At 42.8% G+C, this 57,671-nt stretch carries 41 protein-coding genes and 2 riboswitches (2 of these 43 running past the window's edge); of the genes, 13 read left to right on the plus strand and 28 right to left on the minus strand.

Annotated elements, in window-relative coordinates; translation table 11 throughout:
* The 5 genes from J9317_RS18260 to degS form a co-directional block, all read right to left on the minus strand.
* Nucleotides 1-1,804: the 5' portion of an Hsp70 family protein gene (locus tag J9317_RS18260; protein WP_211561270.1), read on the minus strand. Its footprint begins 275 nt before the window's first position; 1,804 of the gene's 2,079 nt are visible here — the first part of the coding sequence; its start codon is at nt 1,802-1,804; its stop codon lies beyond the left edge, outside the window.
* 12 nt (nt 1,805-1,816) lie between these two features.
* On the minus strand, nt 1,817-3,505 hold the full coding sequence (locus J9317_RS18265; RefSeq protein WP_211561272.1) for an Hsp70 family protein: 1,689 nt from the start codon (nt 3,503-3,505) through the stop codon (nt 1,817-1,819).
* 32 nt (nt 3,506-3,537) lie between these two features.
* Nucleotides 3,538-4,440 (minus strand): nucleotide exchange factor GrpE, encoded by a 903-nt coding sequence (gene grpE / locus J9317_RS18270; protein WP_211561274.1) that lies wholly within the window; start codon nt 4,438-4,440, stop codon nt 3,538-3,540.
* Nucleotides 4,441-4,807: 367 nt separating this feature from the next.
* On the minus strand, nt 4,808-5,491 hold the full coding sequence (gene degU, locus J9317_RS18275; protein WP_211562504.1) for a two-component system response regulator DegU: 684 nt from the start codon (nt 5,489-5,491) through the stop codon (nt 4,808-4,810).
* 191 nt (nt 5,492-5,682) lie between these two features.
* Nucleotides 5,683-6,840 (minus strand): two-component sensor histidine kinase DegS, encoded by a 1,158-nt coding sequence (gene degS, locus J9317_RS18280; RefSeq protein WP_211561276.1) that lies wholly within the window; start codon nt 6,838-6,840, stop codon nt 5,683-5,685.
* Nucleotides 6,841-7,020: 180 nt separating this feature from the next.
* On the opposite strand from degS, the gene J9317_RS18285 reads away from it, so the two are divergent.
* The 5 genes from J9317_RS18285 (at nt 7,021) to J9317_RS18305 (ending at nt 13,579) form a co-directional block, all read left to right on the plus strand.
* Nucleotides 7,021-7,656, plus strand: coding sequence for a YigZ family protein (locus tag J9317_RS18285; protein ID WP_211561278.1), 636 nt, complete (start codon nt 7,021-7,023; stop codon nt 7,654-7,656).
* An 11-nt stretch (nt 7,657-7,667) separates the two neighbouring features.
* Nucleotides 7,668-8,702, plus strand: coding sequence for an LCP family protein (locus J9317_RS18290; protein ID WP_211561280.1), 1,035 nt, complete (start codon nt 7,668-7,670; stop codon nt 8,700-8,702).
* Nucleotides 8,703-8,971: 269 nt separating this feature from the next.
* Nucleotides 8,972-11,410, plus strand: a complete 2,439-nt coding sequence (locus J9317_RS18295; RefSeq protein ID WP_211561282.1) for an N-acetylmuramoyl-L-alanine amidase — start codon at nt 8,972-8,974, stop codon at nt 11,408-11,410.
* A 2-nt stretch (nt 11,411-11,412) separates the two neighbouring features.
* The gene (locus J9317_RS18300; protein WP_211561284.1) at nt 11,413-12,048 is read left to right on the plus strand and encodes an SH3 domain-containing protein; all 636 of its coding nucleotides are present in this window, start codon (nt 11,413-11,415) and stop codon (nt 12,046-12,048) included.
* A 4-nt stretch (nt 12,049-12,052) separates the two neighbouring features.
* On the plus strand, nt 12,053-13,579 hold the full coding sequence (locus tag J9317_RS18305; protein ID WP_211561286.1) for a SpoIID/LytB domain-containing protein: 1,527 nt from the start codon (nt 12,053-12,055) through the stop codon (nt 13,577-13,579).
* Between the two features lie 579 nt (nt 13,580-14,158).
* Here J9317_RS18305 and J9317_RS18310 read toward each other — a convergent pair.
* From J9317_RS18310 to J9317_RS18350, 9 genes are all read right to left on the minus strand, one after another.
* Nucleotides 14,159-14,620 (minus strand): hypothetical protein, encoded by a 462-nt coding sequence (locus J9317_RS18310; RefSeq protein ID WP_211561288.1) that lies wholly within the window; start codon nt 14,618-14,620, stop codon nt 14,159-14,161.
* Nucleotides 14,621-14,738: 118 nt separating this feature from the next.
* Complete coding sequence (locus tag J9317_RS18315; RefSeq protein ID WP_211561290.1) at nt 14,739-16,112, minus strand: oligosaccharide repeat unit polymerase; 1,374 nt, start codon at nt 16,110-16,112, stop codon at nt 14,739-14,741.
* A 60-nt stretch (nt 16,113-16,172) separates the two neighbouring features.
* Nucleotides 16,173-17,225, minus strand: coding sequence for a non-hydrolyzing UDP-N-acetylglucosamine 2-epimerase (gene wecB, locus J9317_RS18320; protein WP_211561297.1), 1,053 nt, complete (start codon nt 17,223-17,225; stop codon nt 16,173-16,175).
* Nucleotides 17,222-18,655: an oligosaccharide flippase family protein gene (locus tag J9317_RS18325; protein ID WP_211561304.1), complete on the minus strand. Its 1,434-nt coding sequence runs from the start codon at nt 18,653-18,655 to the stop codon at nt 17,222-17,224. The genes wecB and J9317_RS18325 overlap by 4 nt, the downstream gene beginning before the upstream one ends.
* Before the next feature lies 1 nt (nt 18,656).
* Nucleotides 18,657-19,388 carry an acyltransferase gene (locus J9317_RS18330; protein ID WP_211561306.1) on the minus strand — a complete coding sequence of 244 codons (732 nt, stop codon included), beginning with the start codon at nt 19,386-19,388 and terminating at the stop codon, nt 18,657-18,659.
* Nucleotides 19,389-19,404: 16 nt separating this feature from the next.
* On the minus strand, nt 19,405-20,724 hold the full coding sequence (locus J9317_RS18335; protein WP_211561308.1) for a nucleotide sugar dehydrogenase: 1,320 nt from the start codon (nt 20,722-20,724) through the stop codon (nt 19,405-19,407).
* A 30-nt stretch (nt 20,725-20,754) separates the two neighbouring features.
* Nucleotides 20,755-21,786: a Gfo/Idh/MocA family protein gene (locus J9317_RS18340; protein ID WP_211561310.1), complete on the minus strand. Its 1,032-nt coding sequence runs from the start codon at nt 21,784-21,786 to the stop codon at nt 20,755-20,757.
* Nucleotides 21,779-22,516, minus strand: coding sequence for a GumC domain-containing protein (locus J9317_RS18345; RefSeq protein WP_211561312.1), 738 nt, complete (start codon nt 22,514-22,516; stop codon nt 21,779-21,781). The genes J9317_RS18340 and J9317_RS18345 overlap by 8 nt, the downstream gene beginning before the upstream one ends.
* 100 nt (nt 22,517-22,616) lie before the next feature.
* Nucleotides 22,617-23,726 carry a DegT/DnrJ/EryC1/StrS family aminotransferase gene (locus J9317_RS18350; RefSeq protein ID WP_035404833.1) on the minus strand — a complete coding sequence of 370 codons (1,110 nt, stop codon included), beginning with the start codon at nt 23,724-23,726 and terminating at the stop codon, nt 22,617-22,619.
* Nucleotides 23,727-24,218: 492 nt separating this feature from the next.
* Here J9317_RS18350 and secA2 point away from each other — a divergent pair, with 492 nt between their 5' ends.
* On the plus strand, nt 24,219-26,588 hold the full coding sequence (secA2, locus tag J9317_RS18355; protein WP_211561314.1) for an accessory Sec system translocase SecA2: 2,370 nt from the start codon (nt 24,219-24,221) through the stop codon (nt 26,586-26,588).
* Nucleotides 26,585-27,388: an accessory Sec system S-layer assembly protein gene (locus J9317_RS18360; protein WP_211561316.1), complete on the plus strand. Its 804-nt coding sequence runs from the start codon at nt 26,585-26,587 to the stop codon at nt 27,386-27,388. The genes secA2 and J9317_RS18360 overlap by 4 nt, the downstream gene beginning before the upstream one ends.
* Before the next feature lie 454 nt (nt 27,389-27,842).
* On the opposite strand, the gene pstA is transcribed toward J9317_RS18360, so the two are convergent.
* The 5 genes from pstA to J9317_RS18385 all read right to left on the minus strand — a co-directional run bounded on the left by pstA (nt 27,843) and on the right by J9317_RS18385 (nt 33,688).
* Complete coding sequence (gene pstA, locus J9317_RS18365) at nt 27,843-28,739, minus strand: phosphate ABC transporter permease PstA (RefSeq protein WP_211562506.1); 897 nt, start codon at nt 28,737-28,739, stop codon at nt 27,843-27,845.
* A 5-nt stretch (nt 28,740-28,744) separates the two neighbouring features.
* The gene (gene pstC / locus J9317_RS18370; RefSeq protein WP_211561318.1) at nt 28,745-29,671 is read right to left on the minus strand and encodes a phosphate ABC transporter permease subunit PstC; all 927 of its coding nucleotides are present in this window, start codon (nt 29,669-29,671) and stop codon (nt 28,745-28,747) included.
* A gap of 188 nt (nt 29,672-29,859) precedes the next feature.
* Complete coding sequence (locus J9317_RS18375) at nt 29,860-30,711, minus strand: phosphate ABC transporter substrate-binding protein (RefSeq protein WP_211561324.1); 852 nt, start codon at nt 30,709-30,711, stop codon at nt 29,860-29,862.
* Between the two features lie 20 nt (nt 30,712-30,731).
* Nucleotides 30,732-32,501, minus strand: coding sequence for a stalk domain-containing protein (locus J9317_RS18380; RefSeq protein ID WP_211561325.1), 1,770 nt, complete (start codon nt 32,499-32,501; stop codon nt 30,732-30,734).
* A gap of 275 nt (nt 32,502-32,776) precedes the next feature.
* Nucleotides 32,777-33,688 carry a CAP domain-containing protein gene (locus J9317_RS18385; protein WP_249292234.1) on the minus strand — a complete coding sequence of 304 codons (912 nt, stop codon included), beginning with the start codon at nt 33,686-33,688 and terminating at the stop codon, nt 32,777-32,779.
* A 149-nt stretch (nt 33,689-33,837) separates the two neighbouring features.
* Here J9317_RS18385 and J9317_RS18390 point away from each other — a divergent pair, with 149 nt between their 5' ends.
* Nucleotides 33,838-34,881, plus strand: coding sequence for an acyltransferase (locus J9317_RS18390; protein WP_211561326.1), 1,044 nt, complete (start codon nt 33,838-33,840; stop codon nt 34,879-34,881).
* A gap of 41 nt (nt 34,882-34,922) precedes the next feature.
* On the opposite strand, the gene J9317_RS18395 is transcribed toward J9317_RS18390, so the two are convergent.
* The 6 genes from J9317_RS18395 to J9317_RS18420 all read right to left on the minus strand — a co-directional run bounded on the left by J9317_RS18395 (nt 34,923) and on the right by J9317_RS18420 (nt 45,753).
* Entirely contained in the window at nt 34,923-36,311 is a 1,389-nt protein-coding gene (locus J9317_RS18395; protein WP_211561327.1) for a transglycosylase SLT domain-containing protein, read from the minus strand.
* Between the two features lie 106 nt (nt 36,312-36,417).
* The gene (locus J9317_RS18400) at nt 36,418-37,536 is read right to left on the minus strand and encodes an NlpC/P60 family protein (protein WP_211561329.1); all 1,119 of its coding nucleotides are present in this window, start codon (nt 37,534-37,536) and stop codon (nt 36,418-36,420) included.
* 240 nt (nt 37,537-37,776) lie between these two features.
* Nucleotides 37,777-39,501 carry a M14 family zinc carboxypeptidase gene (locus tag J9317_RS18405; protein WP_211561332.1) on the minus strand — a complete coding sequence of 575 codons (1,725 nt, stop codon included), beginning with the start codon at nt 39,499-39,501 and terminating at the stop codon, nt 37,777-37,779.
* Between the two features lie 139 nt (nt 39,502-39,640).
* Entirely contained in the window at nt 39,641-42,208 is a 2,568-nt protein-coding gene (locus J9317_RS18410) for a ligand-binding sensor domain-containing protein (RefSeq protein ID WP_211561334.1), read from the minus strand.
* A gap of 448 nt (nt 42,209-42,656) precedes the next feature.
* Nucleotides 42,657-43,085, minus strand: coding sequence for a swarming motility protein SwrAA (locus tag J9317_RS18415; protein ID WP_211561335.1), 429 nt, complete (start codon nt 43,083-43,085; stop codon nt 42,657-42,659).
* A gap of 84 nt (nt 43,086-43,169) precedes the next feature.
* Nucleotides 43,170-43,256, minus strand: a riboswitch (cyclic di-GMP riboswitch).
* A 139-nt stretch (nt 43,257-43,395) separates the two neighbouring features.
* Complete coding sequence (locus tag J9317_RS18420; protein WP_211561336.1) at nt 43,396-45,753, minus strand: 5'-nucleotidase C-terminal domain-containing protein; 2,358 nt, start codon at nt 45,751-45,753, stop codon at nt 43,396-43,398.
* A 283-nt stretch (nt 45,754-46,036) separates the two neighbouring features.
* Here J9317_RS18420 and J9317_RS18425 point away from each other — a divergent pair, with 283 nt between their 5' ends.
* Nucleotides 46,037-47,017, plus strand: a complete 981-nt coding sequence (locus J9317_RS18425; protein ID WP_211561337.1) for a D-glucuronyl C5-epimerase family protein — start codon at nt 46,037-46,039, stop codon at nt 47,015-47,017.
* 200 nt (nt 47,018-47,217) lie between these two features.
* On the opposite strand, the gene J9317_RS18430 is transcribed toward J9317_RS18425, so the two are convergent.
* The 3 genes from J9317_RS18430 to J9317_RS18440 all read right to left on the minus strand — a co-directional run bounded on the left by J9317_RS18430 (nt 47,218) and on the right by J9317_RS18440 (nt 52,526).
* Nucleotides 47,218-49,356 carry a S8 family peptidase gene (locus tag J9317_RS18430; protein WP_211561339.1) on the minus strand — a complete coding sequence of 713 codons (2,139 nt, stop codon included), beginning with the start codon at nt 49,354-49,356 and terminating at the stop codon, nt 47,218-47,220.
* Between the two features lie 579 nt (nt 49,357-49,935).
* Entirely contained in the window at nt 49,936-51,243 is a 1,308-nt protein-coding gene (locus J9317_RS18435; protein WP_249292235.1) for a glycoside hydrolase family 3 protein, read from the minus strand.
* Nucleotides 51,243-52,526 (minus strand): TcaA 3rd/4th domain-containing protein, encoded by a 1,284-nt coding sequence (locus J9317_RS18440; protein ID WP_211561342.1) that lies wholly within the window; start codon nt 52,524-52,526, stop codon nt 51,243-51,245. Before J9317_RS18440 ends, J9317_RS18435 begins: the two co-directional genes overlap by 1 nt.
* Before the next feature lie 173 nt (nt 52,527-52,699).
* On the opposite strand from J9317_RS18440, the gene J9317_RS18445 reads away from it, so the two are divergent.
* From J9317_RS18445 to J9317_RS18460, 4 genes are all read left to right on the plus strand, one after another.
* Nucleotides 52,700-53,191, plus strand: a complete 492-nt coding sequence (locus J9317_RS18445; RefSeq protein WP_211561343.1) for a zinc ribbon domain-containing protein — start codon at nt 52,700-52,702, stop codon at nt 53,189-53,191.
* 14 nt (nt 53,192-53,205) lie between these two features.
* Entirely contained in the window at nt 53,206-54,822 is a 1,617-nt protein-coding gene (locus tag J9317_RS18450; protein WP_211561344.1) for a zinc ribbon domain-containing protein, read from the plus strand.
* Between the two features lie 12 nt (nt 54,823-54,834).
* Nucleotides 54,835-56,250: a zinc ribbon domain-containing protein gene (locus J9317_RS18455; RefSeq protein ID WP_211561345.1), complete on the plus strand. Its 1,416-nt coding sequence runs from the start codon at nt 54,835-54,837 to the stop codon at nt 56,248-56,250.
* A gap of 185 nt (nt 56,251-56,435) precedes the next feature.
* A riboswitch (cyclic di-GMP riboswitch) is annotated at nt 56,436-56,522 on the plus strand.
* A gap of 93 nt (nt 56,523-56,615) precedes the next feature.
* Nucleotides 56,616-57,671, plus strand: the 5' portion of a protein-coding gene (locus J9317_RS18460; protein WP_211561346.1) for a hypothetical protein. The gene runs 441 nt beyond the window's last position; the window shows 1,056 of its 1,497 coding nt (coding positions 1-1,056); it begins with the start codon at nt 56,616-56,618; its stop codon lies off the right edge, out of view.

Here is a 57,671-nt window from a genome sequence, read left to right on the forward strand (position 1 = left end):
CCTCATGCTCAAGAGTATATAATGCCTCAGTAAAAGGCTCTGCGGAATTTCCATAGCCAATTTTGCCCTCGTGATACAAATCCGATAACCTATCTATCCCCCATAGTAAGTCCGTTTCATTTCCACAAAGCGGCAGTAAAGTCTTCGTCTTGTTGGCGAAGCCCATAATACTGACTCGGGATCTTGATAAGTCAAGCTGTTTTACAAATGTTTTGGCTGCTTCTTTTGCCTGCAGCAAAGGATTTCCATTCATACTCCCAGAAAGATCTACCGCAATCACTACAGACATTGGAACCATCTTTTCCTCTTCTTTTACAGGCGCTTCATTCAGCCATGATAAATCGGATGGCACTTCTGTTTTCACAACTTCAAGCAGGGTTCCAAAGCGGTCTGAAGCGGTAACCTGGACAACTCCATTTCCATCGTAAGCGTAATTGACATGAACATCGGCCAGCCCATTTGAGGACGGAATTCCGTCCACAGTATACTTGCCGATTACCGTGGATTCTGAAGGGATTTCACTCTCTCCCTGTGTCACATAAATCTCAAGCTGTCCATCTTCCCCGCTGGCTGTCTGCAGCTGGTAAGGCCTCGTTACAGATGCTGGAATCGGCTTGTTTTTTTCAATTATCCGGCTGTTGAAATAAGCAGAATAATCGTCGCGAATGGCTACCATTCCTAAGCTATGACTCATTACATCTGTTACCTTTTTCGCACTTCCAAGCTTTAGAAGAGGCTTCTGCGCAGCTTTTTCCTGATCCATAGCAGCTTTAATTGCTGCTCCATACGCGACTACTTCGTCTACATTAAGGCCTTTTAATGGCTTCTTGCCATACTGCTTTTCTATAAAACTTGAAATCATCGGCATTTTAGAAGAACCGCCGGCTAGAATGACATCGTCAATCTGATCCCAGGAAAGCTTTGCTTCCCGGATTGCAATATCAGATAAATTCCATGTCCGATACAGCAAGTCATCCGTCATTTCTTCAAACTGGCCCCTCGTGAGTTCAAAACTGCTCCTTTTGCCTGAGTGAACAGCTTGAATCACCGTTTTCTGGAGGTCTGTTAAAGCGCGCTTAGCATGCTCGCAGTGAACTAAAATTTCATTTAAAAACTCCACATCTTCAAGAGGATCAATACCGTGCTCGGATAAAAATTTCTCGCTTACACGCATGACAAGGCGGTCGTCCCAATCCTTTCCCCCTAGTAAATGATCGCCGTTAGTTGATAGGACTTCTACTGAGTAATCTGTGACCTTGGCAACAGTTACATCAAAGGTTCCTCCGCCTAAATCATAAATAAGCAGGTTCTTTCTTCCCGTTCCTTCTTTGAATCCGTAAGCTATTGCAGCAGCTGTTGGCTCATTGATAATACTGGTTACAGTAAGCCCTGCCAGTTTCCCTGCTTTAATTGTATCTTCACGCTGGGCATTATCAAAATAGGCAGGAACGGTTATGACAGCGTGCGAAACAGGCAAACCAAGTTCTGCCTCTGCATCCTTTTTCAGTTTTTTCAGCACAAGGGCCGAAAGCTGAACAGGGGAGTAATACGTTCCATTCCATTCGAATCCGAAATGCTGGTCACCCATTGAACGCTTGAAGAAAGCGGCTACTTCTGCCGAGCCGAATGCCTGTTGCTCCTTAGCCTCCTCGCCAACAATGGGCTCTCCTCCGCCAAAATAGATGACGGAAGGAGTTGTGGTTTTCCCCTCTGCGTTCTTTATAATAAATGGAACTCCTTCTCCATCAACTGCAGACATGACCGAATATGTCGTACCGAGGTCGATTCCAATGGTGTTTGTCATATTTACCGCAACCTACAAAACTACGAGCGACTTGGATTTTTCTTTTGCTTCAGCCATCTGCTCGGTGCTGATTACGGAGGTGGTTTCAATGGACACCTCTATGACACGGTTATCGGTCAATTCCACTGCTTTTACATCAAGTCTTCCATTGTCTCCAAGAACAAAAGTAATCTCCAGTGGAGAATTTGCCGGAAGTCCTGGCGGAATTGTCAATTCTGCTTCGCCTATTGCAGTAGCATCAATGACTTCAAGATGATCATCATTAAATTCATTTTCCATGATTTCAATGAAAACAGAATCCTGATGATCTTCGAGCGTTCCAAATTGCTGTGTATTTACGATGGGCAATGATTCATTCTTCTTTATTAAATTCGTTACTTTTTGAACTCTTTCACCATTCTCTATTTCCGTTGTAACAACCCCAAAGCTTTTACTAGTCACGTTAATAATCTTAGTTTCCGTAATTACGTCAATGGCTTTTCCGCCAATTTTGAATGTCTGGCTCGCCTGGCGCTTCACTTCTTCCTGAATCTCTTCTTGTTTTTCTAGAGAAAGCTCTTGCTCCCCGCCTGCGCCTGTTTGAGAAATCATTTCTTCTTTTTTAGCCTGAACCCATTCGCGGATTGATTTTTCCATGCCATAAATCGCTGCGCCTTTGGCTACTGCTTCATCTGGATCAAATTTGACCGGCTGTACGTTGAATTCCTGAATAATTCTCGTTTCTACCTGAGGCATGCGGGTAGATCCGCCGACAAGGATGATTTCATCAAACTGATCTTTTCCTTCTCCTTTAAGCTTTGCTTCCTCAAGCATTAGCTTCGTTAGCTCAATGGTACGGTTTAAAAGCGTATCTGTCAGTTCTTCAAATTTTTCACGTGTTAGTTCCACTCGGATCTTATCAGAACCATGAATATAGCTGATCGGAGCCTTTTTGCGGTCACTAAGCGTCTTTTTGGCACTCTCTGCTCCTACTTCAAGTTCTTTAGCTGTCTCGGCATCTTCCAGAACATCGTCCGTGTTACCAGTCTGCTCCTCATATTGTTCAACTAGATAGTTGATGATGGCGTCATCCCAGTTTTTTCCCCCGAGATTATGATCGCCGCCAGTAACGATCACTTCAATGGCACTCGGTGAGATGTCGATAAGAGTTACGTCAAACGTACCTCCTCCAAGGTCATACACAAGTACACGCTTGGATGTTTCGCGTGAAATTCCATAGGCAATAGCCGCGGCTGTAGGCTCATTAATAATGTCCACTACGTTCAAATCAGCTAGCTCGCCAGCTCTCTTTGTTGCTTCACGCTCATTAATGCCGAAATAAGCGGGCACTGTGATCACTACATCTTTAACCGGCTCCCCTGTTTTTCCTTCAGCATCCTTCGCAAGCTTTTTCAAAATAAGCGCCGAAATTTCTTCAGCTCGGTATTGCTGGTCCTTATTCCAAAATTCATAGTCCGTTCCCATTTGTCTTTTAATAAAAGAAACTACATCATTTGGGTAAAGCTTTCCGCTCTCTTTTGCCGCCTCACCTACAACAATATTTGTCGTTTCTCCTTCATCTTCAAAAAAGACAACAGATGGAGTCGTTTTAATTCCATTGCTGTTTGTAATAATGTCCGCTTTACTATGCTCGTCCATATGCGCAATGCAAGAATAGGTGGTTCCAAGGTCAATTCCGTATACTTTGTTGATTTTAGACATGCAGTTTTCTCCCTTAATATTATTCTTATGTACTATTCTTTGTCTGAAAATACGTAAACGGCTACGGGTTCTTTCCGGATGATTTTTCCATCCCACTCGTAACCCTTGCCAAGTCTTTCAGCAAGCTTTTTATCCAGTTCTTTATCGGCTGTATTAACCGTTTTGATCACCTTTTGTTTCATAGAATCAAAGTTGCTGTCTTCCGTTTCATAGGATTCAATTCCTTGCTTATAGAGAATATCTTCAAAGTCCAAAGCGGAATCTTTAATAATCTTGATCAGTTTCTCTGTTGTAATCTCTGAATCTTTTTCTATGCTTTTGGAGATTTTAATGGTACGGTCAATCGTTTGGATTAGATCCATCATAGCTGGAAGGATCTGCTTTTTCACGCTTTCTTCTTTGTAACTTTGCAGCTCGCTATGGAGATTATTGATGATTTGATCTTTATGCAGATCGTATTTTATCTTGTCTTCAAAATCCTCAGAAAGGCGGGCCATCTGCTTTTCTAAGGAATCAAAGCGCTGATTCATGCCTTCAAGGGAAACGGATTCCGGAGCAGGAGTTTCAGCGGCTGCAGCTGATTCGTTTCGGATCGCTATTGACTCCATATTTTTTTCCGCTGACTGGACGGGTAATTCTTCATCCGCAATTTCTGCTTCAGAACATTCAAAGCCTTTTTGGGGTAGTTCAGAGTGAGGGGGATGGATTGGCTCATCAGGAAATTCTACAGTCACAGAAGATTCATTGTTCAAGTCTTCAGGCGCCCAATGCTTAAAGCTCGGGATGTTGCTTGCTTCCTGATCGAAAATCGGTTTTTTATCAAACTCCGGCTCTTGTTCCTGTAACGGGGTATTTATTTCAGCAGACTCTGGATTCTCTTTCTCGGAATCCAATTGTTTATTATTCTTTTTAGATGTTGGATTAAAAATACCCAAGTTCATCCCTCCGGCTATGGATTATTATTCTTATAAATCAATTAATCTAATACTTTCTCACCAGTAAAATCATACCATATTAGTTTTTTTTAGAAAAGATGGTTTATAAACCGCAAATATGTATTTTATGTAAATATAAAAGGTGATTTTAAAGATTATTGGGAGGATGTTCACTAAGGGTTATTGAATGTGCGGGTTTTCCGGATCAGCATCCTTGTGGCGCTCAACACCCTACATCCAATTACACCCTCACTCCCCGGCATAAACCGCAACCACCCCGCAAAAAACACAAAAAAAAGCTGAACCCCGCAAGGACCCTCGTCCATCAGGTTTCAGCTTTACAGTATAAATCTTATAATAGCTTAGCTTAGCGTACTTCCACCCAGCCGTTTTTGATCGCAACGACTACCGCTTGGGTACGGTCGTTTACGTTCATTTTCTGAAGGATATTGGATACGTGGTTCTTAACAGTTTTTTCACTGATGAATAGAGCTTCACCGATTCCGCGGTTGCTTTTTCCGTCAGCAAGCATTTGAAGAACCTCGCACTCGCGGCGAGTCAGGATATGCAGCGGTCTGCGGATTTCCGGCTGAAGCTGCTGTCCGCCGCCGCCTGCACCTGTTGTAGCCAGTCTGCGGAATTCGTTTACAAGATTGTGTGTTACTTTCGGATGCAGGTAAGATCCGCCGTCTGCAACGACTTTGACCGCTTCGATCAGCGTGTCTGCATCCATTTCCTTTAGAAGGTAGCCGCGGGCACCTGTTTTAAGGGCACGGGTTACGTAGTTTTCATCATCATGGATGGACAGAATGATAACCTTCGTTTCCTGGTTGGCTTCAACGAGCTGCTTAGTCGCTTCCACTCCGTTTACGTTCGGCATATTTATATCCATAATGACAACGTCCGGCTTATGCTCGTCTACGATACGCATTGCCTCATCGCCGTCGTCACCCTCTGATACAACTTCAAAGCTTGGTTCAAAATCAAGAATACGTTTTACGCCTTCTCTGAATAACTGATGATCATCAATAATTACAATTCTAGTTTTCATGGTCACTAATACGCCTCCCCACTCACTTCATTCTAGTCCAATCCTCATACCTACCGTCAATGAGCCTTTTGTCGCTAGTTTTCCGCTTTGCCGCAGCGAAGGAATCCCGCAAGGTCATGACTTTTTACTTAACGTTTTTCTAATTTCTTTCCTAATTCAATGGTAGAGCAGGAAGCTGTTAATTGAAACATCTAAAATATGGAAGGAACTTTTATCATGATGGCCGTTCCTCTGCCAATTTTCGAATCAATCTCCATCGTGCCGTCGAGCAGTTCGACCCGTTCCTTCATCCCGACCAGCCCGAATGATTTGTTCTTTTTCTCCTTCAGCTCACTAAAGTCAAAACCGCTTCCATCATCCTTGATCAGGAGGTTGACGTATTCCTTTGTAACCTCGACTTTAACCGAGATTTCTTTCGCTTGTGCATGCTTTAGAGCATTGGTGACGGCTTCCTGCGCCAGCCGGAAAAGCGCCACTTCAAATCGGGGAGGAAGCCTTCTTTCCTCGGCTTCGCCGAAGCTTTGAAAAAGCATTTTTGTCTTTCCGTTGTATTCTTCAATCGTATGTAAGTATTTTCTTAAAGTTGGGATTAACCCAAGATCATCCAAAGCCATGGGCCTTAGGTCGTAAATAATTCTTCTTACCTCATATAAAGCATTGCGGACATTTTGACGAAGATTGCGGATTTCCTTGAATCCTTCTTCGGTACCCCGATCACGGAAAATGCGTTCCAGCAATTCAGAGCGCATCATGACGTTTGCGAGCATTTGCGCAGGCCCGTCATGTATTTCACGCGACACCCGCTTGCGTTCTTCCTCTTGGGCTTCGATGATCCGCAGACCGAAATCCTGTTTCGCCTGGGCGTCCTCAAGCAGCATCCCAACCTGGCGCAGGTCCTGGCTTAAGTAATTTAAGACGACCCCGATTTGAGTGACAAGCGCTTCAGACCGTTCGATGATTTCCTGAAGCCCGAGCAGCCTTCTCTCCAGCTCGTCCCGCCGGTCGCGAAGCTGTTTTTCACGGTGCTGCATTGTCGTTAGTTCAACCTGCAGGGCATGAGCCCTTTCATACGCTTCCCGAATTTCATTTTCTGTAAACAGGTTGAAATTTTTGCTTACCTCTGACAGCCTTTTTCTAGCGTGTCTTGCCTGGATCTCAAGCTTGTCCCCCGCATCAATCACATCATTTACCTGTGTTTTAATGAGGGTCAGCTCTTCAACAAGCGACTCATATTGAGTACGTGACTGCTCGCCGATTGCAAAGATTTCCCCTTTGCTTCCGTCCACTGTGGAGATCATTTTATTCAGGATTTCATCCAGCACCACGCTGTCCAGCTTTTTGGTATTCACCAGAAATTACCTCCGTTGCTGTAAATGTCATGATTATGTTATGAGATTGTGATTGAAGTCAAATATGTGCCGCTATATAATGGAATAATGCAAGCGTAGAAAAACGCTCGCAATTGGCAGAAAAATCTGATGAAACAAGCATACCGGTTTTTCCCCGTGTAAGCCAGGAGGTGTACAAACATGCTTTCTACTTATTATACAGCAAAAGGCAGCGGAGAGCATGAGATAATCATCCAGAAGTCGCGATTTATCTGCCATATAAAGCGTGTTGAGACAGAAGAAGAAGCACAGGCGTTTATTCAGGAAATCAAGAAAAAACATCATAATGCAACCCACAATTGTTCCGCCTATTTAATAGGAGAAAGAGATGAAATCCAAAAGGCGAACGATGACGGGGAGCCAAGCGGAACAGCTGGAGTTCCAATGCTTGAAGTACTGAAGAAACGCGGGCTTAAAGATACTGCTGCCGTTGTGACCAGGTATTTCGGCGGCATCAAGCTCGGTGCAGGCGGCTTGATCCGCGCATATGGCCAGGCTGTTTCAGAAGGATTAAACCATACAGGTATAGTAAAGCGTAAATTAATGAAAATTATGCATACTAAAATTGACTATACATGGCTTGGGAAGCTTGAAAATGAGCTTCGGTCCTCAGAATACCTCATTAAAGAAATACATTATTTGAACGATGTAGAGATAGAGACTTTTGTTGCTTCAGATCAAACGGATACCTTCACCAAGTGGATGACAGAATTGACAAACGGCCAAAGCGAAATAACGCAAGGAGATGTCACGTATTTGGAAGAAGAGGTTAGTTAGGAGAAGATTGTATGGCTGAATATAGACGCGTAGTCAGAAAGAAGAAAAAGAAGAAATCGGTTTTTAAGCGAATCATGTTTTTTTTACTGCTCCTGCTGTTAATCGCAGGCGGGTATTTCGCCTTCATGTTCGTATCAGCATGGCAGGCAGCGGACCGGTCTTACGAAAGCCTTGAACGGGGAGATAAATCCGCATTAAGGGAATCAGCGGTTGAACTTGCTAAAGATCCGGTTTCCATTCTCATTATGGGTGTTGAAGATTACTCAACCGGCGGTGAAGGCGGACGAAGCGATACACTGATCGTCATGACGCTGAATCCGAAGGAAAAATCGATGAAAATGCTGAGTATTCCCCGTGATACACTCGTAGATGTAGAAGGTCACGGCGAAACGAAGATCACCCATTCTTATTCATATGGAGGAAAAGAGCTGACGGTCCAAACGGTCGAAGATTTCCTCGATATTCCGATCGATTATTATGCAACGGTAAACTTTAAAGCCTTCAAAAAGGTCATTGACGAGCTTGGCGGGGTTGAAGTGAACGTTCCATTCGATTTTTACGAAAAAAGTGATGTAACCAACAAACGCATCTACTTTAAAGAGGGTAAGCAGACTCTTGATGGAGAAGAAGCCCTTGCCTATGCAAGGATGAGAAAACGCGATCCGCGCGGAGACTTCGGACGGAATGACAGACAAAAGGAAATCATTACCGCCATCATCAAAAAAGCAACCACCCCTCAAAATATTTTGAAGGTGGATGACATCGCCAATCAAATTTCAGAAAATGTGGAAACCAATCTTCGCATTTCAGAAGCAATGGGCTTCCAGCAATCCTACAGCGGATTTTCAACTGAAAAGATTGATCAGCTGAAAATTGAAGGCGAGGATTTAAACCTGAACAGCGGCTATTACTATAAGCCAATCGAAGAAAAACTGGATCTCGTTAAAGAAGAGCTTCAGGCACATCTGGAACACAAAAAGGTAAGCATCCGTGAGGAACAGAACGAAAATCCTCTTGCAGAAGAAGATTTGGATAGCGAAAACTAATTTTCCAAGGCCTCCATTTTTAGGAGGCCTTTTCTATTTCAATATAGTAGTTATTTAGACCTAACCAAATAAAGATTCTTTTATCATAATTTTTTTCCTTATTATTCTATAAAAAATAAAACAATAAATTATAAGGTAAATTTCTTAACAAATAAAGACAAAAACTTTAACAATTTGTAAAAATGTGCGAAATTATACAGACACATTGTGACCTTTTTGTTAAAATAAAGACAAAAATAGCCTCTGATACCAATTCAGAGGTTATTTTTTTGGGAAAATACTCACGGGAGGGAATACCAATCAAACGAAATAAATTGGTTAGTTCGTTCGTCTGTCTTAGCGTTTTGGCAACATTGCCTATTCAGCCAGGTACTGCATCTGCAGCTGAATATCCTTATACAGGAGTAACGGTTTCTGGAAGCACGGCTATGCACTGGGGTGCAGAAAAGGATTACAAAATTACCAAGACCATCTCTTCAGCTGAATCTGTAGCTGTTTTAAATGAATTCACAAATGCAGCAAATGAAACTTGGCTTCGAATCAATCATGAAGGAACAACCGGATGGGTAATGGAATCCCAGGTAAAAGAACTGGACAAGCCTGTACCTTACGGATTCATCGCAAGTGATGATGCCGCGGTTCATCGCAGTGCAGAAAGCTCATCAACTGTGTCTGCAGAACCGGGAAAAAATACGATGGTTGAAATCTCAAGCAGTTTTGTAAATAAGGAGCAGGAAATTTGGTATCAAGTTAAATCCTCTGACTGGTCAGGATGGATTCATTCCGATCAAATCATGTTTAAACCACAACCCTTTTCCGCCTACAATACAAGCAGTACCCAGGAAATTCGAAGCGGTGCAGCTTCAAATTACAGACTGCTGTACACCTTAAAGCAAAATGAATCCATAAAAATTACGGATTTCTATATTAACTCAGCCTCCGAGCCTTATTACGGAGTTGAGCTTTCAAACGGAACAAAAGGCTGGACGAAAGCAGAAACACTGACTTACTCTTACCAGGCTAAACCTTCTGCCATTCAAAAAACGGTTTATGCAAAGTTAAATCCAACGAGCATTCACCGTTCAGCGGATTCTGCTGAACGCAAGGTTTACGAGGCTCCTATGAATGAAGAATTAGAGATTAAGAGTGAATTTACAAACAAAGCAAATGAAAAATGGTACCAGGTTGAATATCAGACCGGAAAATATGGCTGGGTGAACAGCGCCCATACCTCCACATCTCAGACCATTAACGGCACTTTCTATGTACAGGTATCTGAAGCCAATGTCCGCTCTGGTGCGTCAACCGATTATCGAAAACTCAGTACTTTAACAAAAGGAACCGCAATAAAAGTGGTGGATCAATTCACCAATAGCAACGGTGAAAAATGGTACAGAGTCCAGCTCGGCAGCAGCAGCTTCGGATGGGTTTCCGCCTCCCTTTTAACCGAGAAAGCCGTATATCTTAATACAAGCATGTACATCGGTACATACAAAGCAGAATTAAGAAGAGGCGCAGAATTCAGGTACACTGTGACTGAAAAGCCTTCGTATGGATCTAAAGTTACCCTTCTATCGCAAATTATAAACGCCAACGGGGAAACATGGCTGAACATTCAAACATCCAGCGGAAGAAAAGGCTGGATACCGCAATGGGAAGTCTATAAATCTCTCACCGACCGGAACTTTGTTTATGCGAAGGCTTCCGACAGCGTACGGTGGTCAGCATCTTCCTCCCAAAAAGCTGTAGCTTCCGTTCAATCAGGTGACTCGCTTGTTCTGCTTCGGGAGCTGAAGGGCTGGTACAACGTTGAAACATCTAAAGGTGTGCGCGGCTGGATTCCGGCAGCAAGCACTGCAGCAACACCTCCAGCAAATATCTTGATTCCACGGGTAACACCTATAGGAACAAGCACAGAGTTGTCCTGGTTAAAATCTGAATCGGTCAAAGTTAATTTTGACTTCCTTTCCGACCGTACAGCTTACATCAGCACAAAAGGCCTTGCACTAAGGATTCCCGATGCAAATGTAGAAGGAGTAACCATCACCCAAATCGATGGGGCAATAAAAGTAACACCAAAAGCTGGCTATTCCATTACCATTCATGATAAAAAAGACCGTTTTCAGCTTCTGATCCATGAAGTAGGGGTTGCCGGAAAAACCATAGTCCTGGATGCAGGTCATGGAGGAAGCGATTCTGGTGCAGTAGGTCCAACCCGACTGTATGAAAAGGATGTGACGCTTGCTGTCACCAGATACCTAGGGGACATTCTGAAAGCAAATGGAGCGAATGTCATTTACACAAGAACAACAGACGTTTATCCTTCCCTTGATGACCGATCTGAACTTTCCAATAACTCAAGTTCAGATATTTTTCTAAGTATTCATGCCAATTCAAACGTAAACCGCAGTGCCAAAGGTACAGAAACCTATTTTAACGTTGCCACCAACCCTAATGGACAAAAGAGCAAAACGCTCTCTACGAATATTCAAAGAGAGCTGGTTAATCAACTCAATACAACAAACCGGGGAGTGAAAGAAGCCGGCTTTGCGGTTATTAGAGAAAATGAAATTCCCAGTGCTTTAGTGGAGCTGGCTTTTATCTCTAATCCTACAGAAGAAACGATGCTGCGTTCTGATGCCGTAAGAAGAAAAGCAGCACAAGGCATCTACAATGGTATAGAAGACTACTTTAATGGGGGCAACTAATCATGATGAAAAAAATGAAAATTGCCTTGGTTTTTGGCACTGGAATTATTGCAGGAAGTATTCTTACTCCCCTTGCCACCTCACAAGCAAGCAGCAATCTTGTACTGGCAAGCGTAGAATGGGTTACATCCCAGCTGACACCGATTAACAGCCGGGTAGCTAATCTTGAGAGAGAAATACAAACTCTGAAGCAAATGAATACCAATCCTGCACTGCCTTCAAAAGTTTATGTTAAATCTGTGATCGCTGACGTCCACTCCGGTGCGATGGAGCATTACAGAGTACTTGCCAGTGTTCCTGTTTCACAGATACTGAACGTGTCTCAAGAAATAACTTCTGAGGACGGAAAGTATTACAAAGTCGAATACAGTACTGGCAAAACCGGATGGATTCCTGCAACAGAAGTAAGCGCCGATCCTGTCGCCAAACCAGCATCCTTTATTGTCAAAACTCCTGGAGCTGTATACAGCGGAGCATCTGTTACCGGCTATAAAAAAGTAGGTTCTGTCTCTCAGGGACAAACTCTTAAGTACGTGAATGCCTATAAAAACCGCTCCACAAATGAAATTTGGATCAACGTTCAGCTTTCAAACGGTATTAAAGGATGGGTCAAGCAGCAATCCGGCGAGGTGAAATAACGCCATGAATAAAAAGAAACTAATTGGAGGGGCGCTGCTGACGGCAGCCCTCCTCTTCGGATTTAATCCATCCGGACAAGCCTACGAAAAACAAACCTATGCAACCGAAACAAAAGTACAGCTGAAAAAAGCATCATCTCTTCAAGTTCAGCTCAACGGACTTTTTGAAATGGAAAACCTGACCTCCAGGGAAAAAACGCTATTAGTGCCCTCCGTGGCCGTAACTCTATCAGCGAATAATGGTACGGCTAAGCTAACGGCTGGATCAGACTCTTATTCAGCAGGTGCAGGCTTCAAAGTTTCAGAGATTGCGAGTCCTCCTGGAAAAATTGTAAGATTCACAAGCCCTACAGAAGTCAGAAAGAGCGCAGTGGACACTTCAGAATCGATACGGACGATGAAGAAAATTGAAGCGGCAGAATACATTTCTGAAATCACCAGCTCTGGAGCAATTTGGTTCAATGTCCAGCTTTCCAACGGAACTAGAGGCTGGGTATCTTCTAAATCGTCCATTGCAGAGTCCGCACCAGCAGGATTGTCCTTATTCAAATACGGCACCCTGCAATACCGGGGGAGCTTCGAAGCAAAAGCGGACGGCAATTTATCAGCACTATACAATCTATTAAGCCTTGAAGACTACCTGAAAGGCGTTGTTCCGAATGAAATGCCGGCAAGCTGGCATCCTGAAGCCCTTAAAGCACAGGCAATCGTAGCACGGAGCTATGCCGTAAACAGCATGGGCCTCTCCAATACGGCGAAAAGCCAAGTCTATAATGGCTACACAAAAGAGGATCCACGCTCAAACGCAGCTGTCACCGCAACAGCCGGTGTCATGGCGAAGCATAACGGCAAGCCCGTTCAAACGTTCTTCTATTCGACGAGCGGCGGACAAACGGCCAATGCATGGGATGTCTGGGGATCCAGCCAAACAACCTTCCCTTATCTTAAAAGCGTAACGGATCCTTACGAATCATCCATCCACAGCAATTGGACGGACACCTTCCGCTCCTCAACGATTTTGGGGAAATTCGGATTCAATCCAGAGACAACCGTTCTTTATGATATTAAAGCCATACCAACTGGTCAAAATGGAGAGATTGGCCAAGTAACGATAACGACCTCTGCCGGCAGTAAAACAATCAGCGGAAAAGAAGGCGAGATTCGTTCGCTTTTCCCAGTCGCCAAATATTACAACCAGCTGCGCTCCAACTGGTTCACGATGAATCCAGTCAAGTCTTTTACGGTTAAAGGCACCGGCTCCGCCGTTCAGCAGCAATTTTCCGTAACAGGCAGCACTGTAATGGCAGCTGATGGGACAACATCCACAGTCCAGGGAGCACAGGTGAGCATTCAAACTGCTTCCGGTGAAGTCACGCAAGAATCCGATCCTGCCACCATCGCCATCAACGGCAAAGGCTGGGGACACCGCATCGGCATGAGCCAATACGGCGCCAACGGCTTCGCCCAAAAAGGCTTCAAAGCAGAAGCAATCGTCCAGCATTACTTCCCTGGTACCGTTGTGGGGAAATAATAGGTGGGAGAGAACAGTCCTGGTAATTTGGGGCTGTTTTTTTATTTGGGTTGGTGGTGGTGGCGGTGTGTTTGCACTGACCCCCGTTTCGCTAAAGCACTAAACCTCCGTCCCCGCTCCTCACCAGGCCTTGCCCCCCAGCACTTGTGGCGATTCTTCCTCTTTCCCCCGCTGCGTTACTGTGGTGGGGGTCAGTGCAATGCTACCCTGCCCTTTTAAAACAAAAAACCAGCGCACCGGCGATGGCGGCGCCTGACCCGCACTCTATTAGCGAACTAAAGCTCTGGCACCTTCTTCCCAAACCCTTGGTACATAAGGCGCTATAGTTCCATGCCTCTGTCCCCAGTTACGGTGAAGCATCGCGGGACTGGCACCGTGCCTGACCCGCTGCTCTCTACCAGACTAAAGCTCCGGCACCCTTATCCACAAACCCTTGCAGCACAAGGGCTCAGAGATCTCACTCTCCTTCCCCACTTGCTTTAAAGCACAGCGGGACTGGCACCAAAAACTGCTTACACCGCTCTCTCCGCCATTTACAAAACAAAAAACCCCCGCACACCGGCAGGGATTCTCACTTCACTATTTCAAAATATCCTCTTTCGGAGACTCGTCTCCGTTGATCACATAGTACCGGTCTCCATCCTTCTGAAGAATCCAAAAGTAGGTTCCGCCTATTTTTGATTCTTCAAGCACGACGGTCCAGTCCTCTTTGTATTCTTCTTTCAGCATATTGGCTGCTTTTTCCTTCAGCTTACTTTTTTCAATCGGAGTAAAGGTGAATTTTTCAATCCCTCCGACTTGGGTCACTTTATCGGAAAACATTATTTTGCTGATTTCCATGTCATCCTTACTGATTCCTGATTTGCTGAAATGCTCGTAAAACTTGTTCATATCGTCTTTTTGAGCATCCATATATACTTTTTTAACTGTCTCCGCTGCGGCTGCCATTTCTTCCTTTGCATTGGCTTCGGGGTCTTGGCATGCTGCCATGAGAACGATGGATAGGATTATCCATACGCTTAGGATCCATTGCTTTTTCATCTGATTCCGTCCTTTTAACATATGATATCTCTATTATAGAGCGGACGGTACAAAAGAACTAGGTCAACTATTGTTAAAATTATGTAAAGGGACCTCCCAATGGAAGGTCCCTTTACAATCAGGAAGGCTGCTCGTCCAGCCTGTTTTTACGGTGTTTCGAAATCATCCGGAATAGTAAAAGCAGCACATATGGGGTCAGCAGAATGATTAGTACGGATACCCATAATGTGTTCAAAAGGAAATCAGCAAATCCGCCAATGACGACCCGCGGAATGTTGACCGTAAAGAAAACGAACAAAGCTAGAAACAGCGGGTTTTTTGGAAGACGGATAAAGATCATATAGACAAGCTGAATGACAAATCCAACGTAAATCGTTCCAATGATGACCCCAGCATAGCCAAAGTTTGCATAAGCTTCTGCTGCGAACAGTGTATTCAAAACCCCTGCCGTTCCTTCTTCTACCCGCTGCGGATAGAAGACTTCCATTGCTAATCTTGCTGAGCGGATTTGTTCCATATCATAAAGCCCAATCAATGATGAAGGAAGGCTTCGTCCATTTAATAGATCTAGTCGGTCAGTAAACAAATCAAGGTGCAAGTAAAACGGTGCAACCTGGGACAGCAATATCCGGCCGATTGGTCCCCTGTTATACGATAGGAAGCTCGACGGATCCGTTACCCCCTGGATAAATACATACATGACAACTAGGAGAACGGCTCCAAGCCCGGCGAGTACCGCTAAACGGAACCACGTCAATTTGATGATTTTCAGATAAATCAATAGGAGGAGCACCATGATCATGTAGAAGAAAATCGGTGCTTTGGATAAATCGTAAACCGACAGGAACAGTGCTCCACCGGTTGTTAAAGCAAATAAGACAAACCACCGATACTGTTTCCGCTGAATAAAATAAATGAATGTGATCATCGACAGGATCGGTGCCAGCGCAACGCCAAAAATGTTGCGGATAACCGTGCTGCCCCCGAACCCGTGGGAAGCTGAAATTCGTAGCTGGTCAAGATTATCAGAACCCTTTAATAGCTCCAGCAAAGGAATCGTGTCAATTTTCAGGATCGTATACCCAATGGCTCCCATAGAAAGCATCGTGAAAAACGCATACAGGTAAAACATTTGGCTGCCATTTTCCTCGCGGTACACCGGGGCCTCCATATAGCTCCTGAACTCTTTTTGCCCATCAAAGGATGCAAGCTTGCTCACCAAGAACATCGTGAGCGGCATGGCAACCATAATGAAGCAGATGAAGAAAAATCCCTGATAGCGGAAATAATCATCGGATAGCAGCTCAATCATATAATGCTCATCAATATTGAGCACAATCAGCAAAGAGCCTATAAAGGTGGAGGCGAGCAGCGAATAATAAAAGGTAATGGATATTAAGTTTGGGGTTAAGAGGGACATGGAGCCTGATACTTTTCTAAACAGTATAAACGATAGAACCAGTACCGCAGCCCAAATCAAGAAATAAACCATAATACGACCGTAACTCCTTTGTTTAAAAGATAAGCGGGCACCACGATGCCCGCTCTAAATTTACTTCTTGAGGTGGTCGACCAAATGCTTTGCACTGTCTCCGTCGCCAAAAGCAGGCTCATAAGCTGATGTGTACACGCTGTTGACTGCTTCCAAAATCTTCTCCGTATCAGAACCTACTAGGATATTTCCTTTGTTCTGAACCGTTTCAATCCACTCTGTTTCTTCTCGCAGTGTCACACAAGGGATTTGCAGGAAGTATGCTTCCTTCTGCACTCCACCTGAGTCTGTAAGAATTTTCTCTGCTTCACTTTCTAGACGAAGCATATCAAGGTACCCAACCGGCTCAATCACTTTAAGGTTCGGTACTTCTTCAAGATTAATGCCGTAGCCCTCAAGCTTATGCTTTGTACGAGGGTGGATTGGCCAGACAAGCGTCTTGTCAATTTGTTTGAACGCTTCCAGAATGTTTTGCATTTTCTCCGGGAAGTCTGTATTCTCTGCACGGTGCAGAGTAACAAGATGATAGCCTTTGCTCTCTAAGCTGTGCTGTTCAAGGATCTTGGAATCCGCTGCAAGCTTTTGATTGTACATAACGGCGTCATACATCACATCACCAACGTTGAATACGTTATGTGTAACATTCTCGTTTTTCAGGTTCTGAATTGCTGTATCTGTCGGGCAGAACAGGTACTCAGACACATGATCGGTCATGATGCGGTTTACTTCCTCCGGCATCTTTTTATTGAAAGAGCGAAGACCCGCTTCAATATGGATAACCGGAATATGCATTTTGGATGCAGCAAGTGCACCAGCTAACGTTGAATTCGTATCACCGTAAACAAGAACGTAAGCAGGTTCTTCCTTTACTAATACCTCTTCAATTTTCGCTAGCATTTCACCTGTTTGTTTTCCGTGAGAGCTCGAACCTACGTTCAGATGATAATCCGGCTTCGGAATATTCAGCTCATCGAAAAAGATGTCTGACATGTTTTTATCATAATGCTGTCCCGTATGGACAATAATTTCGTCAAAGGATTTGCGAAGCTCTCTGGATACAGGAGCTGCTTTAATAAATTGAGGTCTCGCCCCGATAATTGTTACAACCTTCAAGCTGCTTCCTCCGTTCTTCCCTTTTTACGCAGAGTCAGTAAAACTCCGCCGTTTGTAAGCAAGAAAAATGCCCAAGGCACAAGTACAAGCCAAACACTTAAGTCTGAGAAATCCAATATGTATTGGACCGCTGCAATGGAAAGGATGCTTGTGATGAACATGAAAATCAGTTTGCCTACCGGTGTTGGGACATGATATGTCTTTTGGCTTCTAATAAAAATGGCAGCACATGCGTAGCCGTACGATAAAGTGATGGCAAGTGCTGCACCCCATAATCCCATAGCCGGGATTAACACTACGTTTAGTATTAAGCTAATAATGGCTGCTATACCAAATTGAATTGAAATTGGTTTCGTTTCTTTTTTTATGAAAAGGCCTACAGAGATAATCAGGTAATAAAAGTTAAGGAATGTTCCCAAGCTTAAAAGTGGGACATAAACACTTGCCGGATGGAATACTTTATTTTGCACCATCAATTTAAAGATAGCAGGAATAAAGGTAGCGATTCCCATAAGCCCAAACATTCCAATTGCAAAAATCAATACATACACACTGCCAAACAATTTCTTTGCATCCGGTTTATCCTTAATTGACATTGAGTATGGCCTCCAAGCCATTTGAACTCCTGATGTCAATAGCGTTATAACGGTTGCAAACTTTACTGCGGCTCCAAAAAGTCCAGCAGCTCCAGGGCCGTCAAATGCTGTCAGAATAAGGCGGTTGGCTGAAGCAATAAGCCAAAAGGATAAAGAAGCCGGTACTAAAGGAGCTGCATAAATTAAGATTTCCTTCATTAACTTCTTATCAAATTTAAATGTGATAAGATTTTTAAAATGCGGGAGCAGAAATACAATAATGATGCTTGCAGCTGCTATTCTCCCAAACATAATCATATCTACTTCCTGTTCCCAATATTTAAGAAACAGATAGGAGAAGAGCGCGACCATTCCCAAACGGGCTACAGTTGCAATGACAACCCGCCATGTCAAAAACTCAAATCTAAAGTAGGTCAATACCAAGGTAATCAGCGCTTCCAGTAAAAGAACAATGAAAGCGAGCTGGACTGTTTTTTCATAGCCCGGTGCTTGTGCGACAAGCATCGATACCTGAGAACCTAAAACAACAGATAGCAAATATAAAATAAAAGCAACCGCAAAACGGAATAAGAGAACATTTCTTACGTAATCCATTTTTCTGCCAGCATGCTTCTTTTCAAAAAAATAAAAAGCAAGAGCAGAATCCGTACCGAATATAACCAAAAACGTCATTAAATTGGTTATAGAATCGATATTTTCAAAAACTCCATATTCGGTGTCTCCGAGAAAAGATGTATAAATGGGAAGCATTAAAAAGGCAATCAGCTTCGTTCCAACATTCATTAAAGCATAAAGGAGGGAATCCCCTCCAAAACGCTTGAGTTGCTTTAGCAAGTTACAGCAGCTCCCTCTTATCTACCGGTCTGAGGAATTTTGCAGGGATTCCTTTGACGACGGTTTCGGCTTCTGTGTCTTTTGTGACAAGAGCGCCGGCCGCGACGAAGGTTTCTTCTGCGACTGTGATGCCTGGCAGGATGATGGAGGCACCGCCTACGCGGGCTCCTTTTTTAACGGTTGCGCCTTTGATTTTGTCAAAGCGCTCTTCTGTGCGTCCCATGAAGTTGTCGTTCGTTGTGGTGACACATGGTGCGATGAAGACAAAGTCTTCTAGCTCTGTATAAGCTGTGATGTATGAGTTCGATTGAATTTTCACACGGCGGCCGATTTTGACGTGGTTCTCAACGGTTACGCCGCGGCCGACGATGCATTCATCTCCGATTTCTACATTTTCACGAACACTTGCCAGGTCCGCAACCAGCGTGGAATGGCCGATTTTCGCACCCGCGTAAAGAACTGCATTGCTTCCAATCGTGACATTGTCGCCTAGTTCAAGCGGTGCCATGGCGCTAGTTAGTTTGACTGTGCTTGTTTTCCCCGGAGTCGGCTGCTTGCCGATCACTGCCCCATCAGCAATGCGTACGCCGTCTCCAACAACCGTTCCTGCGTAAATGGTCACGTGGTTTCCAATGGAAACATTTTTCCCAATCAGAACGCCTTCCTCAATCACATTAAAGTGGCCAAGTACAACGGAATCATCCAATTTCACCGAGTTGTTGATTACATTCATCGAACAACGCTCCCTCTTACAGTTTTGTATAGTTAGCAGGCTTGTTCTCTACATGTTTCATCGCATTACGCGTGTCAAATAGGGAACGGCTGTGTTTTCCGATCATTTCATAATCAAACGTGCTGTGATCGGTAGTCAGAAGAACCAGATCAGACTCTTCAAGCAATCCTTCCGTCATTGGAACCGTTTCTACTACTCCTCCGCGAAGCTTGAAAGAAGTAACGAATGGATCCACGACTCTTACATCAGCACCCTCTTCAAATAAAGAGTTTAGGATGTGAAGAACTGGAGATTCACGAACATCGTCGATATCTTTTTTGTATGCTACACCAAGAACGGTTATTTTTGCACCGCGCATTGCTTTTCCGTCTCTGTTCAAGAGGCGCATGCTGCGCTCTACTACGTGCTCAGGCATTGCGTTGTTGATCTCGCCAGCAAGCTCGATTAGACGAGTGTGGTAGTTGTATTCACGTGCTTTCCAAGTCAGGTAGAATGGATCGATTGGAATACAGTGTCCGCCAAGACCCGGTCCTGGATAGAATGCCATAAATCCGTAAGGCTTCGTTTTTGCTGCATCAATCACTTCCCATACATCAATGCCCATACGCTCGCAAAGGATCGCCATTTCATTCGCAAGAGCGATATTGATGTGGCGGAACGTGTTTTCAAAGATTTTCTCCATTTCGGCAACAGCCGGACTGGAAACTTCGAATACTTCCCCTTCAAGAACGTGACGGTAAAGAGAAGAAGCCACTTTCGTACAGTTCGCTGTAATTCCGCCAACTACTTTAGGTGTATTTTTCGTTTTAAATTCTTTGTTACCCGGATCCACACGCTCTGGAGAGTAAGCTACGAAAATATCTTCTCCAATTACATAGCCTTTGTTTTCAAAAGCAGGGACAACGATTTCTTCTGTTGTTCCAGGGTAGGTTGTTGATTCAAGAACAACAAGCATTCCTTTGTGTGCAAAATTTGCAATTGCGTTAGAAGAGCTTTCTACATAAGAAGTATCCGGCTGCTGATGGTGGTCAAGCGGTGTTGGAACACAGATTGCCACTGCATCTACATCCTGAATTCTTGAGTAGTCTGTTGTCGCTTCAAGAAGGCCGTTTGCAATGATTTCCTTAAGGTCTTCGTTTACAACGTCACCGATGTAGTTGTTACCGTCGTTAACCATGTCAACGCGGGATTGCTGTACATCAAAGCCGATCACTTTATAGCCGGCTTTCGCTTTTTCAACCGCAAGCGGAAGTCCTACATAACCTAATCCAACGACACCAATCGTTGCATTTTTTGATTCTATTTTCGAAAGCAACTCATCAATATGAGCTCCCATAGTCGTTCATCTCCTTAAAATATCTCACTCTTATTTCGTTACTGCTGGTTTTGAAAGAAACACTTTTTTGCCAGTTTCGGCAGACTCTAAAATCGCATTGATCAGCTGAATCGGTGCATGTCCGTCAAGGCCAGTGACGATTGGGTCACGGTCTTCCTTAACCGCTGCCGCCATATCCTCAATGATCCACTGATGTCCCGGCTTGCCAAACGGATCCGCTTCAATTTCCTTCATAGCGGATTCACGGTCTTCATCCGTTTCCCCTTCAAAATCCCACGTCTCAATAAAGTTCGCATTGCGCCCGCTGATTTTGGCGCTGCCTGTCTCTCCAAATATCGCCAATGATTCTTCAAGGTTCTTCGGGTAAATCGTTGTAGCTGCTTCAATGACTCCAAGAGCTCCAGATTCAAACTCTACCACACTGACAGCCAAGTCTTCTGTTTCAATTTTGCGGAAACGTGTAGTAGCCATAGCCTGTACACTTTTCACAGGTCCCATGAACCATAGAAGCAAATCAAGATTATGAATCGCCTGGTTCATCAGAACGCCGCCGTCAAATTTCTTTGTTCCGCGCCATGGAGCCTGATCATAATACTCCTGACCGCGGTTCCATCTTACTGTTGCGTTAGCATGGCTGAATTTACCGAACTTGCCTGCATCCATTTGCTCGCGCAGCTTGCGGATTGCCGGACGGAAACGGTTAGGATGGACAACGGAAAGCTTCACACCGTTTTTCGCTGCTGCTTCCATGATTTTCTCGCTGTCATCATCCTTTAGAGCCATTGGCTTTTCAACGACAATATGCTTTCTGTAAGCAGCCACAAGTGACGCAAGCGGCTCATGCAGTCCGGATGGAGTACAAATGTTTACGACATCCAAGCCGTCCTGCTCCTTCAGCATTTGCTCAAGATCGGTATACGTGTTTACTTTGCCTTCGTATTCAGCAAGGCGATCCGGATTTGTATCACAAACCGCAATCAGGTTCGCTCCGGCTGCATCCTCAATCGCCTGGATATGTTTTTTCGCAATAAAACCCATTCCTACTACTGCAAAATTAACCATGAATCTCCGCTCTCCTTGCATCACCTATATATTTCGACAGCATCAGGCCTAGTAATGTTAAAAACAAGCCTAAAATAAAACCGACGATTGCGTTAGCTTTTGCATTGTTGTCTTGTTTTGCTACTTCTTTGCTTTGCATTAAAGGTTTCTCAAATTGCAGGATATCGGTTTTCATACCCTGTATTGAATCATCGTAGTCAGAGATCAGCTTTTCTTCTTTAGCAATGGCATCAGAAAGGGTAGTCAGCTCTTCGCTATTCAAATTTTCAAAGTCCGTTTGCAGCTTGTCGGACATTACCCCGTATGACTTCTCAACGGATTTAAGGCGGTCCTCATAGGCTGCTAATTTGTTCTCAGTCAAATCTAAACGCGAGTTATATTCATTCTTTAATTCTCCAATATACTCTGCAGATGCTTTGTTCAACAGGTTTTCCACTGAAGCTTTATCCTTGCCCTTTACGGAAAATTCCACTTTGGATTGTCCCAAAACTTCAATCTTTAGCTTTTTACCGTATTTTTCCTGATAAACCGATTCAAGAAGCTCTGGATCCGTTAGATAATCTGATTTCAAGGTAGCGGTAAAGAAGTTCGAATTCCCTTCATACCCCTTGCTCACCGCAATAGATAATCCATAAGCAAGAATCGCAACTGCAACCGGAATGCCGATAATGAGCCATTTCTTTTTCCAAAAATACATTAAGTACTCGTATAGATAGTCACGTTTTTCCATGCGTTAACTCCTTGTGAGATAGTAAATGCAGTTAGCCTAAACAAACAAACAAGCCCCTTTTACCGGTAGGATTTCCCGGTAAAAGGCGACTTATAGCGTTTTAGTTATAAAATTTTTCGATGCACTCAACTACATAAGTTTGCTGTTCTTCGGTAAGCTCTGGGAACATTGGAAGGGAAATCGCTTCTCTGGCAGCCTTATCGGACTCAGGGAAGTCTCCTTCTTTGTAGCCAAGCTCTGCGAATACAGGCTGAACATTCAATGGCAGCGGATAGTAGATCATCGTTGCCACGCCTTGCTCTTTCAAGTACGCTTGAAGCTCATCACGGCGGTCAACACGGATTGTGTATTGGTGGAACACGTGATGGCGGTCGCTTACCTCGATTGGTGTAACGACTTTATCTTGAAGCTTGTTCTTTAGAAGTGCTGTGTAGATATCTGCACGTGCACGGCGCTTTTCGCTCCACTCATTCAAATGAGGGAATTTAACGTTCAATACAGCAGCCTGCATTTCATCAAGGCGGCTGTTATATCCCAGCACGTGGTGGTAATATTTCGGCTTGCTTCCGTGAACGCGGATGACGCTCATTTTTTCAGCAAGGTCCTCATGCTTCGTTACGATCATACCCGCATCGCCGTAAGCACCAAGGTTTTTCGTCGGGAAGAAGCTGTATGTAGCCGTATGGCCATACTCCCCTGTGTGCTTTCCTTTATAAGTGGCACCGATTGCCTGAGCTGCATCTTCTACAACAAAAATGCCGTGCTTGTCCGCAATTTCCATAATGCGGTCCATTTCAGCCATTTGTCCGTATAGGTGAACAGGGATAATCGCTTTTGTTTTAGGAGTGATTTTCTCTTCAATCAGCTCCGGGTTAATATTGAAGGTTACCGGATCAATATCAACGAATACAGGCGTTGCTCCGCAGCGGGCAATGGCCCCAGCTGTTGCGAAAAACGTAAACGGAGTCGTGATTACTTCATCACCAGCCGTTACGCCGCATGCCTGCAAAGAAATATGTATAGCGTCACTGCCGTTGGCTACGCCTACTGCATATGGTACGTTACTGAATTCAGCTACGTCAGTCTCCAATTTTTTCACATTGCTTCCCAGGATAAAACGTGTAGATGTCATCACGTCATCCAGTGCTTTCAGCATTTCGTCCCGCAAATTGGAATATTGTTCGGAAAGATCTAACATAGGCACTTTCATACAGTATCTTCTCCTTAGCATCATCTAATTTTCAGTACCGGCGATAACTGCTTAAATACCAGCAATCAGGGACGGTCTGTTTTTTTCATACTTTCTCATTTTAGCATAATGGAGCAGGTTTTTGTCACAGAGCGTCGAACGTCATACAATTGTTAAAGCTGTATTATGTTTAACATGACCTTGTTTCATTCTGCTTACTCCTGTCAGGCATTTTTGCCGGCAGAAACGACCTTTTTCTCCCTTTGTCAAATAGATAAATTTCCACCTAGTACACAATATCACATGTGCCCTGAAATTAAAACAGTTCATAGCAGGGTTGAAAACCTTTCCAATGCATTTTTTTCAAATAAATCCAAAGAATTTCAGGGATTATGATATAATGTGCATGTTTAATAGGAAGAGAATCGATAAACTGCACGTATATGCAGGAGAAAAATCGACCCTCAGACAACACAGTCTGAAAGGAAACTTCAAAGTGGGAGCGCGTCTAAGATGTCAATTATTTATGAAAAGTACATGGAGCTCAAATCAAAAAATCAAATAAAGAAGCTTCATAAAATAGTAGAGAAAATCAATGCCCTTGAAGATACATATAAAGGGCTGACCGATGAGCAGCTGCGAATGAAAACCTCCGCCCTCAAAGAATCCCTCCAGAACGGTAAATCGATGGAAGATATCCGTCCCCATGCATTTGCTTTGGTCAGAGAAGCGGCTAAACGTACGATAAAACAGCGCCACTATGATGTTCAGCTAATCGGCGGACTCGTGCTATCAGAAGGAAACATCTCACAAATGCAGACAGGTGAAGGGAAAACCCTGGTTGCCTCTCTCCCAAGCTTTCTTTTCGCTCTTCACGGAAAAGGTGTTCACGTCATTACCTCAAACGAATACCTTGCGAAGCGCGACTTTGAACTGATTGGACAAATCCACCGATTTCTCGGTCTTGAAGTTGGCTTAAATCTGTCTGAAATGGATACAGAAGAAAAGAAGCAGGCTTACCTGTGTGACATTACGTACGGAACAGGCAATGAATTTGGATTCGATTACCTTCGTGATCACATGGTCAACCAGCCTTCCGAAAAAGTTCAAAGAGGACAAGCCTTTGCCATTCTCGATGAGATTGACAGCATTTTGATTGATGAAGCACGGACACCGCTGATCATCGCTAATAAATCAGGTGCTTCTATCGAGCTTTTTGAAATTACTTCCATGATCGTTAAGTCCTTTAAAAAAGGCGAAGAAATTGAAGTTGACCTCCCTTCCCGCCAGGTTCATTTAACGGAGAAAGGGATTGAACGCATTGAAAAGACGTTTGGAATCGATAACCTTTATTCATCCGATCATCAGGTTCTCTTCCATTATATAAATCAGTCCCTGCAGGCTGAATTTATCCTTCGCCGCGATGTGGATTACATTGTTAAGGAAGGAAAAATCGAGCTTGTTGATGCCTTCACCGGACGTGTAATGGACGGCCGAAACTTGAGCCACGGACTTCATCAGGCAATTGAAGCAAAAGAAGGTCTTGAAATTAATGAAGAGAACGTAACCCAGGCAACGGTTACCGTTCAGAACTATTTCAGAATGTATTCCATTCTTTCTGGAATGACTGGAAGTGCAATTCCTGCCCAAAAAGAGTTTATGGATATCTACTATCTGGACGTTGTTGAAATTCCGACCAACCGTCCAAAACGCCGTAAGGACGAGCCGGATCTTATCTATCAGACACTAAACCAAAAATACAAAAGGATCGCTGATGAAGTTAAGGTTATAAGCGAATCAGGACGGCCTGTGCTTATTGGAACAACTTCCATTCACCAATCCGAAATGCTTTCCGCCTACTTAAAGAAGGCAAAGGTCACTCACCAGCTGCTTAATGCCAAAACAGAAGAACAGGAAGCTAAACTGATTGCTATGGCAGGACAGCAAGGACAGGTCACGATTTCAACGAACATGGCCGGCCGCGGAACAGATATCCTGCTCGGTGAGGGAGTTGCCAAGCTCGGCGGACTTCACATTATCGGAACAGAACGACATGAAAGCGAGCGTGTAGATATGCAGCTCCGCGGACGTGCCGGCCGTCAGGGAGACCCGGGTTCCTCTCAGTTTATTGTGTCACTCGAGGATGACCTTTTGAATCAGTACGATGATGAAGAACTGGAAAAGTGGCTTAAGAAGATGAAGGCTGATGAAAACGGTCTTGTCATAAGCCCTGATCCGCGCAAGTTTATGGATAAAGTACAGGAAACCATTGAAAATCAGCATTTCTCAGGACGCGTTCATTTGCTGAAGCTTGAAGACCACCTGGATCAGCAGCGAAAGGCAATTTACGGGATTCGAAACACCTTGCTTGATAGCGAGGAGCTTGCCTCTTCCTTAATCGAGCAGTTCAGAACCGTTTACCAGGAGACGCTGGATGAGCTGTGCCCTCCTAATAAGACGCCTGAAGAATGGGATAGCTCTGCTCTTTACATGAAGCTTCAATCCATCTTCCCTCTTTCCACTGATGCAGCCTCGCTGGCAGGAAGAGAACGTGAAGACATAGAGGACATGCTTGAAAAAGATGTAAATGCGTATCTATTAGGACTAAGCAAAGTCGATGAAGAGGAAAACATTGCCCAGCAAGCAAGAAGCTTCTCTCTCTCCCTGCTCGATCAGGCATGGATTGCCCATCTTGATGTAATGGATGAGCTGAAGGAAGGCATACACCTCCGCTCATATGGACAAGAGGATCCGTATCGCCTGTTCCAGCTTGAGTCGCATCATTCCTTTGAGGAAATGCTGAAGGAATACCGCCATGCTTTATTTGCAAAAATCCAATTCATCCTGCCTAACACTCAGGAAATGGAGGGAATTCAATCATGACAACCAGCACAGCGGACCAAACCGTCCTTTCCTTTCACCCTTCCTGGGAGGTAAGCAAGCAGGAATATTACGTTTATCAATATCACCTTCTTCAGCTTGATCCGCTTGAAGAGAGCCAGCTCTCTATCTCAGGTCTGAAGCTTGAAGCATACGACGATTTCTTTTCCATCACTTCATTTATTAGAAGTACAGTCAGCAAACCGATCCAATTCGAAATGCTGCAGCTTCTTTTATTGGATGAAAATCAAAAAGTTGTTGCCCGCGAGACATTCGATATGGAGCATTTCGGTGAACTTCCTCCCAACACAGCGCGTCCATGGAGATTCCTTTTTGGTACGGACACCCTGCTGGAAGGTAAAGAAATCCCGTCCGGCAGCTGGACAATTGCGTTCGAGCTGAAAAAGAAAAAAGAACACGTCCTTGACCTCGATCCATCCTGGAGAGAAGGACTCACGCCCGAGCAGACTAAGCGCCTTGAACAAATGGTGCTGGACCTGCCGCCTATGGGAGCGAACGAACTGAACATGATGGGACTCGAGGCCGCCCTCAGTCCGGCAGGCGACTTAAAAATATCCCTGCTGATCCGGAACGGCAGCCTGAATAACGTAAAACTAGAGCAAATCCCTCTAGCCGTTGAAGATGCTGCAGGCGACATCGTAGCAAACGGTCTGTTTAAAACGGAAGGCCTTGAAGTCAAAGGCAACACAAGCAAACCTTGGAGCTTCGTCTTCCCGAAAGATATCATTAGAAAAGAACATCCCGATTTCACTACCTGGCGCGTTTACCCGCCTCAGGGGTGAGTATTGGACTGGTAGCAGGAATCCTTTTGAGGGTTCCTGTTTTTTGTTTTCAGGTCGGTGTTTGAGATTGGTGTGCTGTCGCTAGGAAGCTGGAGATAGCGGAAAAGTTCGGCAGGAGGCGCCTGACCCGCAGTGCTTTAACGCATAAGGGGTCACAGGCACGGCTCCCCAATCCCTTGTATACCAAGGGATTGAGAAGTCGGTGTCAAAGCTTTAGCTTATTAGAGATGAGCGGGACTGGCACCGTGCCAGTCCCCACATTCTTTAACGCAACTGGGGACGGAGACAGTAGCGTGAAACTCCTTGTGCCGTATGGGGTTCCGAAGTTGGTGCCAGAGCTTCAGTTCTTTAGCAGAGTACGGGTCAGGCACCACACAACATGCTACTCTCACCTCCAACCCCCGTAAACAAACAAAAAACTCCAAAGCCCAACCAGGCTCTGGAGTTTCAAAGATTAAGACGCCTTCCGTCTCTGTCTCATACTGTAATCACGTACCCAAATCGGAATCCTCATCATAAGGCTGATGAGAAGGACGATGAGAACGAGGACAGCGGCGGACTTGTCAGCAATCTGAGCAGCATCTTCTACAAGTGCTTCGGACTGAACGTACCATAGGTGGACAGGAAGCGTTCCCCCTTGGGAAAGCGGATTGAAGTCCCACATAGCACCTGATGTACCGGTTCCTCCAGCAAGCAGGATAACGGCGGATTCTCCGAAAGCACGGCAGGCTGCTAAACTGACTCCTGTTAAGATACCTGAAAGAGCAGCAGGTATGACTACCTTTACAATCGTAGTAGATTTCGTTGCACCCATAGCGAGTGACGCTTCACGCAGCTCGGCCGGGACGGATGTAATCGATTCTTCTGTTACCCGTGTGATAACCGGCAGATTTAATAGAGACAGCGCGATTCCCGCTCCTAAAATGGTTAAACCGATGTCAAAAATATCGACGAACAGTACGTATCCAAAAAGGCCAAAGACAATGGATGGAACGGAGGCTAAGCTTTCAACACACGTTCGAATAAACTCGGTTACTCGATTGGCAGGTGCGTATTCGGCAAGATAAATTCCGGCTCCTATTCCAATTGGCAAGGATATCGCCATCGCTATGATCAGCACGTAAATGGAGTTGAATAGGAAGGGTCCGACTCCTCCCCCAGCGAGAATCTCATCAGGAAGGTTCACTAGGAAATCCGGTCTTAGGATTGGAAGACCCTTTGCTAAAATGGTATAAAGCAGTGCCGCGATGGTTATGACAATGACAGCTGCGACTCCCCAAAGAATGCCGGTCAGCAAGCGGTCCATCATGTATCTGGACTTTTTCTTCGGAATTTGAATTCTTTCCTTCATCATGATTAAGCCCCCTTCGTTCTGATTCTGCGGATAATCAGAATCATGATAGTTGAAATGATCAGCAACAGGAAGGCCATCATATAAAGGGCATTGTTCCAGGCAGAACCAAATTCCACATCAATAATCTGGTTGACGATCGTAGTCGTTAATACGGCTGTCGGCGTGTACAAATCCGTCGGAAGCTGTGCCGTATTTCCGATGACCATTACAACCGCCATCGTTTCTCCAATCGCTCTTGCCATTCCAAGAATAACGGCCGTCAGAATACCAGGGCTTGCTGCAGGCAGGATCACGCGGAATATAGTTTGCAACCGCGTGCTCCCCATCGCATAACTCGCTTCTCTTAGTTCGGTCGGAACCGCGGCAATCGCATCATCACTGATTCTAGTAATTGTCGGAAGTACCATTAAGGTAAGAACAATGGCAGCTGCAAGAAGACCATCTCCGACTAACGCACCTGTTGCACTCCGGATGAAGGGTACAAGGATCGTCAATCCAAGATATCCATAAACGATTGACGGAATTCCGACAAGCAAATCGAGCAGAGGGCGGAGTATTCTTTTAAGCCAGTCCGGGGCCACTTCTACTGTAAAGATTGCTAATGCCAGAGAGATAGGTCCTGCAAATACAAGGGTTAATGCCGTTAAAGACAGTGTGCCGAGAATGAAAACGGCGGCTCCGTATTTTTCAGCGTATGGATCCCATGTGAAAGAAAAGAAAAATTCCGTCGGAGACACGTCATTAAATACTTGCAGACCTGTTTTTCCGATGAATAAGATGATTGAGAATAAAACAACACCGAGTAACAGCGCGCTGCCCAATGAGTAAACGTAGAACGCTCTGTTTTTAGCATAACTTGATTTTTTAATAACGGCCTTTTCGCTAATTTCCGCAGGCGGCGTCATGATATCCTGTTCGATCTTCGCCATTTTGGTGGTCCTCCATGATTATGCAAAGCCAGCCCTAATAGAGCTGGCTTCTGTTATTTGAAAGGGAGATAAAGAATTTTCAGCCGGAATAGCTGATGGACATAAGCGCATGAAATCTGCACACCACTGCAGACCTCATGCAAGCCCTGTAAAGCAATGAGTGAATCTTTGAACCTTGTCAGCAGGTATTAGAATCCTCTGTAAGGAAGGAATTTAAGCTTTTTCAAAGAACCGTTTTGGAATTTAGAGCTTTGGATATAAGAAATGAACGCAGCGTTAGCACCTTTTGCAGGTCCTTTAGTCAAGAAGTAACCTACACCGTAAACAGGGTACTTTTTGCTTTTTACATTAGTTGTTGTTGCAGCAACGCCATTGTAGGAAAGTGCTTTAATGTTTCCTTTTACGTAAGCAAGGTCAACATAACCGATTGCATTAGGATTGGATCCAACAGCAGTTGTCATTTCTCCGCTTTTACCAACCTCTTTGTAGTTTCCTTTTGTCATGAAGCTTTTGCCTTTAAGAGCTTTTGCCTGATAGTTTACACGAGTACCAGAACCTGTTTTGCGGTTTACAACAACGATTGCTGCATCTTTACCGCCAACTTGCTTCCAGTTTGTATATTTTCCAGAGAAAATCCCTTGAAGCTGAGAAGTAGAAAGGTTTTTAACCTTATTAGATGTGTGAACAATTGTAGCAAATGGGATTACTGCTACTTTGTAAGCAGTCAAGCCTTTGAATGCGCTGAATCCAGGAACAGCTTTCGTTGCATCCCAGTCACAAGCACCGATTGTTGCACTTCCTTTAGATACAGACTGAGGGCCTGCAATAGAAGAAGAACCGGATACAGATACAGATACTTTTGGATTTGATTTCTTGAATTCTTTTGCACCTTGAGAAGTAAGTGGAAGAAGAGCTGTCGAACCAGCTACAACTACCTTTCCGCTTGCAGATGCGGCATTTGCTGATGTTGCTCCAAAAGTAAAACCTACAGATACGACTGCCGCTAAAGTAAGGGTGGATACACGTTTTAATAAATTCATTTTAATCATCTCCTGATAAATTATTTTGTTACGATTTCAAAGCTTCCGTTTTTCCAGACAACCAGTCTTTCTCCCGAAAGACCTGGAGCTGTTGCAGCAACCTGTCCATCTTTAGATACCGCAAAAGAAGTGATTTCCAAAGGAGTAGAGGCAATCTTCGTCAATTTCATTTCTGAAGGGTTCACTTCATAGATAACAGACATGTTATTTTCTGAAGTCAGAATCATTAGCTTTCCTTCTTGTGTAACCGTTAGAAATAAAATGTCTTTATCTTTTACAAGCTGGCTTACAGTGTTGTCAGCACGAATCATTGTCAGCACCGGAAGATCTTCTGAGTCTGGCATTGCACTCAGGTACACGATGCTACCGTCTTTAAGGAACGCAGGGTATACTTTGTTATCTTTTGTTGTAGTGATCGCTGTAGCTGCCGGTGTTTTAGCCGTTAAATCGATTGTGAAAAATTGCGGCTCTGTTCCTTCTGTAAGGATATCCGTTACATCAGTTCCGCCGTCGCCAGTGTCGGTAGTTTTCGTCTCAGCTTCTTTACTCACTACATATAAAAGCTTTGTTCCATCTGCAGAAAGTCTGAGATCTGTTTTATAGATTTTAGAATCGGATGGGACTTCTTTAAGTGCTCCCGTCGCAATATCCACTGAAAATATTTTGTCGTTCTTTTCGCCTTTAATGAAGTAAGCTTTTTTGCCGTCTTGTGCCCAAACGAAATCTACTTTAATATCATCGTCTAAGCTAACGTATCTGGACGTGCCGGTTGTAAGATCAATCAGCGTGATGACACCTGTTTCGTCAGAATGGATTGCACTCATTCCGTCTGGAGAAACCACCACATCTGTAGCGTTGATTGTATTCATTACTTGGCGAGTGTTTACGTCCATAAGGTATGTGCGGGATGCATTTTCGTCTTCATTTGTAACCATGACATGGGAACCAACCCACGCCGGGTTGTAGGAGTCACCGGATACAAGCTTGGAAGTAAAGAGCATATATCTTCCGGTGTCCATTTTTTCCATTTGACCGCCAAGTGCTTTAACCATATCCATCAAATCAGCGTAGATCACGCCTTTAACAGATACAGGATACGCCGATAAATTGACAGTTTCCCCATTAGCTGTTATACTATTTTGGTAAATTTTAAAAGTAGCAGTTTGAGATCCTTTTTGAAGCGTCACAGCTGTACCCTTCACCGTAACCTTTGCAGAGTAAGCCTTTGCGATGTCTTGAACGGAGTACAGGTACTTACCATTTACACGCAAAGTTTTAGCTGAGTGAAGCTTACCCTCTACATTCATCTTGAATGTGGATGTTTTAAACATTCCTTTTTCGGATATTAATAGATTAGCGTCTATTAATAGATCTCCGCCTAGCGCATGGACGAAATTCTTCGCTGCCATGAAGAGTGTTTTTCCTGCCATCGCAGGCGGATTTTCTAGCTTAACTTTTTTGCCATTAACGAATGCCTGGCTGGAACCAGATTTTACTTTAATGGTTTTCATGTCTTTCCCGCTGCCTTTGGAAACGACATAATATTGCGACTTCTTATCATACATTACTTTTGCCGATAGAGCTTTCGCTAGATCGCTTACAGAATGAAGCTTTGTTTTGCCTACGACTGTCGCATGAACCACTTTTTGCTTGCCGTTTACATATACAGATTCTTTCATCGTTTGCTGTACTGCACTTGCTGCCTTAGCTTCATTTATTGCCACAGGGGAAAATGCACTGCCTGCAAGAACGGCAGAAGCAATCACTAGGCTAGTCAATTCGCGTCTCATCCATTTTACCTCCAATTTTCTTGTTACTTTTGACTGAATAAGGTTCCTCCTAATACTTGGTCACCTCCTCATTTTTTACCAACTACTACATAACAAGAGTAATTATATTCCCGTTTTGTTAAGGAAGTTTAATTCTATTTTTAAGATTGTAAATTTGTGGTGAATTTGACGTAAAAAATTGACGAATTGTTGTCAAATTTGTAACAATTCACACTTTATCTCACCGTGACTATTTACCTACATAAAAAACACCGCCTTTTTCGGCGGTGTTTCTTTTAATCGATGAACATTTGGGTCCAATATTTTTCTTTGTACCCGGTCCCAATCTGTGCAAATTCTTTTTTTAGGATATTCGCGCGGTGCCCTGGACTATTCATCCAGCCTTTCACCACGTCGTGGGCTCCTGTGTACCCTTTGGCAATGTTTTCACCCGCATATCCATAGTTGACTCCAAACCTCTGCATCATATCGAATGGAGATCCATATGTCGGGGAGTTATGGTTAAAATAATTTTTACTATACATATCTTCGGATTTTTTCCTGGCCACACCTGACAGCTTCATATTCAGAGTATAAAAGGAAAGATTATTTTTCACACGTTCAAAATTGGTAAGCAAAAAAACTTCATATTCAAGCTGACCAATTCCTCTGCTTTTCGCATCATACCTTACGAAAGTTTTTTTCTTCAGGCTTGATTCTGCTGCACGGAGATAGTTTCCAGCTATAGCAGGAATCGCTTCGTATTTTCCAGCCGCTTTAATGGCAGCTGCCCGATTTAAAAGCCTTGATAGCTTTGCAATATCTGTACTTCCGCTTGCTCCCCTGGTCAAATTGAGACCGATTTGATAAATAAGCCGGTATTCGGAAACCTCATAAATTACGCGTTCCTTTGCAATTTTTGCCGGCCTTATGTATTGCTTCAGCAAATTTTCTCTTGTCCTTTGGCCTGACACTTTGCCAATCGCCTTCTCGGCTCCGGCTATCTGAGCTGTATAGCTATCATAAGCATCATTCATTAAATAAAGATCGCCGCTTTTAATGATTTCTTGAAAATAAGCTGTTTCCACCTTTAGCCTTTCACCTTCCTGCTTTGCAGAAGATAGGGAGTCAGCAGCCAGTCCAATTTGAGGCATGGATAAAAGGACAGCTGTAAAAAAAATAAATAAGATCGTTTTTGTATGTTTCAAGCCTTTCCCTCCAATTCTATCAGCCTATTCATTATACCATCTCAAGAAATTGCCGGTCGTTTGCATTTTTTTACATTGTAAAAAATGCTTGATTGCCTTTAGAATAATACAAGATCTTTTTGGCAAAATAACAACGAGCAGGTGATGATATGACAAAAAAAAGAATTCTGTATTTTGATTGGCTGCGTGTCCTGGCAACAATAAGCGTCGTTGTTCTACATGCAGCAGCTCCCTTGCTTTATGAATATGATAAAATCCCTGATTATGAATGGTGGACCGGACATATATATGATTCCGTTACCCGCTGGTGTGTACCGATCTTCTTCATGATGAGCGGAGCACTCATGCTTAATCCGGCTAAGAAAGAACCGGCGGACCTTTTTTTCAGGAAACGGGCTTCTAAAGTATTAATTCCTTTTGCCGCTTGGACTGTTTTTTATTTGCTCATTCAAATGAAAACAGGAGACATTGAAAGAACCCCAGTTGCTGCCGTAAAAGCGATTCTGTCCGATACGGTTTATTATCATCTGTGGTTTTTATATGTGATTATCGGTTTATACCTGATTACGCCAATATTGAGGGTGTATATTTCAAACGCTTCAAGGAGAAATATCGAATTTTTTCTTGTCCTTTGGTTTGTTTGTACAGCCGGTTTCAGTTTGATCAGCAAATTCTTTGAGGTGAAAATGGGCTTTGAAGCCTTCCCTGCAAGCGGATACATAGGTTACTTCGTATTAGGCTACTATTTTTACCATTACAGCTTTAGCAACGCAGCTAAGAACATCTATTACGTGATTGGAATTGCCGGTGTGTGCACTACCCTTTTTGTCACTAGGTACTTAACAAAAGAGAATAATGGAACATTTGACGGTTTTTTCTATCACTACCTTAATATATCAACCATTTTTATGTCTGGTGCCTTCTTTATGTTTTTCAAAGATCTGCAGGAGAAGACAAACCCATCCAGTGACTCTTACAAGTGGCTCAGCCCCATCAATAAGGCCAGTATGGGGATTTACTTGATCCATCCCTTTGTATTCCTGCTTTTGGAGAAATTCCTGGGGTTAAGCGCCTTTACATTTAACCCTCTGTACGGGATTCCGCTTATGGCCTTTCTGGCAATCTCGATTAGTTTTGTGATTACAAGGATTCTGCAGCGTGTGCCGGTTTTAAGAAGTATTGTTCCAAGCTAATGCAATAAGGGTAACCTCAAAATGGAGGTTACCCTTATTCATTAATTGCCCCCAAATACAGGCGAATAGGAAGTTCCGGTTTTTTTCACATAATACCCGCCGCCAATATCATAGCGGTCGCTTTTAATTTCATGTACCCTGTAGCCGGTATTCTTGTCAAGCGTTTTTAACGCCGTGCCATTTGAGCGGTACATGGTAAAAGGCTTTGCACTTTCTACATAGCCCAGGAAAAGCTTGTAGCCATCCTGCTTGTTTTTTAAAGCACCGATTTCCATTAATATCGTTTGCAGCCTGTCTTCTGAAGCATATCCCGCAAATTTGTTTTTACTATCCACCGCAACTGCCATCACGAGCTTTGTCGCCGCAGGATCGTGTTTCACATACACACCGCCGCCTACGTTGTACGACCCGTTATTTGTGCCGTATACCCTTAGTGCAGCGCCTTTTGTATAGGTTTTATATGCCTGCTCTTTGCCGCTTACAATTTTATAAGAACTCACATTTTTTATAAGCTTAATTCTTCCGTATCCTTCTTTTCTGTTCGGATTGATCGAAAGCGGGTTTGCAATTTCAATTCTAAGTGGTTTTAGGTTGGACGAAGCCATATAGCCTGTTTTCCCATTTACTTTCACTAAATAGTACCCAAATAAATTATTCCGGTTATCGTCTTCAAATAACTCATCACTTAAAATTTCTACCGTTGCATTCGGACCGATCTCAGCTATTCTAGGAATCTTCGTATTCGGTTCCTTGCGCAAATTGTTGCTCTGCTCTTTCGTAATGACCTTATCACCCTTATTTAAGTCACCTGCAGATGCTGTATATCCGTATGCCCACTGCATTGGAGCATTACCAGGCTTCCAGTTTGGATCATAGTTTGTCACTGGAAACGAAGTTGTTGCAGTATTGCCAAACTCAACGATGTTTCCATAAACCAATTCCTGATAGGTAGTTCCTGAATGTTGTGTCGGATCGTTTTTACCGGAATTCCCATTATAGTTCCGCACAGCAAAATACCAATGCTCAAGAATGTCTGGAGATTGATTTTCAATGACAGGATTGGTTTTAATGTTATATTTCTCTTTCAAAATGCTGACGCCTTGATCAATATTATAAGCGGCATCTGTTTTCAGCCGTTCACGATCAATTTCAGGATGGTCCCCGGGACTGAGGGTTACTTGCATAATACCGATTCCGCCATCCGGTGTAACCAACGGTGCACCGTTTTTGCATTGGTACAAGCCTCCGCTTTCCTTTGAAGCAATTCCTTTAACGATTTCAACAGGTACATTATATTTTCGGGCTGCTTCAGCCAACATATTTTTCATCTCAATGACCGAAGGCTCGCTGCATGACCCAGTTTCAGCCTGCACTCCAGCCGGTGCCCATAATAAAGATGCGGCTAGTACAGCCCCTGCTAATTTTTTCACTACTTTACCCCCTAAAGTTTCTCCTATCATTCTATCATGTAATAATTACCAATAGTATAAAAAAATAAAAGCAGATGCTCATCACAGCATCTGCTTTTTAGGAGAATTATAGGTTTAATTTTGCTTTAATCGCCATTTTCCGCTCTTTTAAACCGGCATTAATTTTAGAAAGACTGTGGTATCCGCCTGCATGAAGAGCGTTACCGTCTGCTTTAATTTTAGAAGCACGCGTTTCCAGTCTGGATAGCGTTTCAAAATGTTCAATCGCCGTTTTTACAGATCCCTTAGCAATAAGGCTGTCAATATCATTCATGAGACGATACATGGACACCTCATATTTTGTTGTTTCACGGGCAATTTTTGCTTGGGTAACAAAGCGGTCATTGAACACTTTGCGGTTAGAAGCACCGTACATTTTTCCGATAACACTTTCCGTTTTGCCAATTTTATAAGAAAGCTCATCGTATAGCTTGTTCGTTTCAGCATCCAAACGCTGTCCGCTGATTAGCTTGGACGTGAGTTCATTTGTTTCTTTTTCAAGATCCATGCCTGTTTTGACAGCGTCAATCACTCTTGCAGAACGATTCATGTATTCTGTAAAACTTGCATCCTTGCTTTTTGTCTTCAACCTATTGTATTCCCCCGTTAGAGAAGAATCCAAACCGGTAATTTTATCAGCAGTAGAGTATTTAGACTGAAAATTGTTAGCTAGTTCTTTTGCAGATTGTGTATAGTTTTCAGTTGCAGCAGCTAGTACAGTTCCAAGTGTAGAATGTCTTTTTGTGCTAACGTATGCATTACGCCAGTAGCTCTCTCCAAGCGAACTTGTCGTTACACCTTTTGAAGAGGATGCGTGGATAAATTGGTTGCCACCAATATAAATTCCTACGTGGGAAACGGAAGGCTTGTTCATTGTTCTGAAGAATACGAGATCTCCAGGCTGTTTACTTGATACCCTCTCCATACTGCTAGAATTGTACATTCCATCAGCAGTGCGAGGTACGGATAATCCTGCTTTGTTGAATACATAGCCTACAAACCCTGAGCAATCAAAGCCGGATGGAGTGGTTCCTCCCCATTTGTACGGTACTCCTATGTATTGTTTGCTTATATTAATAATATTAGTTTCGAATGAAGTAGAAGCAGCTTTTGCCTCGTTGGCTGGCAGATACGAACTGAATAATAGAGATGTTGCTAATCCAAATGCAATAATCGGTTTCTTCATGTTCTTCCTCCTTTGGCACAAGATTAGTATACATGACGGAGGAAGGAAGTAGTATAACAGTTCTATTACATAATTCCGTAATGTTACAATAACATTACAATAAAGTGATATTACGATTAATTATGCCATATTTCAGCAATATTTTTTGTAAAAACCCGGTTAATTAGGTGCTTTTAGAACCTAGTACTAAACAATCCTCATACAAAAAGAGAAGGTCAAAAGACCTCCTCTTTGCAGGATCTATCTTAACTCATTTTCGATTTGTTTCAGTGTTGTTTCAAATCCCGGCAAATCCGGATATTTCCCTGGATACAATTGGTTTCCCGCTTTTTTTACAGCTGCTGATCTTTCTGTCAATCGGTCATAGAGATTAAACTTCTCATTTAAAATGTCCGGATTGGTTCCGTTTGCTTTTAATTCTTTAATTTCTGCGAGTAGACGGTAGCGCGATATTTCATAGATTACCGTTTCCTTCGCGATTTTTGCAGGAACGAGATATTTTTGTCCAAATAAGCTTCTTACGCTGCTGCCATATACTTTTCCAATGGATGCTTCTTCCTTATTAAGCTGCCTGGAAAGCTCATCATAAGCGGCTCCGGTTTCATCATTAAGCGTTCCATTGTTGACGAATGACTGAAGCTCCCCACGCTCTTTATTTAGGAGATCCCCCACTTTTACAGCGTCAATAAAGTAGGCAGCCTGAAGCCGAGTCTGTTTGGCATTCCTTACATTTTTCATGGCGTTTTCTTTATAATAGGCAGGCAATTCAGCGGCAATCTGTTCTGCTTTCTTCACTTCATAATCGGACTGATCATATAGTTTTTTCATAGAAGCCGATATGTATAGATTGGCTTGTGACTTAATGTTTGCCGTGTAATATGGCTTTAAACGAAAGCTTGACTGCAGGTAGCTGTTTACCTGCGAAACCTGCTGATCATACTTTGAACCGATCCGCTGCTGGTAAAGCTTATAACTTTCTTTCGCAGCATAAAGGCCTACATCTTTGTTTTCCTCCCACACCTTGCTGAAATTTTTCAGCGGTACACTTGTATCTCCAACAAACGGAGAGATTTCAAGTGTAAAAGCCGGGCGCTTGTAAGACTCCAGGAACCAGTCTGTAAATCCCCCGCCTGACGGGTTAGGTCCCGGATAAACGAGACGGTAGCCAGTCATTCTCCCAAGCTGCTTCGCATAGTTCAAATCGCGTGTATAGCGGGCACCGGTCTGGTAAAAGTTCCAGAACAGAATTTCACCGCTTGAATGATAGCTTAGCGACATTTCAGGGTCAATGTTCTTCATAAACCCCAGGACCACTTTGGTTTCAGCTGTTGATGCCGGACTGTAGCCTTTAAAGTTTTCTGAAGCCGGCTTGCCTGGACTGCAGCAGATCGACGACCATTTCGCATCATATTGACGATTCAAGTCGACCCCTTTTGCGTTTGCTTTCCAATGCTTAAAATCCGAGCTTCCTCCATTCATCTTTAACGCTGATGACTGACTGGAGGCGGGGAGTGCCTTCACGCCATATTGCTGCAGAGACACTCCGTCCGGATTCACCATGGGCATAAACCAAATCGTAGTATTGTCTAAAATAGACTTTGCGGATAAGCCATTGATTGATGTGTTACTGTAATAGGCTTTTGCGTATTGATCAATCATTTTCATATTGAGACTTGTGGTCATCCACTCTCTCGCATGGTGTGAACCGTTTACAAAAACCTGCGCAGGTCCTTTACCGATCGAGACCGCGTAAAGCTCGCGTCCATATTCGGATTTCCCAACCGATTTGTAGCTCACTAAATGAGGATATGCAGCAGCAAGCGCTTCTAAATCCTTTTTCATTACATCATACGTGTAGACTTGATTAGCATTAACAGAGAACGGGGCAGCAGAAGCTTTCTCTTCCGCGCCAGTGAAGCTTATGCAAAAAACAAAGGCGGCAATCATACAAATTAATTTTCTCACTCTATCGTTCCTTTCCGCTTTTTCTATCTCTCTAACAATCTACCATGAAATGGAGTCATTTCCAGACTTGACTTCAAAGGGCCGACCGTGTATTTAGCGGAAGAAAAAAGAACCCGGGAACAGGGCTCCCGGGCTTACATTAGTTTTTATTGTAAATCATAGATTGTTTATTGTATTCAAGATAGAATCCATTCCCTATATCTAATTTATTTCCGTCGACATTCAGAATCTCATATTCCTCTCCTGCTTGCAGCTTCATGACAGGAAGAGCTTCTCCATATTGAAACATCATTGAATCGGATGTAAGTTCTACAGTTCCTACATAGTAGGACACATCACTCGTTTTCTGAACTTTATAGCCATTTCCTACATCATAATATTGATCGTCATAGCTATAAACCCGAATTTCCTCACCCGGCTTAATCATCCTGAACAATTCTCCGTCCGGTTTCATAATTGGTGCTTCTGTAAGAGTGAAAACTCTTCCCACATAGGTGGAAATTTTATGCGGTTCGTTGTAGAAGTAATGGTCATTTCCGACATGATAGTAATTTTTATATGTTCCATACACACGGTAGAAAGCTTTACCCGGAAGCTGTTTAACCGGAATCATGGAATTTCCTTCCTTCTTGTAGAGCAGCAGTGGCTGTTTAGAGAATACTCGCGCAACCGGGAATGGTGAATCAGAAGTTAGGACATTCGGAATTTTAATCTCATCTGGCTTTGAAACATGTTCTTCGGTTAAATCATTAGGATTTAATCTCCATAGATTCGAACGAAGATTATAATACAGATTTCCTTTATTATCTTTTGCTAAATCGAAAACATCCCTTGTATTGTAGCTTGTGATTTCCAGTGTGTCTGTATCCACTTTAAAAAGCATTCCCTGGAAGGTTCCATACAGATCACCGGAAGGGTCCTGCATCAAGCTTTCCGTTTTATACATCCCTTGTATTTGGTTAGGCGTGATTGGATAGAGATTCGGCATTCCCTTTACAGGATCATAAACGAGAAGCTTGTTGTCCACGATCCCCCACAGTCTTCCGTCTGATGTCATCGTCAGCGCAGAAATTTTAATGGCATATCCGCCGGGAAGTTCGATTTCTTTTTTGGCATAATTGGAACTGCTTGTGTCAATCGCAAACAGTTTAGCCGTCTCTTTTGAGAGATTTCCACTGCCGTCATAAGCACTTGTTCCTAAGTACAAAGTGCGAGATTGGTTGTTGTATACCATGGCAGAAGCACTTTGCTCATACGGAAGAGATTCCTGATAAACAACTTGCTGCTGATTTAAGTCATACGATAGGAACATGCCCGATTTTTGACCGCGTTTCGGAACGGTTCCTGTATAAAGCCTGTTCTTTTCTAGATCAGTTGCCATTGCCTTCGGACGGTCTTGTCCGTCAGATCCCAAATCCATGATCTTCCTTGGATTGCTTCCGGCGGCCCATTCCTTGGATGTATCGTATTCATAAACAAGTGCATCCGGATAGACACCAAAGAACATCTTGTTATTCATGTATGTCATGTCCTCAACCTGTCCAAGTCCCTCATACATTTTAGTGGTTTCAGTTTCTGGGTTATACACTCCAAGCTTACCGGAGATGAATCCTGAACTGTATATGTTTCCATTCGGCCCATTTCCAACGCTGTATATTTCCACAGCCTGCGCAGGGAGTTTAAGGCTGGACAATTTAAAGCGATTTTGCAACAGATTATATTCATAAAAGCGGCCGCTGTTACCAGCCAGGCCTACAAGCTGAGGCTGTCCATTTACGTTGATGATATCCAGTGATACAGCGCCGGCACGGGATAAATTAGAGTCTAATTCACGGCTGCTTCCGTCCGTTGGATTGAACTCAAATAATTTTCCCTGAGCGCTGTAAAATACATTCTGGCCGTTCCAGCTTGCTGATACCCCTCTGGAGTCTGCCGGCAGGACATGCTCCAACTGATCGTTTTCCTGATTTAGGACGAGAAGAGTACTTTTGTTTTCCATTTTCGCATACACTTTTCCGCCGGCTAGGTCCAAATCATAAACAGAGGCGGCAGATTTATATTCTTCAGGCAGGATGTCCGTTTTTTCGTTTGTATTCAGGTTCCACTTAATGAGAGCTGCCGGAGAACCGAGGCCCACATATAATATGTTATTGTCTTCATCATATTCAACACTTCTTGCGTACTTGCGTCCATTCATCACAACACCGAGGCTGTCAAAACCCTTGTCATCACTGTATGTAAAGACCGTTCCGCCATATGATGTTACACCAAGCACACGATTTTGCTTTGAATCATACGTTAAGTCCCAAATGGTTGTATTGGATGCTGAAGGTTCCTTACCTAAATCTGATAGCTCTTTTGTATCAGGATTATAACGGTAAAGATTTTTGTTCGGAGTAGATCCCAGCCAGACCTGACGATCCGGACCCACCTCAATTGACCAGGCCGCAGTAGCCTCTGTCAGGGTCTCCATATCAACAACTTGCTTCGTCTGCAAATCCATAACCACAAGCTTAGCAGGCTCACCCTGCAGCAGTGCGTAATAAAGCGGACGTCCATACTGATCCTGTCCGGCTTCACCTCTAATTACATTTACATATTGAACTTGCGGACCAATATTCTCATACGGTCCTTCCGTGGCAGATGCGGGGAATGCGAGCACTGAAATGAGGAGCAAGGCAGATAATGACATACGAAGTAACTTCACAATAATATCCTCCAAAACCTTTCTTTAATCCAATTTCCCTCCCAGAAAATCCGATTATTTCTCTAATATGTATATTCTACCAAACGTTAGGATTTATGTCTTAGGAATTTGGAAAAACGTATTAAAAACATCGGGAGAAAATGTATACTTTTAAAATTATCAAATTCAGGTAAATTTTTCACTTCTGAGACTTTAAAGTTTTGTAAAGATGCAGCATAAAAAAACCCCTCACACTGATGTCAAGAACAGCATGAGGGGCTCCCGCTTTATGGAAATTTGAAAGGGGAAACAAGTTTAATTGAAAGAATCTAAATGCGAAGACGTATGTTGTGTTGAATCTCTGTTTATTCTGCGTCTATGTATGTGGCATACAAAATATCATTCGATACTTTCGTCCTAATTGTATCATAATTTTTTCCTCAATTGTTAATAATTTTTATGTTTTTAATTATTGAAGGAAAAAATTACTTTTTCTGGGTATGTAATACTCCATGGTCGTTTCAAAAGACCACAGATTCGTATTCATTAGGGAGAAATCCACCTTTTGGTATTGGTCTTTTTCATTTAAAATTAACTGCTCAAGGAGCATTACATCATTTTTAAGCCGTTTAAATGAATCATATTCTCTCGACTTATTCGACCTGCCGATATGATGCTGGATATAGTCTTCAAGCGTGTTACTGGTGATTTCTGAAAAACTTGCAAAATTCGTGTAATTTACACAGAATTGTATAAACAAAGTGACTGCATTCTCTGCTTTTCTGCTCTTGAATATTTGATTCTTTGTCATAAGCGAATCAAGTTCCCTCCGAATTGAATAGCTCCTCAGCTGCTTACTATTCATACGCTGATCAAACGGGCTTACCTCATTACTCATTGCTATGTATCCTCCATTATTAAACCTGAGCCGCATAAGCTTAAACTATCTAAGTTATATAACTTTAGCGTAAGCACTATCCCCAACGGCGGCCTGACAATCTTAGCATCATCATGCCTTAGACTCATGGCTTTGCGTCCCTGCTTTTCAGCAAGTTTGCCTTTATACTGGTATATTTTGATTTTAAATCAATAGTGACTATTATACTATTATTATGGAAGATTATCTATAATCTTCTTTAATTATCCTTCATAACAGAGAAAAACCCCTGCTGAAATGTTTTCGCAGAGGTTTTTGAAGCTAGCCTTAATTATTTTCCTGCATTTTGATCGATTATACGTCCTTCAACAGCAGGCTTAATACCAGGATTAGCCTTTAAATACTGACTAAACGTCTCCCAGTCTGTATAACCCGGTTCGCTGACCCGGCCTTCATCGTAAGCCTTTTTGAACATAGAGTAATTATCTCCACCAGCAGCAGTAAATGCGTTGGTAGCCACTGAGTACATTTTTGCGGGATCTAAATCTGTATAATTGGTGCCATCTTCTTTCACTTCTATATTTACGACCCGCTGTCCAGCAGGTTTCGAGCTGTCATAAGTGAACTTCATTCCTGCTACGTGAAGAAATGCTCCCGCCTCTTTTGGAGCCAGTTCAACACTATGTTCAAGAGCTGCCTTAATTTCGTCCCCTTTAAGGTTCATAATCGCAAGGGAGTTTCCGAATGGCATAACCGTTAGGATTTCACCCATTGTTACGTCTCCAACGTCAATGGACTCGCGAATTCCACCGCCGTTTTGAACAGCAATTACGGTTTTAGGGTTGATTGTTTTGGCTCTTGCAAGCATCCCATCTGCAATCAGATTTCCAAGGTTTGTTTCCTTCGTGCGGACATCTGCACGAACTCCATTAAGAGCCACTTCTGATTTTCCAACCACTTCGTTTTTAACCTTATCAATAGCCGGTCTGTACTTCGTGTTAAGGATGGAAGCCGCTTCCTGATCTTCTTTAATCACGTATTGATCTCCTGACTTTTGATCGATATCAATCAGTTTGCCAGCTTGCTTAATTACTTTTCCCTTCGTGTCAAATTCCACATCAAGAACACCAAGGTTTTTGCTTAACTCACCAGTCTGAACAATAACCGTTGGCTCAGCACCTGTGTTGTCCATAACCGGTGCACTCAGCATGGTATGAGAATGACCTCCTACGATTACGTCAATTCCTTCTACTTCTTTTGCGAGAGTTACATCGTTATCTCCGCCGCCATCCTGGTAGCCGATATGTGTTAACGCAACAATTTTGTTGATGCCTTGTGCTTCAAGCTGCTTAACCGCTTCTTTTGCTTCAGCAATGTAATCTTCAAATACAACGTCTTTACCAGGGCTTGAAATGGTGGATGTCTCAGCTGTTGTCAGCCCGAAAATCCCCACTCTTTCTCCATCAATATTTTTCACAATGGCACTGTAGGATTGGCCATCCTTCGGTTCAGCTGAAACGTCAGATCCGGCATAAGCTTTCATATTGGCATCTTTAGAGAAATCAACATTTGCGCTAACGAATGGAAACTTTGCTTTTTTAACAAAATCGGAAAGCACAGCTGTTCCAAGATCAAATTCGTGATTACCAAATGTCATCGCATCATAATCAAGAAGATTCATTAGCTCAAGGTCAGCCTGGCCTTTAAATTCATTAAAGTAAAGCGTTCCGGAAAATACGTCTCCTGCGTTTAGAAGCAGTGAATTTTTCTTTATCGCTCTCGTTTCTTTAATGGATGTGGCAAGTCTTGGAGCACGGTCCAGGTTTGCATGCGTGTCATTTGTATGCAGAACTGAAAGCTCAAAGTTTGTTGGGAATAGAACTTTATATTGGGTTCTCAAGTCCATTTTTTCCTTCATTAGAGCAGGTTCAAGGGAAGCATCAATTAAAGAGTAGAATTCTTTTAGTAATCTATTGTCAGGATATAGTTTCGTAAGCTCTGCTCTTAAATCAGCACCTTTAGTTTCAAGCACGTTGATAATAGCAAACATCTTATCAGCTGCTGCCTGATCCTTAGCAGAAAGAGCTGCTTTAGCTTTTTGATGATAATCATAGCGGGTCATTTCAAAAGAGAAGGATTCAGTCGTCAGTTTAGCAGGCAAGACGAAACGTGTGTTTACAACATTTCTGGATGTGCTTCCATAAACCTTGGAAACAATTTTTTCAAGCTGCATCGTTTGCTTCCTTAAATCATCATAGGCTTTTCTTAGCTCGGATGGAGACATTACTAGGAAATCAGCTTTCACCTTGTATCTTGCACTGTCCAATTTTTCACCGTATTTAACGGCGTCAATTATGTAAGCTGCACGCAAGCGCTGAATCTCAGAGAACTCAAGACGATCGTTCATTAGCCTTTGGATGCGGGGACTGCTAAGCTTTGAAACTTCTTTTCTCGCTGCAGCAATGGCTTCTTTGGAGTTATTATAGCTTTTTAGAAAACTAGGAGATAACAGCAAATCTCCGGATTCATCAACCTTGTAAAAAGTGGATAGAGAATTAGAATAGAACTCAGCGTTTTTTACTGCTTGCTCCGCCTTCGTGCTTGATGCAGCCTGAGCTGGGTTAATCGCTGTGACAGTGGAAACAGCTAATACAGCAATACTCGCTTTCACAAATTTACTTTTCGGCATGTCTATGTTTCCTCCTCGAGTTTTCTACTATGTAAGCCTTTTGCAGCTATTTGATATGGGAATTAAAATTGGGGGCTTAAAGCTTACTTATAATTGAGTCTATCGTATTGGAGAAGACATATCTATGTTGAAAATGTAAATTATGTATTTATTTTGTAAATAAATAGATTGAAAAGTTAATGACGTGCCGTGATAAAGTATTTATAATAAAAAAGGCTTGGGTCTTTACGACTAAATACCACACATATAATAGATGTTTTAAAAAAGGAGAACGACAAAACAAATGAGGAAAATTTTAATACTTTCACTTCTATTATGCTTTGCTGCCCCAATCAAAATCTATGCTTTAAGCAATAACCACTATGTACAGCAATATATAGAAAAAGATTATCAATACCAGCCATTTATACAAGATTATAAGATTAATAACGATTATTTAAACTTCTCTACAGCAAAAGAGTTCAAGCCCGAAAAGTTTACTTGGGATGAAAACGGGATTCCGATGGTTAAATACGGAACGAGAATCGAATATAACCCGGTTACTACCGCTCAAGGCGCTTTATTCTACCACGGGAAGTTTCTCACTTCTCAGCGCTCCGAAGATCGGGAAGCTTTTCTAAAGCTAGCTGATGCTTTAATAAAAATGCAATCAAAAGATGGGGCTTTCAGATATTCATTTTCCCACCGAATTCCTCACCTCAAAACCCGCTATCCGGCAGGATGGGTTTCTGGGATGGCACAGGGACAAGCCCTGAGTGTTTTTTCCAGAGCCTATGAAGTAACAAAGGATATAAAATACAAGTTAGCAGGCAATGCTTCATTTAACTTTTTAACGACTCCCGTTTCAAAAGGCGGAACGATGACAGACCTCTCGCATATCAGCTCTAAATGGAAAGACCAAATTTGGTTTGAGGAATATGTTACAAGCCCTAAAAATAATTACACGCTTAACGGCTATATTTACACATTGCTTGGCCTTTATGATTGGGGCTATAATCCTGAGATGGCTTCCTATGGGGGCGAAAAGGCGAAAATTCTTTTCCAGCGAGGCCAAGATTCTGTAAAAAAAATCCTCCTAAAATATGATGTAGGGGGATATACAGCTTATGATCTCAGCCATCTGACGCTGAAACAGGAACCGCATGTCGTAATCGAATATCATAGGGTTCATATCTCTCAGATGTATGTCATGTACCGCCTCACAGGAAGCAAGTATTTCCTTGAATATTATAATCGATGGAAATCGTATGTTGATCCGGTTTAAAAAAACACAAAGAAAGGAACGGTTAAATTTACCGTTCCTTTCTTTTTTGGAAATTATTTCTGGAAATTAATTCATTTACAATAGACCCTTTTAAGGAGTCCATAAGCAGCCCGTTTAGCAAATTCACTAACTTATGACAGTCAGACTGCCTCAGTATCTTTCCCTTTAGACTCACCTTCGATAGGTTTGCCTTTTTCTGTTTACTTGATTTTTATTTCAGCTGTACGGTAATTCCCAGCAGAATCCGCTGCTTTTATCGTAAATGAAGTTCCTTTTTTCTGAGGTTTAATTGGGATGATGTAATTCCCTTTGCTGTCTACTTTGCCTTTCCCGATTATACGGTTTCTTGTTTTAAGCTGGATGATCGCTCCAGGTTCCGTTTTTCCAGTAATAGCCTTAGCTTTATAGGTTGCTTGATTAACAGTTAGCCGCGGCGGCGTTTTATCTTGGACTGTTAGTTTTACCGCTCCACTCAGGTTATAAGATTCATCCATCGAAACAATAGTTAAAGCTGTACCCGCTTTATAGGGATTGATTGCAAAAGAAAAGGATCCTGACCGGGGAATATACGTTCCGAATACAAACTTGTTATTCGAAAGAATCCCTACATAAACACCGGGCTCACCTTTCCCGCTAATCGTTTTGCTTGTATCAGAAATCGGGGATACGGACGGTTTAGCTGGAGGGGTTCTATCCATAATTGCTGAGTTTACCGTTTCACTTCGGTTTCCTGCCTCATCAATGACTGTCACTTGGACTGTTGTACCTGCGCTATATTTAGGGAGACTTGCAGTGAAATATCCATTTGCCTTTACTTTCCCATTATATAAAATGTCTCCATCAATCTTCACTTCAATTGCCGCATTGGGCTCTGCCGTCCCGGCAACTTGAAGCTGCTGATCATTTACTTCAAACACCACAGGTTTATCAGGAGGCGTCCTGTCCACAACTGTTATGGAGACGGCCTTGCTCTCATTACCTCTGGAATCCGTAATTTTCACTTCAAGTACGGTATTTGCCTGCTGGCTGGCAATTGGAATCTTAAATTGACCTTGACTGTTCAAATAGCCGGAGGCCAGGACCTGCCCATTTTTCAGAACAACCGCTTTGCAGTCATCACATGCTTTTGCTACTGAACCAGACACCTCAAAATTATGGTCGTTTACTTCATTTACAAAGGGAACCGGAAGTTCAATTTTCATTGCATTTAGTGCTTCTTCCACATTCACAAGTCCATAACCGAAATAAAGATCTTTACCGGAAGAGCCTAAGTCGTCTGCTGTTTCATACAATCTTCGAGCTACCTGTTCATTTGTTAAAGACGGATCCGCTGACCATATAAGCGCCGCTGCTCCCGAAACGACCGGTGCTGCCATGGATGTACCGCTCATTTTACCAAAATCATTACCAGGCAAAGTTGAATAAATAAGGCTCCCAGGTGCCGCAATATCAATCGTCGTTCCATAATTCGAAAAGCTTGAAAGCGTGTTATATGAAGTAGTAGAACTTACAGATATAACGTTTGGATAGGAAGCGGGATAGGTTGGAGCAGATGTACTCTCATTTCCTGCAGCTGCCACAACCAGAACTCCGTTTCGATAGGCATATTGAATGGCCTCATTATAAGAAAGAGAGTAATTGCTTCCGCCCAAACTCATGTTAATGATTTTTGCACCATGGGATACTGCATAATAAATCGCTTCAACAGCGTCAGAAGAATACGCTCCATCTCCGCTGAAGCAGTCAATAGCAAGAATGGACGCGTTAGGCGCTATTCCTGTTCCGCCAACATCATTATCCATTGACGCAGCAATAATTCCAGCTACATGGGTCCCGTGATCATCGGCGGAAATATGAGAATTATTCGTGACAGCATTATAGGTACCAGCTAAGTTCCCTCTTAAATCTTTGTGATATACATCCATACCCCCATCAATTACAGCTACTAATACACCATTCCCGAGAGAGCGATCCCATGCTTTTGGTGCATGGATGGCATAATGGTGCCATTGTGTATAATAGAACGGATCCGAGGGGTTTTTTTCGGCTTCTAGCTGATGGTCTGCTTCAGCAAACTCTACATCCGGCCTTGCTTGCAGACTGGCAATGACATCTCTTGCAGTTAAACCTTCTGGTACCTTTACAGTTATGATCAGACTTGTACCAAGATAGCTGTCCTCTACTGGATAATCCTTAAAGTTCACTTTTGCCTCTGCATTCTTAAACTTAACTATGACTCTATCGGTCTTATTTTCAGCAGCAAAGGTTTCTTTGGCTGGACAAAATGCAATGGCCAGGATTAAAGCTGCTCCAGCTATAAACAGTTTTATGAATTTCATTGTTCACCTTTTCTGAAACTTTTTTATTTAAATAGACAGTTTACCAGAATACAATCCACCACATGTTATGGTGGATTACTGAGGATCATCAAGCTTGATAAGCTTATGACTGTTTGCCTGCATGCTTTCCCTTCTCTTACTCTTCTGCATTTGCCCTAAAATTCCCCTTTTAATTACTCCTTTAACCGTCTTTATAACTGAGCTTTATTGTTTTATGAACACAAACCATAAAGGCTATACCCACTGCATCTTATTCTCTTTTTTGAAGCAGAATTTGCTTCTGCTAAAGGGTTTAAGGACAGGGAGTGATTATAAGTAATGAAATGAAAACTACTTCGCGGTATATTAATAATATCGTTTCTCACTTAGGTAAATAGATTCAGGTCTTTTTTATTATATGGAATATTTTGATAGATTGCAATACTACAAACACTGAATAGATTTTGTGGCATTATTTATATTAAAAAATGGATAAGTCAGGAAAAACTGTTTATTCAATTGAAAGCGCAATTTTTTTATAAGCTAGTCTTCTTCCAAAGATAGAAAAAGGAATCCGTTTTTCTTTGGATTCCTTTTTCTTTATTTGATCAGTTTTTCAATTTCAACCTTACTATCCCTGCTCCCCACAACCTCTTCTGCCTGAATCGGATCGGCAGCTGCAGGTTCTATATGGGCAAGTTTATGATTAATAATCCGAAGTACGGACTCATCAATTCTCTCCTCAGGAATCTCTCCAGTTTCTACTGCCTTTACAAGCCGGTTATACATTTCTGTCTGGTGCTCATATTCATGGCAAACGAGCAGGAGATCGACGCCAGCTTTAATGGCTTCAATTCCCATATCGCTGTAGGAATAGTATTTGTTTACAGCGCCCATCTCCAAATCATCAGTTACAACAATACCGTCGTATCCCAGCTTTTTGCGAAGAAGTTCGGTGATGATCGGCTTTGAAAGACTTGCCGGTTTCTCCTGATCATAGGAGGGATACTTAATGTGTGTGACCATCACAAAAAATTGAGATGATTTGCCGTTTTTAATCATCTCTTTGAACGGATAGATATCGGAGTTCTCAAGTTCTTCCTGCCCCGCTTTTACTGATGACGTATCCTTATGGGGATCTATCTGGCTTCTTCCATGACCGGGGAAATGCTTAAGTGCTCCGGTAATGTCTGACTCGTTCAGTCCTGACACTGCCTCTTTGCTCAGCAGATAGGCTTTTTTCGGATCTGTTCCAAGAGAACGGCTGTCTGTTGCCGATAAATCGAGCACGGGAGCGAAGTTTACGTTAATCCCCATTGCTTTTAATTCCTTCCCATTTATCCTGGCGGTTTCCCGGACAGCCTGGGCCGATCCAATCTTTCCAAGTCTTTGCTGGGAGGGAATAGGGGAAACCCTGTCTTTCATCCTCATGATTGCTCCACCCTCCTGGTCAACCGCAATCATAAGAGGGAGGGAGTGCTTCCCTTCAACTGCTGTTTGCTGAAGGGAATTACTCAGCTCCGCTGCCTGACCGGGTGATGACATATTTCGATCAAAATAAATAATCCCCCCGATTTTTTTATTTTGAATTAGATCCTTGACGCTGGTACTCTCTTCTGTACCATAAAAGCCAACCATCATCAGCTGGCCCACCTTCTCCTCTACAGTCATCCTGGAGAGGATGTCCCCTGCACTTTTTAGGGCCGGTGGTTTTGGAGCAGCCAATGTGTTTTCACCTGCTTCTTTATAGGAGAGGGCCTTCTTATTGACAAGTTCTATCCTGGAAGTCTCATGCTCTGACACTTTCGTGTCCCCGTCACTGCTTTCCTGTTTAATAATCAGAAAGCTTGCAAGCGATGCTGTAAATAAACATACGATAATTACAATAACTCTAATCTTTATACTCATCATTCTACTCTGGATCCGAGCTTCTTAATATCCGGATTATCCAGCTTCCATCCTCCTTCATAAATTAAATGCCAGTTTCCTCCCCATGTTTGCACCTGTGTGAAGCCGTCTTCCCGCGTATCGTAGGAATCAAACGTGAAATATACCACGGCGCTTTCAGGAGTTGCTTCGGTAATTTCCATATAGGTAATTTCGTTTTTAAAGTTATTTTTCAGGCCACCGGACCATTTTACAAATTTGTTTTTTGATTGAAGAGACTGGCTGAATAAATCATAAGCAGCTTTGTAATGTCCGTTGGAGATGGAGGTGTAATGGTTTTCGACAATGCTTTTAATTATCAATTTTTCTGCATCAACATTTCCAACAGCCATTTTTTCTTCATCAAAAAGAAGTTCAATATTCACATCTGCACCTGTTATTGTTTCGATATTTGATTTCTGATTACCCAGAACCGCCTGGAGCTTTGCTGAACCATCAACAGGTACTGGTCCGAACAGGGAAGCCTGTGAAATCTTTAACCCGGTGCTGTCACCGTTGAGGTAAAGCTCCGCATCCTCATTATTAGAAAAAATATATACCTGGTTTCCTGACATATCAAACTCAGCTCTCATCGTTTTGTCTTTTACTTCAAAGGAATTAAGTGTCAATTCTTCTTTTACTTCTGTATACTTCCCTCTATTTCTTGCTTGAATTTTATGACTGCCCGGCAAAAACGGTCCGAATGTCTTTTCCTTGTTTCTTTTCAGACTGCCCTGTTTTTCTCCGTCTATCGTAAGCTCAATATCTTTATCTGCAGACACTGCAATGTATATCGGTTCTGCAGCAACTGCATAGGTCGTAAATACAAACCACTCCTTGCCTTCAGCTTTCATTCGAAAAGCCTGTTCCTGATAGGAAAGGTTTCCTGTGTTTAAGTCCTCCGCCTGCTGCTTCAGCTTATTCATCTCCGGCTGGAGGAAGTCCCGTTTTTGAAAATATTCCTTAATGAGCCAATCGGCTTGTTTCTCCTTGACTTTTAGAATTGAAGCAACTTCATCGGAATCTTTTTGAGAAACAGCCTGCTCAAACCTTTCAGCTGCTTTTACAGGATTATTTAATTCCTTTCCATAAAAATAACCGCCAGCCAATAGGAGCAGAAGGAATATAAAGGTGCCTCCAAGCAGCCAGGCCGGAATCTTCTTCCCGTTTTTTACTTGTTCTTTTTTTTTCACTTCAGCTCCGCAGTCCGTGCAGAACGGTTTTTCCTTTTCCAATTCTGCCCCACACTGATGACAATTCTCCAATCTAATTCATCTCCTCTACCGCTTTCTATCCTTTTCATATAGTAAGCCATAAGACCCATCTAAACAATGATATATTTACTAATTAAATGTAAATTTCATGAAAAACATATAGGAAATTAGTCTTTTTTATGGTATTTTAATGGCTGTATAAATAAACCTTTGAGGTGAATAACATGAGTGATTTGCAATCCACGCTCGGAAGCGGTCTGAACAAAATCCAGGACAGTCTTCAGCAGGGCAAGCAAAAAATCCAGACGGCACAGGAAGTTAGCCAGTACAAAAAAGCACTGTATGAAGCAGGGACAGAAAGAGGCGAGCTCCTTCTAAAGCTCGCAGAGACCGTTTACCAAATGGTGCGAAGCGGTACCCTTCAGCATGAGGAATTCGACAAATATCAGCAACCCATCTCCGAATTGGATCAGAAGATGTTTCAGGCTCAGCAGGCAATTGCTCTTCTGAATGCCAAAAGCTTAGAACAGCATGCATGTTCCGGATGCGGTACAGTAGTAACCGATCAGGATAAATTCTGCGGTTCATGCGGAGCAAGAGTCGAAATTCCTGAAAAGAAACCGGCACAGGAAATGAAGGCTTGTCGTACGTGTGATGAGATGATTCCGGAAGAAGCCCGATTCTGCACATGTTGCGGCATTCATCTGGCAGGATAAGGGGGAAAATCTTTATGTATTGTAAAATTTGCGGAACAGCGAACCTAGAGCATGCGAACTATTGCATGAATGATGGAGCTGTATTGCCTAAAATCAAAAAATCCGGGGTTCTCGGGTATCAAAAAAGCAAATCCCTCTTCTGTTCCAACTGCGGTAAAGAAACAGGGGATCCGACTAATTACTGCATGGCCTGCGGAACTTCTCAAACGGTCTATCTGGCAGCAGCAGAGACTGTAGTCAGCCCGGCAATTCCTGCAGGTACATTGAATCGGGCTTCTGCCGAACGTTTTTTCAGCGGATTCAGCATAGCACTATTAAAAAAAGCACTCATTCCATCTATTATTGCTTTTGCTTTCATGCTTATTGTCAGTATTGGAGCCTACCTGCCAATTAAGGATACACTCAATTCCTTATTTATGGATTCTCTTAGCAGCGGACCTTTATCATCATTGAATGAATTAGGGTCTGATAAAGACCTTCCTGAGCCAGGCGACATTTATGGCTATACAGACACAGTAATGGCAGCTCATTTTGCAGCTCCGGAATACCATGTTCAGGCAGAAAGTGAATTCTTAAATAACAAAGGTTCAATCGAACTGACGTTTTTGCCTATCTTCCTCTTCTTAATACCGGCAGCTTCCTTTATACTGGCGGGATATTTGTTCGGCAGACAAGATCAGGGCGGCAACCTTGCGGAAAGATTCCGAGGCTCCCTTTGCATTGGGGCCATATACGGGGTGCTGATCAGTATCTTTTCCCTTTTCAGCGGCTTTTCCTATCATGTATCAGGAGAAGGTTTTTCCGTATCCATTAATGCAGGTTACCCATTCTTCCAGCTGTTATTTACAGGATTGCTAGGGGGAACACTGCTGACATTTATGGGAACACTTTTCAGCAAGGACCACCGCCGATTTACCGGGCATCTTCAGGGAAGAATTCCGTTTGGGAACTCTCTACACCAAGGGTTCTCTGCATTTATCCGTATTTACGCAGCTTTCGCGCTGCTGTTTACCATTTTCGCTGCTTTTAAAATCCAGGAACTAAAAGATACGGCGGGCATTTATTCGTTCTCCCTCGGTCCTTTCAGCAAACTGCTTGAAAATGCAGCATTCTTTGCTACTTCATTCGGGTTCCAGTTTGGTTCTTACGTTTTGGGAATGACCAACTTTATTCCTCTTTCCTTTTTTGGAAAAGGAGGAAACAGTGAAGAGTTTGAATTCGGCTACTCTCTTTTCACTGGCTTTTATGCAAATAAAAGTGCATCAATGGCGGATGCGGCTAGTATTAATATGTTTTTGGATATGAATAACGGTCCATTGTTCTTACGCCTTTGCATAATCATTCCTGTCCTCTTCCTGATTTGGGGAGGTTACAGCCTGGCTAAAAACGGCGGATCCAGCTTTTTAAGTCTATCTGTTTTCAGCCTTGTTTTTGCAATGATGATGTCCATCCTTGCAAAAGTATCCGCTTATTCCATTAAAGCAACAGCAGGATCAATGTATGACGGGCAGTCTGCTTTCTCTTTTTCTTTGGGGATCAATAGCCTGATCCTTTTCTTTTCCAGCTTTATCATTGCATTTGCCTGCGCATTCCTTGGCCGCTATCTGGCTAAATGGAAAATCGGGCAGTAAGGAGGAACAAACGTGGGATATTGTAACAACTGCGGCAATCAAATCAGCCGTGAACAAGCATTTTGCAAGCATTGCGGAAGTGCTCATACCCCTGAGACGAATCAGCAGGAAGAAGTTCAGCAGAAGCGGTCCGGCCCGAGGAAAATGGGAATGAAAGCGAAAGTGATCCTCATTTCTGCCGCTGCGTTATTCGTTGTACTGATTGGTACTCACCTAATCTTGTCCAGCAAATCTACACCTGCTGCGGCGATTGACCAATTCGAAAAGGCAGTGCTTTCAAATGACAGCAAGACGGTAGCGGCAATCGTCAATGAAGGTCAGAAACGCGTGAAGATTACTGAAAATGATGCAGCCGAATACATTCAATTTTTAACGAAGGATCAGGATTTCAGCGATATCTCCAGCCAGCTGAGAGAGCAAAGCTTTAAGCTTTTGAGCTTTGAACGGATTGAGCCTCTGACAGATTCAGCCGGGAATGATCTGATAAAGCTTGCCCGAGGCCCAAAGAAATGGGTATTTTATGATCATTACAATCTGGTCTTTTACCCGATTGAGGTAACAGCGAGCTCCAACTTGGAGAAGACGGTCTTTTACGCGGACGGCAAAGAAGTGAAAACTGGCGTCCAGAGCGGTGAGCCGGTCAGCCTCGGCTACTACATGCCTGGTACCCTTAAAGTAAAAGGCAAGCTTAAAGGTGAATACTCCAGTTTTGAAGAAGAAGCCGAAGCAGATTTCCTGTCAGCATCAGCAAACATACTGGAAGTCCCGCTTGAAATGAACGCTGGCTTTATCTCTATTTATTCAGACGAAAATGATGCGAAATTGTTTGTAAACGGGAAAGCAACCGGAAAAACAATAGGCGAAACCGATTCGATCGGTCCAGTCGCCTTGGATGGGTCAGTCAGTGCATATGCCACATTCAAAAATGGCAGCAAGACCGTCAAGAGCGAGGTCATTAAAATTAAAGACGACTCAGAGATTGAATTATCATTTAATATAGAAGAACCTGTGGAGGATATTTTCGCTTCTGGAGGTACTGATGATTTGTTTACGGATGCTGAACCTGCGAGCAAAGAGGATTTTGAAGTCTTCTTTGACGACTACTTCTATCAGGCAACTTATGCAATCAATGCCCGGGACTTTTCACTTGCATCCCACTATTTTGTTCCAGGAAGCAAAGCCTACCAGGAATCCTATGATTATGTAGGACACCTGGACGAAAAAGGAATCACTGAGCAGTTTCTGGGAGCAGAAGTCATTCAAGTCGATGAAGCGCCGGAAGGATACTATGTACAAACGAAAGACAGCTTCACCATTTATTATGGGGATGGAACCTCCAAGGACAAAACATTCCACTCCAAGTTTTATGTGAAAGATACGGAAGATGGATTCAAAATTGACACACTGATGAGTGTGAAGGAAATATAATTGGGAAAGCCGCCTTGTGTTAAGGCGGTGTTTTTCTGTCGGCATAATTTTGGAAGTTCTAACGCATGTGCTTAACAATGATTTTTATTAATAATGGACCATTTATGAAACCAGAAATGTTTACATTTTTTGTTGTAAATTATTCCATTTAGTAGTATATTAGTTTTAGTCTAAAATACCAATAAAATATGTAAAGGCAAACTTATCGAAAGGTAAGGACGCAAAGCTATGAGTCTAAGGTGCGTATGCACTATGATAGTCAGGCTGCCATAGAAAAAAGACCGCTATGGCTATTTGCTGTAGCGATTTTTTACATATAATGAGTAATTTGGTTTAGTATCATACTTAAAATGGAGGACGAGGAATTGAAAAAATTATTTAGAGGGTTAGCTATTCTTTCATTTGCAATTGTTGCAATGATTTTAGTTGACACCAAAGTTCACGCTCAAGACATGATATTGCCATTTAACGTTGAAACCAATGGGGCTTTAACTGAAGAGACTAAAGATAACACCTATTTAATTCATGTTCCTGAATCAGGAAGAGTTCATTTTGATATGACCTCTTATGTAGATAAAGAAACTTATATTGCTTTATATGATTTAGACAACAAGAAAATTTTCGATGAGTATTCGACAGGGTCATCTCTAACTCCTGCCAGATACACTCGTTGGGAGGACTTAGAGGCAGGTACTTACCGGCTAAAAATTTACGATGGCTCTTGGAGCAAAGATCAAGCTGGTACATTTAAAATAAAAACAACTTTTGCTTCTGCCGGCAACACTGAAACAGAACCGAATAACGGTACAATCGAAGCTCAGTCCCTTCCTTTTAACAAGACAATCAACGGGTTTCTGTCTTGGGATAACACTGTAGATTATTATAAAGTTACAGTTCCTAGTTCGGGACGTGTTTCTTTTGATTTTACTTCCTATGTAGATAATAGAACATACATTTCACTTATTGATGAGGATAACAACAAAGTATTTGATGACTATATCACTGGCACTTCCAAAAATCCATCAAAAGACACTCGCTCTGTAGATTTAAACAAAGGCTCCTATTATTTAAAGGTTTATGATGGGGACGATTATGACCGGCATACCGGTAAGTACGTTTTTAAAGCTGCTTTTTCAGCTGCGGGAAATGGGGATACAGAGCCCAATAACGGCATCGTAGAAGCTATTTCTCTTCAAGCTACTAAAAAAATAACTGGTTTCCTAGCTTGGGATGATACAGTGGATATTTATAAAATAGATGTTAAAAATCCCGGAAAGGTGACGGTTGACCTCACTTCCTACGTGGATTCAAGAACCTATATTGAAATAGTGAATTCAAATAACAAAACGATTAGTGATGAATATGTTAGCGGCAGTTCAATTAACCCAAGCAAATATAAAAAACCGATTATGCTGGATGCG

This window comes from Metabacillus flavus (genome assembly GCF_018283675.1).
In the GTDB taxonomy this organism is placed as follows: domain Bacteria; phylum Bacillota; class Bacilli; order Bacillales; family Bacillaceae; genus Metabacillus_B; species Metabacillus_B flavus.

What these genes read in the sequence shown, in the direction of transcription:
- J9317_RS18265 (WP_211561272.1), bottom strand. Translation starts at nt 3,505, where the DNA reads ATGTCTAAAATCAACAAAGTATACGGAATTGACCTTGGAACCACCTAT.
- degU (WP_211562504.1), bottom strand. Translation starts at nt 5,491, where the DNA reads ATGAAAACTAGAATTGTAATTATTGATGATCATCAGTTATTCAGAGAA.
- J9317_RS18285 (WP_211561278.1), top strand. Translation starts at nt 7,021, where the DNA reads ATGCTTTCTACTTATTATACAGCAAAAGGCAGCGGAGAGCATGAGATA.
- J9317_RS18290 (WP_211561280.1), top strand. Translation starts at nt 7,668, where the DNA reads ATGGCTGAATATAGACGCGTAGTCAGAAAGAAGAAAAAGAAGAAATCG.
- J9317_RS18300 (WP_211561284.1), top strand. Translation starts at nt 11,413, where the DNA reads ATGATGAAAAAAATGAAAATTGCCTTGGTTTTTGGCACTGGAATTATT.
- J9317_RS18305 (WP_211561286.1), top strand. Translation starts at nt 12,053, where the DNA reads ATGAATAAAAAGAAACTAATTGGAGGGGCGCTGCTGACGGCAGCCCTC.
- J9317_RS18310 (WP_211561288.1), bottom strand. Translation starts at nt 14,620, where the DNA reads ATGAAAAAGCAATGGATCCTAAGCGTATGGATAATCCTATCCATCGTT.
- J9317_RS18315 (WP_211561290.1), bottom strand. Translation starts at nt 16,112, where the DNA reads ATGGTTTATTTCTTGATTTGGGCTGCGGTACTGGTTCTATCGTTTATA.
- J9317_RS18330 (WP_211561306.1), bottom strand. Translation starts at nt 19,388, where the DNA reads ATGAATGTAATCAACAACTCGGTGAAATTGGATGATTCCGTTGTACTT.
- J9317_RS18335 (WP_211561308.1), bottom strand. Translation starts at nt 20,724, where the DNA reads ATGGGAGCTCATATTGATGAGTTGCTTTCGAAAATAGAATCAAAAAAT.
- J9317_RS18340 (WP_211561310.1), bottom strand. Translation starts at nt 21,786, where the DNA reads ATGGTTAATTTTGCAGTAGTAGGAATGGGTTTTATTGCGAAAAAACAT.
- J9317_RS18345 (WP_211561312.1), bottom strand. Translation starts at nt 22,516, where the DNA reads ATGGAAAAACGTGACTATCTATACGAGTACTTAATGTATTTTTGGAAA.
- J9317_RS18350 (WP_035404833.1), bottom strand. Translation starts at nt 23,726, where the DNA reads ATGAAAGTGCCTATGTTAGATCTTTCCGAACAATATTCCAATTTGCGG.
- secA2 (WP_211561314.1), top strand. Translation starts at nt 24,219, where the DNA reads ATGTCAATTATTTATGAAAAGTACATGGAGCTCAAATCAAAAAATCAA.
- J9317_RS18360 (WP_211561316.1), top strand. Translation starts at nt 26,585, where the DNA reads ATGACAACCAGCACAGCGGACCAAACCGTCCTTTCCTTTCACCCTTCC.
- pstA (WP_211562506.1), bottom strand. Translation starts at nt 28,739, where the DNA reads ATGAAGGAAAGAATTCAAATTCCGAAGAAAAAGTCCAGATACATGATG.
- pstC (WP_211561318.1), bottom strand. Translation starts at nt 29,671, where the DNA reads ATGGCGAAGATCGAACAGGATATCATGACGCCGCCTGCGGAAATTAGC.
- J9317_RS18375 (WP_211561324.1), bottom strand. Translation starts at nt 30,711, where the DNA reads ATGAATTTATTAAAACGTGTATCCACCCTTACTTTAGCGGCAGTCGTA.
- J9317_RS18380 (WP_211561325.1), bottom strand. Translation starts at nt 32,501, where the DNA reads ATGAGACGCGAATTGACTAGCCTAGTGATTGCTTCTGCCGTTCTTGCA.
- J9317_RS18390 (WP_211561326.1), top strand. Translation starts at nt 33,838, where the DNA reads ATGACAAAAAAAAGAATTCTGTATTTTGATTGGCTGCGTGTCCTGGCA.
- J9317_RS18400 (WP_211561329.1), bottom strand. Translation starts at nt 37,536, where the DNA reads ATGAAGAAACCGATTATTGCATTTGGATTAGCAACATCTCTATTATTC.
- J9317_RS18415 (WP_211561335.1), bottom strand. Translation starts at nt 43,085, where the DNA reads ATGAGTAATGAGGTAAGCCCGTTTGATCAGCGTATGAATAGTAAGCAG.
- J9317_RS18420 (WP_211561336.1), bottom strand. Translation starts at nt 45,753, where the DNA reads ATGCCGAAAAGTAAATTTGTGAAAGCGAGTATTGCTGTATTAGCTGTT.
- J9317_RS18425 (WP_211561337.1), top strand. Translation starts at nt 46,037, where the DNA reads ATGAGGAAAATTTTAATACTTTCACTTCTATTATGCTTTGCTGCCCCA.
- J9317_RS18430 (WP_211561339.1), bottom strand. Translation starts at nt 49,356, where the DNA reads ATGAAATTCATAAAACTGTTTATAGCTGGAGCAGCTTTAATCCTGGCC.
- J9317_RS18435 (WP_249292235.1), bottom strand. Translation starts at nt 51,243, where the DNA reads ATGAGTATAAAGATTAGAGTTATTGTAATTATCGTATGTTTATTTACA.
- J9317_RS18445 (WP_211561343.1), top strand. Translation starts at nt 52,700, where the DNA reads ATGAGTGATTTGCAATCCACGCTCGGAAGCGGTCTGAACAAAATCCAG.
- J9317_RS18450 (WP_211561344.1), top strand. Translation starts at nt 53,206, where the DNA reads ATGTATTGTAAAATTTGCGGAACAGCGAACCTAGAGCATGCGAACTAT.